Genomic DNA, 57,112 nt, shown 5'->3' on the forward strand with positions numbered 1-57,112 from the left:
GCAGACCGTTATCGACGAGGGAATCGACGGTCGCATCAGGTTCAGGCACTCATTCACGATCGACTCCACCTGGACCGGTTGCCGTTCCTGCTCTCCTTTGCAGCAGAAGGTGAGGATCTGTTTGACGAGTTTGCGTCCCCGGTAGCTCGATTTCAGCACCACGTCCAAAAGCTCACGCAGTGGGCTATCCGGCGGCACGTCGTCCCGCGCCATCTCGGTGCAGGTGATGATGGAGGCCAGGTTGTTGTTGAAGTCGTGGGCGATGCCGCCGGCCAGGGTCGCGATCGCCTCCATCCTCTGCGCCTGGCGCAATTGCCGCTCCAGTTGCAGTTCGTGGGTCACGTCACGGACCAGGGCGGCGTGGTTCTTCACCGTGCCGCAGGAATCCGAGATGGACCAGAAGGTGGTATCGATTTCGTAGTAGTCCCCTTCTTTACCCTTCTGGATGAAGTGCCCGCCCGTCCGCCGCTCCCCCTTGGTGAGGTCGTCCCAGACGGAACGGTAGAGTTCGGCACCGCTGTCGCCGTCACCCAGGGCGGCGACGTTGCGCCCGACCACGCTCTGGGCGTCGTGCCCGGTTATGGTTTCGATGGCCGGGTTCACGTACTGAATGGTGCCGTCGCTGTCGAAGAGGATGAGCCCCTCCCTGGACTGCTCGATAACCGAGGCGAGCAGCATGATCTCCTGTTCCGCCTTCTTGCGCTCGACGTTCATGCGCAGCGTGGCGATGCCGAAGGAGAGATCGTCCGCCAGTTGTTCCAGCAGCTTCACCTCCTGCTTGCCGAAGGCCCGCTTCTCGCCGGCGAAGATCACCAGCGCCCCCAAGGGGCGCCCCTCGTTCACCAGCGGCAGCGAAACGGACGCGGCGAAGCCGTGCTTCAGCGCCTCCTCCCGCCACAAAGCCCAGCTGGCATCGAAGCGGATGTTCTGCACGATGCGCGTGGTGCCGGTCCTGATGGCGGTCCCGGTAGGCCCGCGCCCCCGGTCTATGTCGGCCCAGCTCATGTCCAGTTGGGTGAGGTACCCTCCCTGGTCCCCCCACTGGGCCACGGGGCGCACCGTCTTCCAGTCGTCGTGCTCGGCCATTCCCACCCAGGCCAGCTTGTACCCGCCGGTCTCCACGATGGTGCGGCAGATATCCTTCATCAACTGCAGCTCTTCCGTTGCTCGCACCAGGGCCTGGTTGCAGCCGCTAAAGGTCTTAAGCGCCCGGTTCACCCTAAACAGGGATTCCCTGCCGCGCACCACGTCCCCCTCGCTGCGACTGATCAGCAGATAGAGGAGCGCTGCCGTGGCAAGTATGAAGAAGGCGTGGTTCAGGGTCTCCACGGAGGTGTACATGAAGCTTTTATGTGCCAGCACGGCGGGGAACAGGCAGGAAGCGGCACCCCAGAGGATGCCCACTACGGCATAGACAATGGAGATATTGAGGGGAGTCAGCTTCCGTTCATCGCTTATTCTTTTCATGCCCGCTCTCCCATGCCTCTGATGGCCGTTAAGAGAAACACCCATTGAGTTTAACACATTGGAAAAAGCTCGCCATGAATGGCCCGAGATTTAAGACAGAAGCTGTGAGTAAGACGGGGGGAGGGTAACGGAACAAAGACAGTGACGTCGCCGCCGGCGCATCGGTGATAACGGCCGGTACGGTGGCGCGGCGCGTGGCCGGCAGGGTTGCTATCGGCCGAAGTAGTCCTTAACTGAAATCCCCAGACGCTTCAGCATGGTCTGGAAATTGGGGCGCAACATGCCGGTTTCCTCGGCGGCCCGGGAGATGTTCCAGTTATTGCGTTTCAAGGCCTGGATGACGAAGGCCTTCTCGACGTTTTCGACCGAGCGGTCGCGGATGTGGCGCTTCATCTCCTTGAGGGCCTCGGCGCTGGTCGGGACGAAGCCGTCGAACCCGGTGCCCGGGGCCTCCGCCGGCTCGCCAAGCTCAAGGTTCTCCTTCTGAATCACATCCCCCTCACATAGAACCACGGCGCGCTCGATGGTATTCACCAGTTCCCGCACGTTCCCGGGATAGGAGTAATTTTCCAGGAACTGCATCGCCTCCGGGGAGATGCCGCGCAGGTCCTTCCCCACTTCCTCGACGAACTTGTTCATGAAGTGCCGGATCAGCAGCGGGATGTCACCCTTGCGTTCGCGCAGCGGGGGGAGCTCCAAAGGGATGATGTTGAGACGGAAAAAGAGGTCTTCCCTGAATTTGCCCTCCGCCACCATGGTCTTCAGGTTCCGGTTGGTGGCGGCCACGAGGTGGATGTTGAAGGAGACCGGCTGGGTGCCGCCGATGGGAGTGACCTGCCGCTCCTGCAGTACGCGCAGGAGCTTGGCCTGGGTGGCGAGGCTGATGTTGGAGACCTCGTCGAGAAAGAGCGTCCCCCCGTCGGCGACCATCAAAAGCCCCATCTTGGTCTGGACCGCACCCGTGAAGGAACCTTTGACATGGCCGAAGAGCTCGCTCTCAAGGAGGTTTTCTGCCAGCGCGGTGCAGTCGACGGCCACGAAGGGCTGGTCGCGCCTGGAACTGTGCTTGTGAATGGCGCGCGCGGCAAGCTCCTTGCCGGTACCGCTTTCGCCGGTGATAAGTACCGTGCTGTCGGTGGAAGCGACCTGGATGATGCGGCGGTAAACCTTCTGCATCTCCCGGCTTTCCCCGACGAACTCGTCGAAGCCGTGGTGGCAGTCGATCTCCTTCTTCACCACGATGTCTTCCACCGAGGTCTTCTTCTGCTCCAGCGCCAGGTGGACCTTCTCGAGGATCTGTTCCGGGGTGAAGGGCTTGACGATGTAGTCGACGGTGCCGTTTTTCATCGCCTCGACGGCGGTCTCCACCGTGGCAAAGCCCGTGATCATGATCACCGGAGTGTCCGGCTGCAGGATCTTTACCGCGTTCAGCACCTCGAAGCCGCTCATGCCCGGCATCTTGAGGTCCGTGATGATCAGCTCGAACTGTTTCTGCTGCAAAAGCTCTATGGCAGCGTGCCCGTTCTTGGCAGCATCTACGGTGAAGGAATCTCCTTCAAGAATCCTGGCCAGCCCCTCCCTGATAACAGACTCATCATCGACCACTAGAATATTCATAGAATCACCATGTTATATCCAGCTATAGATGCACCGTACAATCGGTTTCCGAGCCCGCTGAAGCTGGACGGCACCAGGCCTCATGCTGTGACAGAAGAGTGCTCACTCCACGGAGTCCGTCCGCTGTATCAATAGCCCACAAAGATGCCTCTGTCAACATAAAGACATGAAAATACTTTCACGGCTCAAACAGACACAGACCCGCGAATTCGTGCCCAACGCTGCGCCAAATATGGCCCCAACCGCGGGGAATTACCCGTATTTCCAAGTGTATGCCGCAACCATACACCGCGCCACCCCACCTTAAAACCCGGAATCATTACGTTTTTCCTGAGAGCCGCCGTCACCCGCCTCCAGACCGGTCCGCGGCATGTATAGAGGCACTATACATTCAGCCGCCCCAACCGCGCCCGAAGCGCCGCCCGCCGTCAGAATAGCATCGTGATTACGGCCACTTGCCACATACATCCGTGAATGGCACGTTGAATGCTAGGTAGGTGATCAGGCCGGTAAGCAGACCGAGGTTCGCAGACACACCAAAGGAAAGGAGACTATCATGAAGGTTCTATCCGCAACGACAGCCTCGCTGGTGATGGACGGAACCCAGGCTATGGCATCTCCCGCTGCAACGGAAACCGGGGGGCTCGGCCTGGCTGCAATCATCTTTACCGCCTTCATAGCCATGGTGGTCCTGTTTCAACTCTTGCCGGGCCTCGCCATGTTCCTCCGCATCTTCAAAGGGATCTTTTCCACCGAGGTCGAGCAGCGCGCCAAAGAGGTTGCCAAGGACAACAGGACCGGCCTATGACCGCTGGCCGGCAGGCGGGGCGGACTTTCCGCTTATGCGCCACCCGGTATCAGCGGTGCGCAGCCGAGGTACAGCGGAACCGATCGCTCCCAGCCGTGTGAGGGTAAAGCTATGCAAGGACTTCTCATCGTGGACGAAGACATGGACTGCAGAAAACAGATGGCCGAGATGTTCATCGAGTCCGGCTACAACGTGATCGTCACCAACTCCATAGAAAGCGCCGTTTCCGGCATCCTGAAAAGAACCGCCCAGGTCGTGCTCCTGGGAACCAAGTTCGACGAGTTTTCGGCCTCGGAGATCATCCCGCTGCTGAAGCAGTGCAACCGCAAGCTCTCCATCATTCTCATAGCAGCCGGCACCTCGCTGCCGCTCTCGAGGAAACTCAGGAGCGAGGGGATCTTCTACCACGCGCTCAAACCGGTGAACGCCGAGGACCGCGCCGAGATCAGACAGGCAGTACAGTGCGCCTTCGAGAGTCTCAAATTGCAGATGGCGTAACGGTAACAAAGGGGGCCGCCATCGGCCCCGAAGATAAATGTTCGAGTCTTTCAACATCAAAGCCCCAAAAGGAGGAAGTCATGAAAACCAAGATGCGCCTACCAGCCCTCGTGAACACAGCCGTTGTCTTTCTCATGACGACAGCGAACGCTTTCGCCGCGTCGACCAGCAAAGTCTTCGTCAGCAAGATGGGGATCCTTCTTTTCCTCGGCTTCTGCGCCCTGGTGCTGGTGGTCCAGCTGATCCCGGCCCTGATCACCCTCTACGGCATGCTCAAGGGGATCGGCAAGGAGCAGGAAAAGTCTCCCTCCCGCGTCAAGGGCCACTAGGGAGACGGAATTCAACCTGATCGCAAAGGAGCCAAGCCATGACACTGGATGCCGTAGGACAGATAAAGGAAGTCTTCACGCTGGTGGATTTCTACCAGTACATCAAAGGGGTGGAATACCTCATCTGCGTAGCCTTCTTCATCGGGTTCCCCATGTTCTACCGCTACCTGCACAAAAGGGAACAAGAAGGCAAGGAAACGGCGCGCCACTAGCATCGAATCGAGCAGCAAGGGAGAAAGCCTCCCCACTACTACAGAGCCAGGAGAACATGACATGTCCTCTTACAAACACTTTATAGTTGCCGCGCTATCCATAAGCGCCATCTCGGTGTCCTCCCCTGCTGCGCTGCAGTGCGCGCCGGTGCCGGATTCCGTCACACTGAACCCGAACGGCAAGCTGTACAGCCCGTTCACCTTCAACCACGCCAAGCACATCCAGTCGATCAAGGAATGCGCCGACTGCCACCACCACACCACCGGCACCCTGGTCCTCGCCCCCAACTGCGCCCGCTGCCACCAGAACTCGAGCCCGACCGCGGTGGTCTCCTGCAAGGGGTGCCACCTGGCCGCCCCGTTCTCTCCGGAGACCCTGGCCGCCAAGCGCGCCGACAAGCAGCGTTACCACCTGGACAAGATGGGGCTCAAGGGGGCGATGCACCAAAACTGCATCGGCTGCCACAACAAGCTCGGCAACGGCCCGACCGGGTGCCAGGACTGCCACCCGCGCACCAAGGAAGGCGCAGCCTTCTACAGCACGAACCGCAAGGGAGCCAAACCCGCCCATGCAGAAGAGGAATGAGATGCACCAACTACAGCAGCTCATCATGAATTGAGGAGGAACGCTGATGAAACGAAGAAACTTCCTGAAGGCGTGCCTGATAGGCGGGACCACCATAGCGCTGGGCAAGACCAACAAGGGTTGGGCCAGCGGTTCCTTTGAGGGATACCCGGAGGCGATGGGCGTCCTGGTCGACACCACCCGCTGCATCGGCTGCCGCAGCTGCGAGGCTGCCTGCAACAAGGAGCAGAAACTACCGGAACCGGATACCTCCTTCGACGATCCGTCGGTGTTCGAACACGACCGGCGCCCGACGGCAAAAGCCTATACGGTCGTCAACCGCTACCAGAAAGAGCAGCCCTCCGGGCCCGTGTACCGCAAGGTGCAGTGCAACCACTGCAACGAGCCCGCCTGCCTCACCTCCTGCTTCGTGAACGCCTACACGAAGACCAAGGAAGGGGCCGTGATCTACAACTCCAAGGTCTGCGTCGGCTGCCGCAACTGCATGATCGCCTGCCCGTTCAACGCACCCGGCTACGACTACGACAGCGCGACCAACCCCATCGTCAAGAAGTGCATCCTGTGCTACGACACCAGGCTCAAATACGGCAAGCCCCCCGCATGCGTCGAGATCTGCCCCCAGGAGGCGCTCACCTTCGGGCACCGCGCCGACCTGATCAAGCTGGCGCACGAGCGGATCCGCGCGACCCCCGACCGCTATGTCGACCACGTCTACGGCGAGAAGGAGGTGGGAGGGACCAGCTGGCTCTACCTGGCCCCCGTGGGCTTCGACAAGCTCGGCTTCGACACCACCCTCTCCAACGACCCCATCATCTCCAACGTGAAGGATTTCCTCGGCATGGTGCCGATGGTGCTTTCCATCTGGCCGGCGCTTTTCTCCGGCATCCACCTGCTCTGCAAGAACCAGGAGCACGATGGGCATGGGCATGATACCGATTCCAACCAGGAGGATACCAAGCCATGAAAAAAATGATCCAGCACGGTTTGGCAATAGTGGATTCACCGTATGACGAGGACGGCAAGAAGCGCTCGCTGGTCAGCAAGCTCCTTCTCGGGCTCACCCCGAGCCAGTACCTCTTGCAGGCGTTTCGGAACCCGTTGAACTGGATCCTGGCCGCCGTCTTCGCCGTCGGCATCCCGATCCTGATCGGCCGCTTCTTCTTCGGCCTGGCTTGGGCCACGAGCGGCTCCAACGACTACCCCTGGGGCCTTTTCCTTGGGTTCGGACTCTTCGCCATGGTGCCGCTCTCCTCCTCGGGCTTCCAGTTGGGCACCGCCTGCGAGATCTTCGGCAGGCACGACCTTGAGCCGATCGAGCGCCTCGCGCTCTTGAACGGACTTTTGGGCTACTTCTTCGCCGTCATCTACCTTCTCGCGGACCTGGGGCAGCCCTGGCGCCTCCCCTACCCGATGGTGGTATCCTTCGGGCCTGCGGCGGTGCTCTTCCTGGTGGCCTGGCACGTCGCCACCTACCTCTCGGTGCAGGTTGCCGAGGTATCGAGCGCCTTCTTCGAGTGGATCGGGTTCCCGGCCGGCAAGCGGGCGATCCGCCGCATCACCCTGGGGCTCACCGTTTCGGGCATCATCCTCTCGACCCTGCACCAGGGGGCTCTGGGCGCGCTGTTCACCTACGCGCCGGGCAAGGTGCACCCGCTTTGGTACTCCTCCTCGTTCCAGTGGCTGCATTTCTTCGTCTCCTCGCTGCCGGGCGGCCTGTGCATGGTGATCACGGTGAGCACCATCGCGGCCAAGACCATGGGGTGGCGCGGCGACACCCGCTTCCACGAGAAGCTGGACAAGGTGACCGTGTCGCTCGCCAAGGGGGCCTGCATGGGGATCGCCACCTACATCACCATCAAGCTGATCGCCATCGCCCATGACAACAAGTGGGCCTACCTGGACAGCGGCTGGGGGCAGTGGTTCATGTTCGAGATCATCGTGGGCTTCATGCTTCCGCTCACCCTGATGACCTACGGCGTGCACACGAGGAAGATGGCCATCGTCCGTATGGGCGCCTTCATGACGGTCTTCGGCGTGGTGCTGAACCGGGTCAACACCGCCATGATCACCTTCAACTGGAAACTGCCGCACCGCGAGATCCCCCCCTGGCGCGAGGTGGTCATCAGCCTGACCATCTTCGCCACCTACATCGTGGTCTACCGCTTCATCCTGTACCGGCTCCCGATCCTGTTCAAATGGCGCCTGCAGGAACAGGAGGAGACGGTGCCCGAGGCGGTACCGGTGCCGGCACCGGGAAGGCGCGAGGCGAGCAGCGTACCGGTGGCGAGCTACAGCAGCATGACCAAGCTGGATTAGCGGGATCGACGAAGGAGGGGCGCCGGCCGTGTGGGGCCGGCGCCCCTGGAAAGTGGATCGTGCAGGCTCTCAGGGGGACAGGCACCTGACGGGGCCAGTCCCCTTGAGACCGCGCCCGGCCGTAGAGGGTGGTTACAAAGAGGCAAGTGCGGCACAGCGGGGGTGACGGCGGCAGCAGGCCGGCGACCCAGATTGGAGATGGAGCCATGTTCGACAAGATCGCAGGAAGGGCCTTGGTTCCCGTAGGGATAGTGGTTACCGGATTTCTGGTGGTCTGCTTCGTTCTCCTCTACGCGGCCATCAAGCAGGTGGTGATCCGCGATTCCGTCACGCAGGCGAACAACCTGGCAGGCATCGTGCTGAAGTCAACGCGCTACGCCATGATGAAATCTGACGCGGAGCTAAACGGCGCCATCATCCGCAACATCAGCGCCCAAAACGGCGTGCAGCACGTGCGGATCTTCAACAAGAAGGGAGTGGTGGCCTTCTCCTCGAAGCCCGAGGAGGTGAACCGCCAGGTGGACAAGAAGGCTGAGGGGTGCGTGGTCTGCCACGAGAAGGCGGCGCCCGTCACCACGCTTGGGACCATGCAGAAGGCGCGCACCTTCAAGAACGCCGCCGGGGACGAGATCCTCGCCATCACCGCGCCGATCTACAACGAGCCTGACTGCGCCAACGCCGCCTGCCACTTCCATCCCGCCGGGCAGAGGATACTGGGAACGCTGGATATCGGACTGTCACAGGAGGCGACGCTGCACTCTCTGGCGCTGATCCGGATGCAGATGCTGATCTTTTCGATCCTCACCCTGTTCCTCACCATAGCCGGTGTCATCACTTTGCTAAAGATGATCGTGCTGGTTCCGATGAAGAAACTGCAGGAGTACACAGAGAGGAGCCAGGAAGGAAACGGCACGTCGCGTCCGCCCAACCTTCCCTATGAGCTTGACAAGATCGCGCAATCTTACTACTTTATCAGGGCAAAATTAAACGAAGTTGAGCAAAAGCCTTTCCAGCAGACGGAGAAAGGTCCGGTCTGCCAGCACAAGTGACAGTTTCCCGGTTTTAAGTCAGCGAGCGAGCGATGGAGCAGGCGGAAAACAACAAGACGGGGACGATGGGGGATCTGGCGCGCGACGCGCAGGGACAGTTGCGCCAGGGACTTCTCGACGAGATAGGGCGCCTGAAACGGTTCTCCAACCGGGGACTTTGGGCGCTTTCCCTGTTTCTGCTTTTGAGCACCGTCGCCTGGCGTGACTTCTGGTTTCTGCCGAGGCCGCAGGAGGTGGTGGCCGCGCTGGGAGCGGCGCCCAAGCCTCTCATGATCAGCCTGGTGCTCGTGCTCTACACCTTCTCGGCCATCATACTGAGTCTGTCCCGCATGATGGGCGGGGTGCGCCATCCGAGCAGCTTCTGCCACGTCGGCTACCTGACCGGCTTCTACCTCTTCTACTATTTCGCCGAGGCGCTCCAGGACAACTACTGGGCTGTCTTCGGCGCAGGCTTCACCATCCTCTGCCTGGAAAGCTACCGGATCTGGACCTTCTGCAGCGACCAGATCGGCAAACGCAGCGAACAACTCGCCTTCCTGGAGCGAAACGGCAGGATGCCCCCCGAAGAAGACGAAGGTTCCCTCTACGACTGACCTCCCCCCTCAGTTCTCCGCCGCGCTCAGCTTCTCGTAGCTGCTGCAGGGCTGTCCGGTCTTCATGCGCGGGACGTCGAGCACCGTGTAGATGGTGCAGCGCCCCTTCTGGTGCAGCTTGCAATCCTCGAAGCTGCAGACCACGTAGGCACGGTCGTTAGGGCCGGTCAGCATCTGCTCCAGCTTCTCGGCGATCTTGTCGTTTTTTCCCGCCATAGCCGCTATCTGCGCGAGTTTGTCCTCCATGGGCCACCTCCCTTAGAAATTACCGGCTACCGGGCCGGTAGCTGAGCCAGAAGACTAGCATCATACGCCACGCCCCGCCATAAAAAAAAGGCCCCGTGCCGTCGAACGGGGCCTTTTCGTCAGTCATGCCATGACCGGCGGGTTACGCTTTTTCAACCTTCACTTCTACCAGGTTGCAGTTCCCCTTGAGCAGCGCGTTGGCATTGAGGTCGCGGAAGTGCGAGGGGGCGAAGAGAAGCCCCGGCTGAAGCTTGGCGCTGATCCTGGCCGCAGCGGTGAGGGCGCCGTTGCCGGAGCTGAGCCTGACACTCGCCCCTTCGGCGATGCCGAGTGCTGCCGCATCGGCCGGGTGCAGTTCCACGAAGCCGGCCGGAGCCACATCGAGGTTGGCGTCGGATCGGGTGGTGGAGGTGCCGTTATGGAACCCGATGGGGCCGACCAGGAGCTGGAATTTCGGCCGGGCGGGTGCCGCGGGCTTGGCGACCGGCGCCAGGGCTGCGTCGGTTCTCGAGACGCTCCCCCCCTTGATGACGCCGTTGCGCGAGCCGTCGAAGGGGTGGTACCCCTTGGCCGCCCCCTTGATCTCCGCCATGATGCCCGCCGGCGTGATCGTCTGCGCGGTGCCGGTCAGCTTGCCGTAGAGACCCGCCAGGATGGCCCAGTCTTCCCTGGCCTGGCCCGGGGCGTCCACGGCCTTGAAGATGGCCTGCACGCGGTTGTCCAGGGAGGTGAAGGAGCCGCTCTTCTCCGCGGCGGCACCTGCCGGCAGCACGACGTGGGCGTACTCGAGGGCATCCCCCTGGAAGACGTCCTGCACCACCAGGAGTTCCAGCTTGCCCAGCGCCTTGCGGATGCGCTGGTTGTCCGGGAGGCCGGACAGGTCGCACCCAAGGAGGTACAGCGCCTTGATGCTCCCCTGCTCGATCCCCTCGACGATGCCCCAGATGTCCTTGCCGCCGGCGCCCGGGGCGACCCCCATGTCCAGCATCCCCACGGTGTTGTTCTTGGCGTCGACCGGGAAGATGCCTCCCCCCTGCTCGCTTGCCGATCCGGTGAGGACGGCGAGGTCGGCCAGGGCTGCGATCTTCGCGGAGGCATCCGCGCTCCTGATCAGGTCCGCGCCGAAGACGATGGCGACGCGGCTCATCCCGGAGAGCTGCCGTACCGCGTTTTCGACCGCGGCCACGGTGATGCCGGCCTGCTGGCAGAGTTCGTCCATGGAGAGCTGCGCGAGCCCGTCCTTGATGCTCTCGGCACCGGCCGGAAGGGGCACCCCTGCCTCGACCAGTCCCTTCATCAGGGCGTAGATGACCTGGAGCTCGGCGCCGGGGAGATGTTTGAGGTGCGCGTTGGAGAACTTCCTGAGCTTCACGTCGCGCATGTTGACCAGCACGAGGCGGGCGTCCTTCTTGGTGGCCGCCTTGATGACGCGGTATTCGGCCCCGGTCGCCTCGGCGTTCAGGTCGCAGCCAAACACCAGGATCGCCTGTGCCTCGTCCAGGGCGTCCAGCTGCTTGCTGGCCCCGGTGAAGCCGAAGCGTCTCTGCATCTGGGCCTGCGCCTGCGCGAAGCCAAGCCCCGCCTCGGAGTCGAGGTTGAAGCTGCCGAGCGCCTCGCTGAAGATCTTGCGGAACAGGAAGCTCTCTTCGTTGGTCACCCTCGGGGAGCCAAGACCCGCCACGGCCTTGCCGCCGTCACGCGCCACGATCTCCTTCAGCTTTGCGGCCGCCGTGGAAAGGGCGGTGTCCCAGTCCGTCTTGGCGAGCGCGCCGGAGTCGCCGCGCAGCAGGGGATCGGAGAGACGTTCCAACGAATGCAGGTAGCGGTAGCCGAAGCGGCCGTTGATGCAGAGGTTGCCGTTGTTGTAGCTGTCGTCCTCGCTGGTGACGCGCTCGACGCGACCGTCTTTGGCGTGGTACTCGATCTGGCAGCCGGCACCGCAGAAGGCGCAGACACTGGGAATGCGGTTGAAGGTCCAGGGGCGTCCCTTGAACTTGAAGGGCTTGGTGATGAGCGCGCCGGTTGGGCAGGCCGCGACGCAGTTGCCGCAGAACTCGCAGTTGAGCGGTTTGCCGTCGACGGTGTCGATGATGGCGTCCTCACCCTTGTTGACCACCTCGATGGCGTCGCAGCCGACCACCTCGTGGTCCACCTTCACGCACTTCTCACAGAGGATGCAGCGGTTCGGGTCGCTTTCGATGAGCGGCCAGTCGTAGCGGATCGCCTTGCGCTCGAGGATCGCCGAGTAATCCTGCTTGGTCGCGTTCAGCGCGTAGCAGGAATCCTGCAGGTCGCACTCGCCGCCGGCGTCGCAGACCGGACAGTCCAGCGGGTGGTTCACCAGCATGAGCTCCATGATCTTGCGCCGGGCTTCCCTGAGGGCCGGGGTGTCCGTGGTGACCTCGATCCCCTCCTTGACCGGCGTGTTGCAGGCGGTCATGGTACGCTCCACACCCGCGACCTCTACCGCGCAGACGCGGCAGGCGCCGGTGGGGGAGACCTTCTTGAGCCAGCACAGCGTCGGGATCGTGATCCCAACCGTGGCTGCGGCCTCCAGTATGGTGGTACCTTTTTCGACCTGCACGCTTTTGCCATCGATGGTTAAGCTGACCATATAAAAACCTCAGTATTCGGTGTAATGAATTGCAATAGGTCCGGGTGCTGCCGCCCTAGACGGCCACCATGGCGACCCGGTAGCAGCGCAGGCACCTCTCGGCCTCCCGCACCGCCTGGCTGTTGCCGTAGCCCAGTTCCACCTCGCAGTAGTTCTTGTAGCTCGCCCTCTCCCTGCCGTGCACCTCCTTCTGGTGCTCGCGCGAGGCGCTGTCCAGCCACTGCACGTCCTCGTTCTTGTCGTAGACGCCGAAGTAGGTGAGGATGTCCTCCATCCGTTCGTCGTCGGTGAGGTCGACGCCCTTTCCTTCCAGGTAGCGCTGGATCACCTTGGCGGCGCGGTGGCCGTTGCCGACGCAGGCCACGACGGTGAGCGGGCCGATCTCGGCGTCGCCCGATGCGAAGACCCCGTCGCAGTCGGTGATCAGGGTCCTGGAGAGCATGTTGCCCATGCCGTCCTTCAGGTCCTTGCCGTCGTGCCCCTTGAGCGGCACGTACTTGGTGACGATGGTGCTCCACTTGGTGGTGTCGATCCCCGCGTCGGCCGGGATGAAGGAGAGGTCGGCGTCCTGGCCGATGGCCGGGATGATGGTGTCGCACTCGATGATGAACTCGGAGCCCGGCACCGGTTCCGGACGGCGGCGCCCGGAGGCGTCCGGCTCGCCCAGGGCCATCCTGATCAGCTCGACCCCGGTGACCTCGTTCTGGTCGTTGGCGATGACCTTGGTCGGGAGCACCTGGAACTCGAAGCGCACCCCTTCCTCGTCCGCCCCGTCGACCTCCCAGACGTCCGCCGGCATCTCGTTGCGGGAGCGGCGGTAGACCAGCACCGACTCTTCGGCCCCCTCGCGCAGCGCCACCCTGACGCAGTCGATGGCGGTGTTGCCGCCGCCGACTACGAAGACCTTCTTGCCCATCCCGGTGGGAAGGCCCAGGTACACGTTTCTCAGGAAGTCGATGCCGCCGGTCAGGAAGCCCTTGTACCCCTTGTCCTCGCCCTCGACACCCATCGGCTTGGAGCGGTGTGCGCCCGGCGCGAGGAGCACGGAGTCAAACTTCTGCCTCAGCTCGTCGAGGGTGATGTCCTTGCCCACCCGGGTGTTGTAGATGATCTCGACGCCGAGCCCCTGGATGATGTCGATGTCGCGCTGCAGCAGGTGACGCGGCTGACGGTAGGGGGGGATGCCGACGGCGACCATGCCGCCGCCCAGAGGAAGCGCTTCGTAGATGGTGACCGGGTACCCTTCCAGGGCCAGGTAATAGGCGGCGGCGAGACCTGCCGGGCCCGCCCCCACCACGGCGACCTTCTTGGACTGCTTCGCCTTGGGAGCCATCGGGGGGAGGTGGCCGTGCTGCCACTCGTAGTCGGATGCGCTGCGCTTGAGGACCATGATGTTGATCGGCTCGTCCACGTTCTTCCTGCGGCAGGCGGTCTCGCACGGGTGCGGGCAGACGCGGCCGCAGACCGAGGGAAGCGGCATCGACTCGCGGATGGTCTCCAGCGAATCGCCGAAACGGTAATCCTTCACCGACTCGATATAGGCAGGGATATCGATGTGGGCCGGGCACTTGTCCATGCAGGGGGCGGTGTACTTCTCGATGTAGCGGAATTCCGAGGAGAGACTCTTGGCGCCGCGGATGTAGTTCACGAAGGCATCGCGGAAGTGGGTCACCGCGTCGATGACCGGTACCGCCGAACTCGGGCAGAGGGTGCACTTGCAGTGCGACAAGACGCTCCCGACGTCGAGGATGGTGTCCAGGTCCTCTTCCTTGCCGCGCCCTTCCATGATCCCGGAGAGGGCGTCCATGATGACGCGCGTCCCCTTCTTGCCCGGGGTGCACTTGCCGCAGACGTACTTGGTCTGCACACGCTTCATGTACTCGGCGACCATGGCAGGGATGTCGACATCCTTGTTGTACAAAATGATGCCGTCCCAGCCGATGAAGGCCGAAAGCGGCCGCTCCCCGTCGTAGGTGGCGGGCAGCTTGAAGGAGACTTCCTTCTTCTCGCCCCCCTTGCGGTTATCAACTACGTTTCTGCCCCAGCTGGAAAAAACTACCTCTGCCACTTAGGCCTCCGAAATAGCTGTAAAATTGGCCGCATTATCGGCTAAATATTTACATTTATTAAGTAAATTGTCCGGTGCACATTGTATACAGTATCCAGTTTTTACCACATCACTCAGCTCTAATCAAGCGAAAAATCATTCGGATTATCGCTGTGGTAGGCCGTATACGACAAGCACCGACCGCGGCGTCGGGCGCTCCTCCGCATAGCTGCAATTAATGGTTGTTTTTGTCGCCGTTAGGCCCTAACATCGCCCCGGGCGCGGCGCGCCCCCCTTAAAGAACACTCAACTTTTGCAGGGAAGAGCCGATAATTATCGGGAAGCGCCCATGAACATCCTGTGGGCGTCTCCGGAGGGGTCATGGAGACCGACATTCTTGACGGCACTGGACTCAAACTGCAACTGAGCCCGAACCAGATGTCTTTGCTGGCGCAGTACACCCCGGTCGCCCAGAGACGCGCGCTGGACGCCGGGCAACTGCGCGAGGCGATCGAGGCGTCGGGGTACGGGGAGCTCTTCATTTCCCAGGACGCCCTGGTGCAGGTGCTGCAGCGCTGCGCCGTCTCTCCGGTCGCATTCACCCTGCAGATCGGCGAGCGGCGCGACGCCACCCTCGCCCTGCAGCTCTCCGACGACATGATGATGGCAACCATGACCATCCAGCCCGCCTACGGCGGGCGCCGCATCACCTTTGAAGAGGTGGAGCAGGCGCTCTCGCGAGAGGGGGTGGTTTGCGGCATCCTCTATGACGAGATCAAGGCCGCAGTGGAGGCGGGAGAGGCCAGCAAGCTGGTGATCGCCCAGGGAACGCCGCCCATCCCGGGGGAGGACAGCCAGTTCATCAGCCTGATCCCGGAGATGGCGACCCAGATGCCCCAGCTCTCCGACGACGACACGGCCGACTACCGGAACCTGGGCGATATCGTCAGCGTAAGCCTCGGCGATCCGCTCCTGCGGCACACCCACCCCACCACCGGCGTCCCGGGCGTCAACCTCCTCGGGGTGGAACTTCCCACGAGCGACGGGGTCGACATCCCCTTCGCGGACAACCTTACCGGCATCGCCTGCGACCTGAGCGATCCCGACCTGCTGGTCGCCGCCATCTCAGGCTACCCGGTGATCGTGCCGCACGGCGTCAACGTCGATCCGGTCTTCAAGGTGAAGCGGGTCGACCTCTCCACAGGAAACCTCCACTTCAAGGGGTCGCTGGACATCTCCGGCGACGTCAGTGAGGGGATGGAGGTGACCGCCACCGAGGACATCACGGTGGGCGGGATCGTGGAAGCAGCCCGGATCAAGGCGGGGGGGAACATCGTGATCGCGGGGGGAGTGATCGGCCACGGCAAGGCGGTGCAACCGGGGAAGATGGTGAGCCGTCAGGAGATGGCCCAGCTGGAGGCGGGAGGTACGGTCACGGTGCAGTTCGCCGAGAACGCGGCCATCAGCGCCGGCGGGGACATCTTCATCCGCGAACTGGCCATGCAAAGCGACCTCACCTCGGGCGGGAGCATCGTGGTCGGCGAAAAGGGGGGGCGCAAGGGGCACATCATCGGCGGGATCTGCCGGGCCATCTCACTGGTGCACGCCGTGGTGATCGGCTCCCACGCCGGGGTTCCCACGGTCATCGAGGTCGGTGTCGATCCCGCGTTGAACCGCAAACTGGAGATGGTGCAGGAAAACCTGGCCGAGAAGCAGCGGCAGCTCGACGAACTCACCAAGACCCTGGCCTACGTCAAGGAGAACCCCGGGAGCATGGACCCCGGCCTTTTGAACCTGAAGCAGCGCATCTACACCAAATGCCAGGGAGAGCTGGCCGAGCTCACCGGCGAGAAGAAAAGACTGCAAAAGAGAATGGAGATCAACGCCCTGGCCAAGGTCGAGGTGGAACGCGACGCCTTCCTGGGCGCCCAGATCAGGATCGGGTCGAGCACCCTCCTCATCGAGGAGGACCTCACCAACCCGACCTTCACCCTGGGGGAAGAGGGGATAGCATATTGAACGGGAAGGGAGCGGCATGCGTATCATAGGACTCACCGGGGGGATCGCGTCGGGCAAGACCAGCGCGGCGCAGCTGTTCGAGAAGCTCGGAGCCGCGGTCATCGACGCCGACCAGCTGGCACGGGAGGTGGTGCAGCCGGGGGAGGAGGCACTGGCGCGCATCGCGGAGACCTTTGGCGACAAGGTGCTCAACCCGGACGGCACCCTGAACCGCGCCGCGCTCGGGGGGATCGTGTTCGCCGACCCGTCGGCGCGACGCACGCTGGAGGGGATTACCCATCCCGCCATCAAGAAGAGGGCGGAAGAGAAACTGCGGCGACTCAGGGAGGCCGGGACCGGCACCGCCTTCTACGTGGCGCCCCTGCTCTTCGAGGCGGGGATCACCTCGCGGGTCCACGAGGTGTGGGTGGTTTATCTCGACCGCGAGACCCAGATCGAGCGCCTGATGGTGCGCGACGGCCTCTCGCGCGAAGCCGCGCTGTCGCGCATCGCCTCGCAGATGCCCATGGAGGAGAAAAAGAAACTGGGGAAGATCGTCATCGACAACCGCGGCAGCAGGGAGGATCTGGAGGCGCAGGTACTGAAGCTGTGGCGGGAGGAGATAGCGGACCGGCGGCAGGGATGAGCCGGGGCGACACGAAATGGGTACAACGAGAAAGGCCCCCGCTTGCGGCGGGGGCCCTTTTTTTTTCCTATTTGTGGTAACCAAGTTTCTGCGAGATCTCCTCGCCGGAGCGGATCACCAGCGGGATCAGCTCCTTCTCCAGGCGCTCGTCGGTGAAGCGCATCGAGGGACCGGAGATGCTCACCGCGCCGATGATGCGGCGGGTGTAGTCGCGGATGGGGGCGCCGACACACTTCACGCCGACATCCATCTCCTCGTCGTCGATGGCGTACCCCTGCTCGGCGATCACCTTCAGGTGCTTCTTCAGCTCCTCGCGGTCGGTCACCGTCTTCGGGGTGTAGCGCTTCATCTCCTTGGTGGGGAGGTAGTTCTCCAGCTCCTCGTCGGTCATGTAGGCGATCTGGACCTTGCCCGCCGCGGTGCAGTAGGCCGGCAGACGCGCACCGACGCGCGGCACGACCCTCACGGTCAGGTCGGTCTCCACCACGTCGAGGTAGACGATGTGGAACTCCTTGAGGATGGCCACGTAGGTGGTCTCGTTGCACTCCTTGACCAGCGCCTCGAGCACCGGTCGGGACTGGCGCAGAAGGCCCATCTGCTTGATGAAGGTCTGGCCCAGCTCCAGGGTCTTGAGCCCCAGGCGGTAGTTTTCCGTTACCTTGTTCTGCTCTATGTAGTTCCGGGATTCCAGAGTGGCCAGAAGCCGGAAAACGTTGTTCTTGTGAAGCTTCAGCCTCTTGCTCAGCTCGGTCACGCCCAGTTCGTCCACCTCGTCGTGGAACTGCTCCAGGAGGTCGAGTGCATGGGAGACGGCCTGAATGATGTACTCAGATTTCTCTTTTTTCGCCATTGGCTGCACCTATGAATATCAGGAAAAATTTCAAACAATATTAACTAGGCCATTTAATAAACCGTGTCAAGAAAATTAATCGCTTGATAAACGGTTTTAATGTGTTTAAACTCGCCCTTGTCCGGCTCCCCCCGGGATGGGATGTTGACCGGGGTGGTAAAACAGCTTCCACTGGTAAAGTCGGCATGATGCGGCTCCGGATAGTGTCATACAGGCAAAATATAGAATTATGTTCTAGAAATGTCAAGCAGCAAGAAGTACAAAGGGATGCGATCTTGAAGGGGCCGGCGTCCGGTCACCGGCACCGGCGAAGCGGCGGAGAGCGAACATGCGCCTCAACCTGATTTCAAAGCTCGCCCTGGCGACGGGACTGGTGCTTTTGTGCACCATGGCCCTGTTCGCCTATCTGAACCTGAGAAGCCTGAAAGGGCTGCTGCTGCAGGAGGCGATCTCCGAGGCGGACCGCATCACCGAGACCATCATCCGCACCACCCATAACCAGATGCTGCGTGACGACCGTCCCCTGTTCTACAAGACCATCGAGGAGATCGGCAATCAGCAGGGGGTGGAGCGGATCCGCCTGATCAACAAGACCGGGCGCATCATCTTCTCGACGGACGACGCGGAGACCGGAACGGTGCTGGGGAAGCACACCGAGATCTGCGCCGTCTGCCACGGCGGTCCGCAACTGCTGCTGACCGCCTCCTCCAAGAACCGCAGCCGCCGCTTCTACGGCAACTCCGGCGCCGAATTTCTCGGCATCACCAACGCCATCTACAACGAGGAGAGCTGCTACACCGCGAGCTGCCACTTCCACCCCGAGAAGTACAAGGTGCTCGGCGTGCTGGACGTGGTGGTCCCTCTGGACCGGATGCACTCCCTGCTGGGCGCCTACCGCAACCGGATGCTGCTTTTGACCCTGCTCCTGCTCACCCTCACCTCCTTGAGCCTCACCTTCTTCACCCAGAAACTGGTCAACCGCCCGGTGCGGGAACTCCTGGAGCATACCCAGATGCTTTCGCGGGGCGAGCTGGACGGCGCGGTGCACAGCTTCGCCCACGACGAGATGGGGGAGCTGGCCGAGTCCTTCAACACCATGACGCTCAACCTGAAGAAGGCCCGCCAGGAGCTCGAGGGGTGGGGGCGCGATCTCGAGCAGATGGTGCAGCAAAGGACCCGGGAGATCACCCGGATGCAGGCGCAGCTGATCCGCTCGGAGAAGCTCGCCTCACTGGGGGAGCTGGTTGCCGGCATCGCACACGAAATCAACAACCCGCTCACCGGGATACTGGTGTTCGCCTCCCTGATCCAGGGTAACCCCAAGCTCGACCCCGTCCTCAAGAACGACATCGAGACCGTGCTGAGGGAAACCAAGCGCTGCGCCGGCATCGTCAAGGGGCTCCTCGAGTTCGCCCGCTGCGCGCCGCCGCAAAAGGCCCCCTGTTCGCTGAACGACATCTCCGACAGGGCGCTCGAGCTGGTCAGGCACCAGATCCTGTTCCAGGACGTCACCATCACCAGAAACTACACCGGGCGCATCCCGCCGCTGCTGCTCGACCCCAACCAGATCGAGCAGGTCCTGGTCAACGTCCTGGTCAACGCCGGACACGCCATGCGGGGCGAGGGGGTGGTCATGGTGGTCACCGGTCTGGCCCCGGCGCAGTGGCAGGCCTTCATCAAGATCAGCGACAACGGCTGCGGCATCCCGGAGGCCAACCTGGGCCGGATCTTCGACCCTTTCTTCACCACCAAGGCCAACAAGGGAACCGGCCTCGGGCTCTCCGTCTCCTACGGCATCATCCAGGAGCACGGCGGACGGATCGAGGTGCAAAGCCAGGAGGGTTCCGGCACCACCTTCACCATATTCCTCCCCATCCCCGAGCAGGACGCCGCCGCTCCCCCCCCCACCGATCCGGGGCACGCCGGACTCACGGCCGACCCCCCGGGGGCGTAAAGCTGTATACGGGACGACTTTTCCCGCCACGCCCCCCCTTCCCGGCGCACCGCGCAGGGCGCAACTGCGCGGAAGAAAACGATTGACAGCGCGTGACCGTATTGTTAGTTTACGGTCGGGTCACGCCCGGCTCGCGCCGCGGTCCGGCCCGGCCAGCCTCAACGTCACGCAGTACCGGAGCAGCAGTGAACATCACCACCAACGGCGAAGCCGTATCGATCGATCCCCTCACGGTTCAGCAGTACCTGGTCTCCCTCGGCATCGACCCGCGCCGCGTCGCGGTCGAGCTGAACCAGGAGATCCTCCCCAAGGCGCAGTACGAGAGCACCCTGCTCAACGAAGGGGACACCCTGGAGATCGTCCATTTCGTGGGAGGAGGCGCCGTTCGCGGCTAGGAAATCACGCCGCGAGCCTCCCGCTCGTCTCCCGCTCACCGTACGGTCCCGTTGCATCCGGGCCGGACGGACCATCTGACAAGACGCTACCGATTGGAGAACAGTGATGCCCGTAACAAACGACAAGCTCGTCATAGCAGGACGCGAATTCGACTCCCGCCTCATGGTGGGGACCGGCAAGTACGCCGATTTCCAGCAGATGGTGCGTGCCATCGAGGTTTCCGGCGCCCAGATCATCACCGTCGCCGTAAGAAGGGTGAACATCTCGGACCGGAGCAAGGAATCGCTTCTGGACCACATCGACCTGAAGAAATACACCCTGCTCCCCAACACCGCCGGCTGCTACACCGCCGACGACGCCATCCGCACCTGCCGGCTGGCCCGCGAGGCTGGGCTCTCCGACTTCGTGAAGCTCGAGGTGCTCGGTGATGAAAAGACGCTGTTCCCCAACAACGAGGAGCTTTTGAAGGCAGCCAAGGTGCTCATCGCCGAAGGGTTCACCGTGCTCCCCTACACCAGCGACGACCCGATCATCTGCAAGAAGCTGGAGGACATGGGGTGCGCCGCCGTGATGCCCCTCGGGGCCCCGATCGGCTCGGGACTCGGCATCCGCAACCCGTACAACATCCAGATCATCCTCGAGACGGTCAAGGTACCGGTCATCGTGGACGCCGGGGTCGGCACCGCATCCGACGCTGCCATCGCCATGGAGCTTGGCTGCGACGGCGTGCTGATGAACACCGCCATCGCCGGGGCGCAGGATCCGGTCGCCATGGCCGAGGCGATGAACCTCGCCGTCCGCGCCGGCAGGCTCGCCTACCGCGCGGGGCGCATCCCGAGGAAGCTCTACGCCACCGCATCCTCACCGCTGGCGGGCCTCATCGCGTGAAAGGGCTCGACTCCCCCTGGATAGATTTCAACCTCTACCTGATCACCGGGCGCGGTGAGACCCTCGGGCGCAACCTGGAGTTCGTGGTCGAGGAGGCCCTGCGGGGAGGCGTGCGCGCCGTGCAGCTCAGGGACAAGGGGACCACCAGCACCAAGGAGCTCTACGAAACGGCCCAGGAACTGCGCCGCCTCACCTCCCGCTACGGCGCCAAGCTCTTCGTCAACGACCGCGTCGACGTGGCGCTCGCGGTCGACGCCGACGGGGTGCACATCGGCAGCTCCAGCCTCCCGCTGTACAAGGTGAGGAGGCTCCTGGGGGAGCGCAAGCTGATCGGCGTCTCCTGCCACAACCAGACCCAGGCCATCACCGCCCAGGAGATGGGGGCCGACTTCATCACCTTCGGCCCGGTCTACTACACCCCCAGCAAAGCCGAGTACGGCGAGCCGGTGGGGATCGAGAAACTGAACAAGGTGGCTCAGACGCTGCAGATCCCGGTCTTCGCCCTTGGGGGGGTGAACCTGGAGAACTGCGCCGAGGCGGTCGCGGGAGACGCGCGCGGCATAGCCCTCATCTCCGCCATACTCTCCGCGCCGGAGCCGCGGGAGGCCGCCAAGAGGCTTTTGGCCCTGCTCCCCCCGCTCGAGGAGCACAACGACTAGATGACCGCCGGCGAACCTATCCACAAAGAGCTGCGCATCAACTCCTACGGCTCGTACCTGAGACGCCGCTTCGGCTGCCGCGTCAGCAAGGTGAACGTGGACGGGGGGTTCACCTGCCCCAACCGCGACGGCAGCCGCGGCACCGGTGGGTGCATCTACTGCGACAACAGCTCCTTCTCCCCCAAGGAGACCCAGTCCCTGATCCCGGTCGAGGAACAGATGGCCGCGGGGATGGCCTACCACCGCAGCCGCCTCGATAGCGACAAGTTCATCGTCTATTTCCAGAAGTACACCAACACCTACGGCCCCGTGGAGAAACTCGCGGATCTGTACCGGCGCGCCCTCGCCCACCCCGACGTTCTGGGGATCTCCGTGGGGACCCGGCCCGACTCCCTGAGCCCCGCCGCCCTGGAACTCCTGACCGACCTGGCCCGCGAGCACTACGTCTGCGTGGAGCTCGGCCTGCAGTCCATGGACGACGCCATCCTCGCCCGCATCAACCGCGGCCACACCCTGGCGGAGTACCTCGACGCGGTGCAGCGCCTCTCCGGACGCGGCCTGGAGATCTGCACCCACCTGATCTACGGCTTCCCCGGGGAGACCAGAAGCGGCTTCTTGAAGACCGCGCGCCTCATCGCCGGCCTGCCTGTCAACTCGGTGAAGCTGCACCAGCTGCACGCGGTCGAGAACACGAGGCTCGCCGAGATGTACCGGGACGGGAGCTGGCAGCCGATAGGGATCGACGAATACGTGGGGACCGTCTGCGACTTCTTGGAAGAACTCCCGGCGCGGGTAACGGTGCAGCGGCTCTACGGGTCGGCCCCCCTTGCCATCAGGGTCGCCCCCAATTGGAACCTGAAAAACAACCAGATGTGGTACGCCGTGATCAACGAACTGAGAAGGCGCGGCAGCTGGCAGGGATGCCGGCTCGCCAGCGAGGTCAGGGCGGCCTGAGGAGGAGAACCATGAAGACGGCACAACTGATCGGCTCCCCGGAGCCGGTACGGATCGGCAAGATCCTCTGCATCGGGCGCAACTACGCGGACCACATCAAGGAACTGGGGAACGAGACCCCGGAGCGCCCCGTGATCTTCACCAAGCCCGCCACCAGCGTCATCGGCGCGGGGGAGGAGATCGTGATCCCCTCCTACTCCAGCGACTGCCACCACGAGGCGGAACTGGCGCTTCTGATCGGCAGGGAGGGGCGCGACATCCCGGCCGCCGATGCCCTCTCCTACCTGGCGGGGTACGCCGTCGCCATCGACCTGACCCTCAGGGACGTGCAGGCGGAGCTGAAGAAGAAGGGGCTACCGTGGGACATCGCCAAGGGGTTCGACACCGCCTGCCCCCTCTCCCCGTTCGTCCCGGCTGAGCAGGTGGCCGATCCGCATCAGCTGCGCATCACGCTCACCGTGAACGGCGAGAAGCGCCAGGACGGCGGCACCGACCTGATGATCCACCGCATCCCCGAGCTGTTGAGCTACCTCTCCTCCATCTTCACGCTGGAGCCGGGCGACCTGGTGCTGACCGGCACGCCCGCCGGGGTCGGTCCGGTCAAGAGCGGCGACCGCGTCGTCGCCGGGATCGCCGGGGTGGGGAGCATCGAGGTTTCGGTCCGGTAAGGAGAGCTTTACCAACAAAGGAGGTTTTTCATATGAGCAACGAGAAGAGCTGCCCCGACTGCCAGGGGCTCATGGTGCTGATGCCGGGGTGAGGTGGCCTCTTCTGGCGGTGCCAGAAGTGTGGCAAGAAGCTACCCCTAAGCGGAGACGTCTCCAAAGGGTGTGGCTGCAGCTAAAATTGTAATCCTGGACAAGAAAGGGGGCACTAAAGCCCCCTTTTTCCGTTTCCCCTCCGGCGGTTCAGACCGGCTGCACCGGTGCCGGCGCCCCTTCGACCCCGGCATCTTTCATCCCCGCCTCCCCTGCCCCAGCGGTTCCGGCTCCCGTCTCACGCCTCTCCCGCTCATCCCGGAGTACCTCGAGCAGCCGCTCCTCGGAGAGCGGGCGGTGGTAGTAGTACCCCTGCAGCTCGTCGCAGCCCCGCTGCGCCAGGAACTCCGCCTGTTCCCGGGTCTCCACCCCCTCGGCGATGACATGCAGCTCCATCGCCTTGGCGATCCCGATGATGGCATCCACGATGGCGCGCTCGTCGGGGAGTTCGCAGACGTTCCTGATGAAGGCACGGTCGATCTTCAGGTGGTCGATGGGGAAGTTCTTCAGGTACTGCAGCGAGGAGTACCCGGTGCCGAAATCGTCGATGCCGATGGAGACGTTGAGTCCCTTGAGATGCCACAGCTTGGTGGCGGTCTCCTCCACGTTCTTGACCAGGCAGGTCTCGGTGAGTTCCAATTCCAGGAGGGCTAGGTCCACGCCGCTTTGCTCCGCCGCCTCCTCGACCAACCGGCACAGCTCGCTGCGCATGAATTGACACCCCGAGATGTTCACCGACATCCTGAGCGGCAGGCACCCCGCATCGAGCCATTGCCTGAGCTTGTTACAGGCGGTCTTCAGCACCCACTCCCCCAGCGGGATGATGATCCCGGTGGCCTCGGCGAGCGGGATGAAGGAATCGGGCATCACCCGCCCCTTTTCCGGGCTCATCCAGCGCACCAGCGCCTCCACCGCGGCGATCCTTCCGGTACGGGCATCCATGATGGGCTGGTACTCCAGGAAGAACTCCTCCCGTTCCAGCGCCATCCAGAGCTCGAACTCAAGCCGCGTCCGTTCCTGCAGCTTCTGGTTCATCTGCGTGCTGTAGAAACAGAATTCAACGCCCGGTTTCTTGGCGTTGTACATGGCGATGTCCGCATTTTTGAGCAGGGTCTCGGGTGTGGTGCCGTCGTCGGGGTAGACCGAGATGCCGATGCTGGCGCCAACGTAGACCTCCCGCCCGCCAACCTCGTACACCGGGGAGAGTTTCCTGAGCAGGTTCTGCGCGATGCAGCTCGCGTTGTCCTCCGTGTCGAGGGTCGCCACCACCACGAACTCGTCCCCCCCCAGCCGCGCCAGGGTGTCCTTCTTGCGTACCGAGCTCTTCAGGCGCTGCCCGACCTCGATCAGGATCTGGTCCCCCGCCTCGTGCCCCATGGTGTCGTTGATCGGCTTGAAGCCGTTCAAGTCGAAGAAGAGGGTTGCCATCTTGAGCCCCTCGCGCTGCGCGATGCCGATGGTGTGCTCCATCCGGTCCAGCAGCATGCGCCGGTTCAAGAGCCCGGTGAGGCTGTCGTAGTAGGCGAGATGCTCGAGCTGTTCCGCGCTCCGCTTCTTCTCGGTAACGTCCTCCAAAAGGGTCGCCACCATGCCATCCCCCATCGGGAAGGCGTTCACGACAAAGACCCGACCCGCCCCTTCCTGTGTCAGCTCCAGGCTCACCTCGGCCGGCGCTCCCTGGAGCGCCTCCCGGACCGGCGCGAAAAGCCCCCCCTGCACCTGCAGGATGCTCTTGCCGATGTCGTCCCGTCCGAAGCCGAAGACGGAGGCGGCGGCCGGGTTGATGTCCGCCAGGACCAGGTCAATATCGGTTCCGCTGCCGGGGACGGTCCGGTACAGGGCCAGCCCCTCGTTGAGGGACTCGTACACCGAGCGGTACTTCTCCTCGCTTTGTTTCAAGCTGCGGTAGGCATTATCGATGGCTCGCAGCGGCACGGTACGCAGCCGGAAGAAGGTGAAGCCGGCGGCAAGAGCCCCCAGGCAGAAGAGCAGCGCGGTCACCATGAGGGTCGGGGCCAGCGAGCGCGACACCACCAGGTTAGCCACCTGGTGCCCCGCATCGTGCACCGGGAAGGTCTGGGAAAGAAGCGGCGGCAGCATCTTGTCCGAGCTCTCCGCGATCACCTGCCCTTGCAGGTTGTACAGGACCCGCTTCTCCGCGGTCTCCGTGGAGCGCCGCGCCAGGAGCTCCTTCAGGCGCAGTTCCTCGAACTCCCACATCCTCGGGTTGGCCACCACCAGCGTCCCCACCACGCGCGCATTGATCTCCCCCTCCGTCTCGATGACCCCGGTCATGTGCGAGAAAGCCATCACGAAGTAGATCGCAGGCGGCACCACGGTCAGCACCGCGGAGAGGATCCCCGCGGTCAGGGTGGTGCTGCGGCGTATGGACTGGCTGTGCCTGATCATTTCGCCCCGGTGACTAGCAGGCCGTATCTAGCGGCGATGGAGCGCCCCTTCTTCGAGTTGAGGAACTTGACGAACTTGGCGACCGCGGCAGGGGCATCTTTCCGGGTGACCAGGTGCATCTCCTTGACGAAGCGGTACTTCCCCGATGCGACGCTGGCGACGCTCGGCTGCACCCCGTCGAGCTTCAGGACGTTCACCGAGTTCGGCTCGGCGAGCGCCAGCGTCAGCGCCATCAACCCGACCGCCCCTTCGGTCTTCTTGACGAAGTCGTAGGCCTCGTTGTCGGTGATGCCGAGGAGCATGTCCTTGCGACCCTGGGCAGCGCTGAGGCCACGGTCCATCTCCGGCGACATGGAATGGGCCAGCTTGGTGTCGGTGTCCTCGTTGGGGCGCAGCACCACCCGGACCAGTTCGCCGCCGGGCCACTTGGGGGTGCTGCCGGCATACATCGCCGCCAGTTCCTTCAGCGTCACATCCTTCGAGCGCACCCCGCGGTTGGCGAGCACCGCCAGCGGGGTCTTGCCCCACTCCTGCTGGATGAGCCCTTCGGCGCTCTCGGCCGGCTTGAGCGCGCGCCCCGAGACGGCGAGGTCCAGCGCGTGGTGGGATACCGCCTTGATGGCGGCGGAGCTCCCGAGGCTCTTCTCCATTTCGATCACGATGCCGCGGTTTTCCTTCTGGAACGCCTCAGCCAGCGGCTTTATCACCACCAAACCGCTGCCGGTGCCGTTGATCCTGAGGGTTTCCGCTGCGGAGGCAGTCGGAGGGGACACGAGGGTGGCGAGGACGGCCGCGACGGCCAAAACTGCCTTGACGAAAGATGCCATGGTTGCTCTCCTGTCAAACTAGATGGAAGTGGGGGACCTGCACGGGAATACGAGGGGGGTGGCAAAACGGCCACCGTCAACCCTACTGTTTTATCGGTTTTCGGGATGTGATCTTGAGTACTTTATCGGTAAAAGCGGGAGTGGGGGGACTGCGCAAGGAGGACAGGTAAAGGGGGAATCAACCGGCCAGGTGCTAGAGCAGGAAGTCGACCACCAGCCCCTTGATCTTGATGATCTGGGCCACGATGCGTATGTGGTCCTTCTGCTCCCGCATCACCAGGTGGTAGAGGAGGTCGGCCTCCTTGTCGATGACGGCGATCACCTCGTGGCTGCGCCCGGTAACCCCGCCGCTCAGCATCTCGATGCGGTAGGCCTCGGCGGAGACCTTGCGGGCCATGGTGCCGATCAGTTCCCGGAACACCTTGAAGTTGGCGATGGTCGGTTCCTGCTCAAGGACGTCCCCCGCCTTGTCGATCTCGTCCTTCAGGCGCTGCAGTTCTCCCTGGTACTCGGCGCTCGCCTTGGCGACGGCGGTCAGCCGGCCGGCGAACAGCGGTGCGCCGGCTCCGGCGACGCTTTTGGGCGCCGGGCCCTTCTCCTTCTTGGCTATGCTGCGGGAGTCCGATTTTTCGTTGATACGCATGCGCTGGCACCGGTCGCCCCGGAGGGGCGGAACTAAAAAGGCCCCGAAAGAATTCGGGGCCGGATCAAGGCTCGGAAAGGAAACTAGTTCTTGACCACGTTGGCGGCCTGCGGGCCCTTGGCGCCCTGGACCACGTCAAAGCTGACCGAGTCACCCTCGACCAGCGATTTGAAGCCGTCCCCCTGGATGGCCGAGAAGTGCACGAAGACATCCGCGCCGTTTTCCTGCTCGATGAAGCCAAACCCCTTCGCGTCGTTGAACCATTTCACCACACCGTTTGCCATTACCTTTTCTCCTGTGCTGCTCGTTGTCGATTAGGGCGGCCGGTCTCCCGGCCGCCCCGTTAGCGTCATGGACGCGTATTTCGCTATTACACGTTTACATCAAGCGTGTCAAGGCTTCTCCGGCTGCCTCGCGACGCCTTGACCGTGCCGCCTGCCGGATCAGGCGCTGGCCACGGGCTGCTGCAAGGCGTCACCGTCCTTTCCCGCGGCGGCAACTTTTGCCGGAGCGGCCGCCTGTGCGTTCAGGGTGGCGTGTGCCGCCGCGAGACGCGCGATGGGCACCCGGAACGGGGAGCAGGAAACGTAGTCGAGGCCGACCGAGTCGCAGAAGATGACCGAAGCCGGGTCGCCGCCGTGCTCGCCGCAGATGCCGAGCTTGATGTTGGGGCGGGTTGCGCGCCCCTTCTCGCAACCCATCCTGACCAGGGCGCCCACGCCGCTTTGGTCCAGGGTGACGAACGGGTCGTCCTCGAGGATGCCGTTCTCCACGTAGAAGGGGAGGAACTTGCCGGCGTCGTCGCGGGAGAGGCCGAAGGTGGTTTGGGTGAGGTCATTGGTGCCAAAGGAGAAGAAGTCGGCCTCGGTGGCGATGCTGTCGGCGGTGATGGCCGCGCGCGGCAGTTCTATCATGGTGCCGATCAGGTACTGCACCTTGACTCCGTAGCGCTTCTGCACGTCTTCGCAGACGGCGACCGCGTTGGCGCGCATGATGGCGAGCTCCTTGGTCACCGCCACCAGCGGGATCATGATCTCGGGGACGATCTGGAACCCTTCGTCCTTAACCAGCTCGCAGGCGGCCTCCATGATGGCCTGGACCTGCATGTCGTAGATCTCGGGGAAGGTGACGCCGAGGCGGCAGCCGCGGTGGCCGAGCATCGGGTTGAACTCGTGCAGGAACTCGACCTTGTGCTTCAGGGTCTGCACCGAGACTCCCATGGTGGCGGAGAGCGCCTCGATGTCCTTCTCCTCCTGGGGGAGGAACTCGTGCAGCGGCGGGTCGAGGAGGCGAATGGTGACCGGAAGCCCCTTCATCTCGCGGAAGAGCCCCTTGAAGTCCCCCTTCTGCATGGGGAGGATCTTGGCGAGCGCCTTCTTCCTCCCTTCGAGGTCGGCGGAAAGGATCATCTCGCGCACCGCGGCGATGCGGTCCGCCTCGAAGAACATGTGCTCGGTACGGCACAGGCCGATCCCCTCGGCGCCGAACTCGCGTGCGGTCTTGGCGTCGTGCGGGGTGTCGGCGTTCGCCCTGACTTTCATGCGGCGGAACTTGTCCACCCATGCCATGACGGTGGCGAAGTCGCCGCCGACGCCTGCGGCAACCATCGGGACCGCCCCCTTCATCACCTCGCCGGTGGAGCCGTCCAGGGTGATCACGTCACCTTTCTTGATGACGCTCCCGTCCCTGGCCACGAACTGTCCCGCCTGGTAGTCCACCTTGATGTCGCCGCAGCCGGCGACGCAGCACTTGCCCATGCCGCGGGCAACGACCGCCGCGTGCGAGGTCATGCCGCCGCGGGCGGTCAGGATCCCCTGGGCGGCGTGCATGCCGTGGATGTCCTCGGGGGAGGTCTCGACGCGCACCAGGATCACCTTGTGGCCGAGCTTGGCGGCACTCTCGGCCTCGTCGGCGGTAAAGACCACCTCGCCGGAGGCGGCACCCGGGGAGGCCGGGAGCCCCTTGGCGATCACGGTCTTATCAGCCTTGGGGTCAAGGGAGGGGTGCAGGAGCTGGTCGAGCTGGTTCGGCGCGACGCGCAGCACGGCCGTCTTCTCGTCGATGAGCCCTTCGCCCACCATGTCCACGGCGATCTTCAGGGCCGCCTTCGCGGTCCTCTTGCCGCTTCTGCACTGCAGCATGTAGAGGATCCCCTTCTCGATGGTGAACTCGATGTCCTGCATGTCCTTGTAGTGGCGCTCCAGGATGTCCCGGATCTGCACCAGCTGCTGGTAGCACTCGGGGAGCACCTCCTCCATGGAGGGGAGGTCGCCCGGCTTGTACTTGGCGCGGTTGATCGGCTGCGGGGTGCGGATGCCGGCGACGACGTCCTCACCCTGGGCGTTGACCAGGTACTCGCCGTAGAAGTAGTTCTCGCCGGTGGAGGGGTCGCGGGTGAAGGCGACGCCGGTGGCGCAGTCGTCCCCCATGTTGCCGAACACCATGGACTGCACGTTGACCGCGGTGCCCCACTCTGCCGGGATGTTGTTGAGCTTCCGGTAGGTGATGGCGCGCTGGTTCATCCAGGAGCCGAACACGGCGCCGATGGCGCCCCAGAGCTGCTGTTTCGGGTCCTCGGGGAATTCGACGCCCAGGGTCGCCCTGATCTTCGCCTTGAACTCTCCCACCAGTTCCTTCCAGTCGGAGGCCTTCAGGTCGGTGTCCAGGTGCACGCCGCGCGCTTCCTTCTTGCGCTCCAAAAGGTGCTCCAGCTCGTCCTTGTGCATCCCCATGACCACGTCGGAGTACATCTGCACGAAACGGCGGTAGGCGTCGTAGGCGAAGCGCTCGTCGCCGGACTGGGCGATGATCCCCTGCACCGTGATGTCGTTCAGGCCCAGGTTAAGTATGGTATCCATCATGCCCGGCATGGAGGCGCGGGCGCCGGAGCGGACCGAGACCAGGAGGGGGTTCTTGGCGTCGCCGAACTTCTTGCCCATGAGCCCCTCGACGCGGGCCAGGTTGGCCTCGACCTCGGCGGCCAGCGCGGCCGGGTACTGCTGGTTGTTCTTGTAGTACTCGGTGCAGACCTCCGTGGTGATGGTGAAACCCGCCGGGACCGGGAGACCGATGGCGGTCATCTCCGCCAAGTTGGCCCCCTTGCCACCCAGAAGTTCCTTCATTTTGGCGTTGCCGTCAGCCTTGCCCGCGCCAAAAAAGTAGACGTACTGCGTTCCCATGTGCACCCTCCTTAGACGTTGTTAATAAATTTGGAGCTTAAAGTATACACATAAACCGAAAAAGGCAAACAGCCGCCGGGAGTTGCACCCGGACGGCTGTTTACGTGAGCGTCAGATAAATCGTTGTGCTGCTGCGTGGGCCTGTTCCAGGGTGCTGCATCCCGGGTTCAGCTGTCGCAGTCTTTTCATGCCGACAACCTCGCGAAGTCCGCCAGGCTTCCGAAGAGCCGTGCGATCGAAGTCAAAAGCGCCAGGCGGTTGCCGCGCACCCGCTCGTCCTCCGCCATGACCATGACCTTGTCGAAGAAGAGGTCGACGGCGGGCTTCAGGGTGGCGATCTCGGTCAGGGCGGCGAGGTAGTCGGCGCCTGCGAGCGCGGCGTCGACCTTCTGCTTCGCCTGCTGCTGCGCCTCGTAGAGCGCCCCTTCGGCCGGCTCCTGGAAGAGCGCGGTCGCGACCGGGGTGTCCACCCCTTCCTTCACGATGTTGCCGACGCGCTTGAACGCGCCTGCCAGCGCTGCGAAGTCCTCGCGCTTCCTGAATTCTGCCAGCGCCTGGATCTTGGCGGCCGCCTCGACCAGGTCGTCGAAGGAGACCGAGACCACCGCGTCCACCACGTCGGAGGGGTAGCGGTCCGCCATCAGGTTCACGAAACGGCCGCGGAAGAAGTCGAGCACGTCCTGGTAGACCTGCTCCACCGGACGGGTCGCCTTCCCGGCCAAGAGGTCGAGGGATGCCTTGATCAGCCCGGAAAGGGGCTCGCGGTACTTCCGGTCCAGGATGATGTTGATGATCCCCAGGGCCGAGCGGCGCAGGGCGTAGGGGTCGGCCGAACCGGTGGGGATGAGCCCCACGCTGAAGCAGCCGCAGATGGTGTCGGTCTTGTCCGCCAGCGACACGAAGGCGCCGATGTCGGAGGCGGGGAGTTCGCCGCCTGCCTGGGTCGGGAGGTAGTGCTCGGCGATGGCGTTGGCAACCGCCGCGTCCTCGCCGTCGTGCAGCGCATACTCGCGCCCCATGATCCCCTGCACCTCGGGGAATTCCCCGACCATGCCGGAGACGAGGTCCGCCTTGCACAGGGTGGCGGCCCGGGCAGCCTTGTCGACCACTGCCGGGTTGTGCCGGGAGGCAAGTCCCTTGGCCAGTTCGCGGAAGCGCTCCATCTTCTCGTAGGAGGTGCCGAGCTTCGCCTGGTAGACCACGCTCTTCAGGCTCTCCACGCGGGACTCGAGCTTCACCTTGTGGTCCTCGTCGAAGAAGAAGCGGGCGTCGGAAAGGCGGGCCCGGAGGACACGTTCGTTCCCCTTCACCACCACCTGCGGGTCCTCGGTCAGGGTGTTGTTGATGGTGATGAAGCCCGGCAGGAGCCTCCCCTGGTCGTCCACCAGGGAGAAGTAGCGCTGGTGCTCGCGCATGGAGGTGATCAGCACCTCGCGCGGCACCACCAGGAAGTCGGGGGAGAAGGTGCCGTGCACCGCGGAGGGGTACTCGACCAGGAAGGAGACCTGCTCGAGGAGCGCCTCGTCGGGGAGCACGTTACCCTTGGCCTGGCGGGCCACCCGGTCGATCTCCTGGCGGATGATGGCCTTTCTCTTCTCGGGATCCGGGATCACGAAGTGGCGCTCGCACTCCTCGAGGTAGTGGGCCAGGTCGCGCACCGGGAAGGTGGTGTTGGCCATGAAGCGGTGCCCGCGCGAGGCGCTCCCGCTTTCGATGTTGCCGAAGGCGAAGGGAACTACCGTGCCGCCGTAGAGTGCCACGATCCAGTGGATGGGGCGGGCGAAGCGGACGTCGAAGTCGGCCCAGCGCATGGACTTCTTGAAGGGGATGTTGCCGATCAGGCGCGGCAGCATCTCGGGGAGGAGTTCGGCGGTGTCGCGCCCGACCTCACTCTTCACCGCGGCGAGGTACTCCCCCTTCGGGGTCATGACCACCTTAAGGTCGGCGACCTCCACACCCTGCCCCCGGGCGAAGCCCTGGGCGGCCTTGGTCGGGTTGCCGTCGGCGTCGTAGGCGGCGCTTTTGGCCGGTCCCATGGCGGTCAGTTCCGCGTCGGGCTGGCGCTCCGCCATCCCTTTCACCGCCAGCACCAGGCGGCGCGGGGTGCCGAGCGTCACGATCTCACCGAATTCGATGCGGGCCGTCTCCAGCTCGCGCTTCATGAGGGCTTCCATGTCGGCCATCGCCTTGGGGACGAAGCCGGCCGGAATCTCCTCGCAACCTATTTCGAGGAACAGATCCTTGGCCATTAGCGACCTCCTTTCAGGAGCGGGAAGCCGAGCCGCTCGCGCATCTGCAGGTACCCCTCGGCGCACAGGCGCGCCACGTTACGCACCTTGCCGATGTAGGAAGCGCGTTCGGTGACCGAGATGGCGCCGCGGGCGTCCAGGAGGTTGAAGGTGTGGGAGCATTTCATGACGTAGTCGTAGGCGGGGAGCACGAGCCCCTTCTCGACCAGGCGGACGCACTCCTTCTCGTACATCTTGAAGAGGCTGAGCAGCATGTCGACGTCGGCCTCCTCGAAGTTGTAGGTGGAGAACTCGACCTCGCTCTCGTGATGGATGTCGCCGTACTTGACCCCCTTGACCCACTCGAGGTCGTAGACGTTGTCCACGCCCTGCAGGTACATGGCGATCCTTTCGCAGCCGTAGGTGATCTCCGAGGAGACCGGCTTCAGGTCGATGCCGCCGGCCTGCTGGAAGTAGGTGAACTGGGTGATCTCCATGCCGTCCAGCCAGACCTCCCAGCCGAGCCCCCAGGCGCCCAGGGTCGGGGATTCCCAGTCGTCCTCGACGAAGCGGATGTCGTGCTTGTTCGGGTCGATGCCGAAGGCGCGCAGGGAGTCGAGGTAGAGGTCCAGGATGTTCATGGGCGAGGGCTTCATGATCACCTGGAACTGGTAGTAGTGCTGCAGGCGGTTCGGGTTCTCACCGTAGCGCCCGTCGGTGGGGCGCCGGGAGGGCTCCACGTAGGCCACTTTCCACGGCTCGGGCCCGAGCACGCGCAGGAAGGTGGCCGGGTTGAAGGTTCCCGCCCCTTTTTCCGTATCATAGGGTTGCTGGATTACGCACCCCTGTCCCGCCCAATACCCCTGCAGGGAGAGGATCAGATCCTGAAATGTCAACACGCCGCCTCCGATCAAATCGTATATTTCAAGTGGTGCAGCTTTTGGGATAAAAAAGTTTACTGTATCCAAACAGTTAGGCTCGCCAGATTACAACAGCGCACGCGGCGCTGTCAAGGAATATCACGGACAAAGAGGGCGAGAACAGGCGCGCGACGGGGCTTTAGGGAGAGGCACCGGGGAGTGTGCCGGGAAAAATCGGGTGAATTCTTCTGTTTACCGCCTGACACCATGACGGTAAACTTAACAAAAGGGAGTTACACCATGGGTGCGACCGAAGAAATCGTCATACTGGGATCGGGCTCCACCGCCTTCGCGGCGGCGCTCAGAGCCAAGGAACGCGGCGCCAGGTCCATCATGATCGAGCGGAGCGTTCTCGGGGGGACCTGCATCAACTGGGGCTGCATCCCGTCGAAGACCCTGATCCACTGCGCCCTGTTCCGGCACGAGGCCGAACTGGGCGAGCGGCTGGGGCTCGGGGTCAGGCGCGACGGCGTCGACTACCATACCCTGGACGGGCACAAGTTCGCGGTGGTGCAGGAACTGCGGCAGAAGAAATACCTGGACGTGCTGGCGCAGCTCCCGGAGCTGTCGCTCATCAAAGGGAAGGCGGTCTTCATCGCCCCCGGCACGGTGCAGGTTGAGGACCGGATCATTGAAAGCGGCCGCATCCTGATCGCCACCGGCGGCCACCCGCGCGTCCCGAGAATTCCGGGGTGGAGCACACCCCCTACCTGACCAGCAAGAGCGCGCTCCTCCTTAAAACCCTCCCGCAATCACTCACCGTCATCGGCGGCGGCGTCATCGCGCTGGAACTGGGGCAGATGTTTCACCGGCTGGGGGTTCCGGTCACCGTCCTGGAGAGCGGCCCCCGCGTGCTTCCGGCGGTGGAACCGGAACCGGCGCTGGCGCTGCAGCGTGTGCTGGAGGCAGAGGGGATGAGGGTGGTGGTGGGCGCCGCAGTCTGCTCGGTGGCGCGCGACGGGGGGGGAGTCCGGGTCGAGGCGCTGATCGACGGCGAGCCGCACCAGTTCTTCTCGCAGCAGCTCCTCCTGGCGGTGGGCACCGCCCCCGCCACGGAAGGGATCGGGCTGGAACGGGCCGGGGTGGAGTTGGACCCGCGCGGCTTCATCAAGGTCGACGGCGAGATGCGCACCACGGCGCCGGGGATCTGGGCGGCCGGCGACGTCACCGGCGGCATGCAGATCGCCACGGTGGGGGCGCGCGAGGGAATCGCCGCGGTGGACAACATGTTGCAGACCGGATGCCACTGCGAAGTGAACTACCAGACCCTCCCGATGGCCATATTCACCGATCCGGAAGTAGCCATGGTGGGCTACGGCGAGGAGGCCGCACGCCAGGCCGGATACGACGTGGAGAGCCAGACCATACCCGCCTCAGCCATCCCCAAGGCCCATGTCACCGGCGCGCTGGACGGCGCCGTCAAGATCGTCGCCGACCGCGTCACCGACCGCATCCTCGGCGTCCATCTCTGCCTGCATCGAGGCGCCGACATCATCAACGAGGCGGCGCTCGCCATCCGCTGCCGCATGACCGTCGCCGAGCTCGCCGACACCCTGCACGTCTACCCTTCCATGGGAGAGGGGCTGCGCCTGTGCGCCCAGGCCTTCCACCGCGACCTGACCCAACTTTCCTGCTGCGCCGAATAATCCCACAGCTGCGATTTACCACGGCGGGATACGGCACGTGCTCCGGCGGGCCTGGCGCCGGTCACGCCCTTGCCGTCATACCCGGGTCCGATGCCGCGGCTCCGCGTGGACGGCTCTCGCCGGGAGCTGCGTTGCCACACAGGTACCGCTCAAACCTCTGGTCATGACTACGGATGTGACGGAGCACGAGAGCACGCAGTTCATGGAGGCCTTGCCCACAGTGGCGGGAGCGGGACCATCGCCAGCAAAGACTGGCGATGGTCCCGCAAAGCAGATGATGATCCTGTTCGTGCTCCACCCACTCAGGGTAGCCGATCTCGCGCATAGCCCTGTTTTCCGACTCGGCCAAGTCAAGTGTATTGGCAAGGAGATGCTGGAGCCCCTTCCCGACTTTTTGCATCCGGCCATGGTCGGCGTCGGTGAGCAGACGGTCCAGCACGGCCACGACCTTGACGTACCTGCTGTCATGTCCGCACTCGATGTTCCGACTCGGTTGCCACTCCTGTTCGCTCACGTTTCCCGTCACCATTTGCCCACCGATGCGCGACGCCATCACCAGGTACCCCTCTACAACAGGTCGAAGGTCTTGCTCAGCTTCAACTCGACCCTGAACCCCTCGGAGGGGGTGTTGGCCTCGTACCAGCGCGCCATCGGGAACATCGCCGCCAAGCCCGCGGCGAATCCACCGGGCTTGTACTTGAACGCCACCTTCGGGCCGGCGTACCACTCGTTCTTCGAATCCTTCTGGTTCTTGCCGTTCTTCTCGCTCTGGTCATTCCAGTCGAACTGGGACTCCGCACCCAGGTCGAAATTGTTGTTCACGGCGTACCCCCAGGCGGTCGTGCTCCGGACGTACATGGGCTTGCGGTAGTCGTGGGATCCTTCGGTAAATGTGTAGACATGGACCTCCTGGTCCAGGCGGTGCGAGCCCGTCGAGTAGGTGAGACCGACCGCGCCGCCGGTGCCCCAGGCGCCGTTGCCCACGAAGTCGACGCTTTTGCTGCTGACATCCGTCGTCGGCACCACGAGGCCGACATCCACCGCCAGGTCGAACGGTGACCCCTTCGCCTGGTTCATGAGGACCTTGTGCAGGGCGATGGCGGTATCGCCGATCCACCCCAGGTGCTCTCCCCTGCCGGTCACCAGGTTCTTCTTGTAGACGTCATAGATGGGGGTTGCGGTGCGGACGTCGAGGCCCTCGGTGATGCCGTAGCGGAATTTCACCACCCCGACATTCTTGGTCAGCCTGACATTTTCGTTTACCTCGCTCCCCCCCTTACGGATTCCGTCGGTCTCGCAATACTGGTAGTTGAGCAGGACACCAAGCTTCCCCACCGGGAAACCGGTACCGGCAGGACCGAAGGCGGAGATGGCCGGCCCGAAAGGCAGCGGGACGGCAGGGGCGTCAGCGCCCCAGGAAAGCCCGGCACAGGTGCAAAGTGCCGCGAGGGAAAGCGGAATGATACGCTTGCTGAAATTCATGACGTGCTCCTTTGATCAGTGTCGCGTCGGTTGCTTACCGAACCGCGGTGAATAAGACGTTGTCCTGCGTATAAGGCACCAGCCTGATGCCTGCCTCTTTCGCCCTGGTCACCCCGCCGTCGAGGTTCGTTACGGAGGTGAAGCCGTGCTGCACCAGGTACCGGCTGACCTTGTCGGAACGATTCCCAGTCCTGCAGAGTATGGCGATCCTCTCGTTGGGGGTGACGTGTCGCTTCAGCTTCGCCATAAAGGCGTCGGCATCGTAACTCCTGTCCTCCCGGAAAAAGGTGAGGCCGAGGGTGCCCTTCACGACGCCGGTTTCCCGCCACTCCTTTTCCGTGCGGATGTCGATGATTTTCACCCCTGACGAAACAAGCTCCGGAGTCAGCGGGGCATAGCGAACCTGGCTGGCGGCTAGGGCAGCCAGGCTGCTGAGGATCAGGAGGGAGACGGTAAGTATCAGAATTTTCATGGTGATGTGCCTTTTCGCTTATCAATTCAGGCGCCGACCGGGAGCCATTGGTAGAGCGCGGTGCTCATGGTATTGAAGAGGCCCAAGAAGAGCAGGCTCCCCACGACCATGAGCAGCAGACCGGTGAAGAACTCCATCTTCCTGATATGCCCCCTGAAGCGTTTGAAGAAATCGAGAAAACCATGAAAGAGCAGGCCCGAGACGATGAAGGGAATACCCAGTCCCGCCGCGTAGCTCCCCAAGAGAAACATGCTCTTGCCGGCGGAACCGGAAGTGCCGGCGGCCATGGCGAGGATGGCGCCGAGGATCGGGCCGATGCAAGGGGTCCAGCCGGCGGCGAAGGCGATCCCGACGAGGAAGGTCCCCGCAACTCCGCTCGGTTTGCTATGCAGCTGGATTCTTTTGTCCCCGAGCAGGAGCCCGAAATGGAATAGGCCGGACATGTGGACGCCGAAGAGGAAGATCAGCACCCCGCCCGCGCGCTGCAGCCAGACCAGTCCGTCCTTCATGACCAACTGGAAGGTGGAGGAGGCAACCCCGGCGAGGGCCCCCATGCCGATGAAGACCGCGGAGAATCCGAGGACGAAGGCGACCGAATGGATGAGGACGGTCAGGCGCACCTTCCTCGCCGGATGGGCGTCCTGTAACTGCCCGAAGGAGAGCCCCGTGATGTAGGTGATGTAGGAGGGGATCAGCGGCAGCACGCAAGGAGAAAAGAAGGAGAGAAAGCCCGCCGAGAATGCGATCCAGAAGGTGATGTCCGAGCCGAAAAAGGTCATGACGGTCCCTCCGCTACAGCGACTTCAGATAACTGACGATTTGTGGGGAATCCCACGCGATCCCGCCGGTCACCCTTTGCCGCAGGACTCCCTTGCGGTCCACGATGAAGGTGTCGGGCAGGCGGTTTGCCCCGTACCGCTGCTGCACGAACCCGTTGGCGTCGCTGAGAAAATCGAAGGTGAACGGGAGCTTGCGAAACCTTTCCGGCACCTTTTTCTCGACGTTCACCGCGAGGACCACCAGGTCCCCCTTGGGGAAGGCCTTGACCAGCCGGTCCATGGAGGGCATCTCGTCGCGGCAGTAGGGGCACCAGGAAGCCCAGAAGTTCACGAGGACGATCTTGCCGCGGTACTGGGCGAGACTTTTGCTCTCGCCCGCGAGCGCGGGCAGCCTGAACTCCGGGGCCGGCGCGCCGATCCGGACCGGGGCGGTATCATCCTGGGCTTTGCCCGGCGCCGGCACGGCAAGTACCATCAGGGTCATAAGGCAGGCGCAGATGTAGCGGACCAATCGTTTCATGGTGACAACCTCTCTGATGCGTTTTCCCGGGCGGTGGAATCGTGCGGTGCCTCAGGCTGAAGGAGATCCTTCAACCTGAGGCGTTTTTGCAGGACGGTTACTTGGTGAAGGCCTTGTCCACGCTGAACGGCATGGCCTGGTAGCCGGTGGTGTCCTTCAGCTGGATCTCAACGGCAGGCTCTTTGGAGCCGTAGTTGAACTCCATGATGTAGGGGTTCGGGTCGCTCTTGAACGCACCGGTGGTGATGTCGAAATCGGCGCCGGCTGTTGCCGAGTAGACGAACACGGAGTCCTTGTCGGTCTGGTATTCGGTGAGTGAGGTCACCGGGCTGTACCAGCCGTTGCCGCGCTCTTTGCCGAACTCCCAGACCTGCTCGATGGTCATCTTCTTCTGGTCGATCTTGTAGATGACGGCGCGCGAGTACTTCATGCTCGGCAGGGCCGGCTGCTCCATGCCGCGGCTGTCGCCGTTGTCGAAGACGCTCAGGTAGAGGATGTCGCCCTTGGACTTGCTGTCGATCTTGAACGCGGTGTGCTGCGTCCAGGTCCAGTCGAAACCACCCTCGTCGTTCTCGTAACCGGGGCACTTGGAGCCGCCGGCCTCGCATACGATCTTGTTCCCCTTGGAGTCAACCGGGGTCAGGAACTTGCCCTGGTATTCCTTCTTCCACCCCTCGGGGCTGCCGAGAATCCACTTCACCTGCTTGTCGCGGCCGATCTTCACGACCGCCGACTGGTGGCGGGAGCTGATGATGATGGAGTCGTCCTCGGCGTCATGGTCGACGCTGTTCACGTGCGCCCAGTTCCTGCCCGGTCCGACGCCGACGATGTCGCCGAACTTGTCGCTTGCGTCCTGCTTGGCGAGTTCCTCGGCGGTCATGGTGTGGCCTGCCTTGCTGGCGTCGATGTTGAGGCACACAGCCCCCTGGTCGAGAACCTTCATGTTGACGTCGCGATATGGGTCGAGGATGTCGAAGAGGCGCCACTCGTCCTTGACCAGGCCTGTTGCCGGTTCCACCTCGATGATAACGTCGCGCACGGTGCGGACGTTCCTGCCGTCGGCCCGCTTCAGGTTGGAGCTCGCCACGCGGAGGAAGTAGTTGCCGTTGGGGGAGTTGTCCATGGAGTGGGAGAAGTCGTTGTAACCGGCGGGCAGCTCGCGGTTGAAGACTTCCTTGCCCATGATGTCGTACTTCACGTAGCGCTGGCCGAAGCCCCAGCTCATGGCGCCGTCGTTGTTCTGCTTGAAGCCCATCATGACGCCGGCGTTGTAGATCGATTTCAGGTCATAGATGGTATCGGCCTTCATGTACCAGCGGACTTCACCCTTGGTGTCGACGATGAAGTTCTGCGGATAGTAGTTCCACTCCAGGGCGCCGCCGGTGGGGTTGTTCCAGACCGCCCTGGTTCCTTTGCCCGCCTTGTGCAGGAAGTTGTTCACGAAATAGAGCCGGTCGCTGAACTTCTTGTCGACCTTCTTGACCTCGGCCCCGGAGAAGAGGGCCGCCTTCAGCGTCTTGGTCGCGTTCGGCTCCGAGTACACGGGAGGGGCGTAGAGGGTGTAGCTTTCCTTGGCCTGCTCCCATTTCCCGTTGAACAGCTTGGAATATTCGATCTCCACCGTGTTGACATAGTCGGCGTAGAGGCCAAATACCGGGATACCGCCGTGGGTCAGCAGGTGCTTGTTGGCGACCTGGTACTTGATTTCCTGCCCGTCTTTTTTCGGGACGATGCGGACCGTGACATCCTTGATGACGTAGCCGCCATTTTTGATGACCGCGGTCAACGGGGCGAGGTCATAGGGGTTCATGACCACCTCGCCCAGTTTCCCCTGTACCTGGTAGTCGACTTTCGCGCCGCTCGCCCCACCGATTGCGAAAGCCATGGTCGGGATTGCAGCTCCGAGCATCGCAGAGCACAAAACGAGTCGCGCCATTCTTCCGGTTTTCACTGCTGCTGCTTTTCGACAGTTCATACTGTTCTCCTTTTGTCGTTTGGTGAGGCGGACATGCCGCCTTTCCGGGAACTTTGTCGTTATGCCAATCTGCCGGGGCATGTGGAGCTTGCATCCTGCGTTGCAGCCTGGCGCTTGCACACCAGTGTCACGACCCAGCAGGCCGCCGCCACCACCAGGAAGAGGAGGATGACGCCGAAGGTGATGACCGTGCACTGCGCCATGTTCCCGAAGTGGGCGGGGGGCCAGAGGTACCACCCGTCGGCATAGAAGTCGGTGATCGCCTTCTGCATGGAGCTCAGTTGGACTCCGTCGGGAATGATGGGATTGTCGTAACCGCAGTCGCCCGTCGGCTTGAACCATTCCGGAGACCACTTGTCCAGCGGCAGGTGGAACGGGAAGGTCGGCTCCGGGGAGCACCCCTGCACGCCGAAGAGGTCGTCGCTGTGGGCGGCGTGGTGGATCTTGTTGAGCTTTATGCTGTAGAGGACCCCTTTGAAGCTTCCCCAGATGGCGCACAGGTAGCCGACGATCTTCAAGCCCGGGTTCGAGGGGTTGATGGCGGCAACGATGCCGCCGAAGGCCATGGCGAAGAAGGCGAGCCTTATGTAGACGCACTGTTCGCAGGGTCTCATGTAGAGCCAGATCTGGAACACGGAGTGGGCAAGGATGACCATGAACAGGCTGAGCACCGCCATGAACACCCAGAGAAACCGTTTGTCCTGCCACTGGCTGATGGTTCGTACCGGGTCCGACCTCAAGTTGCCTATCATTTCTGAGAGTTTCACGACGAGTCTCCTTATTTGGTCTTCAACTCGTTGATGAGCTTAACCATGCCGTCTATCGAGGTGATGCTCTTGGTCATGATGAGGTACTTTCCGTTGACGACGAAGCCCGGTACGCCCTGGACCTTGGCGACGTCATAGGATGCATCCCACTCTTTGAGCAGCGCCTTTACCTGGGGGTCGTTCTTCGCCTTGTCGAACTCGGCCTTCGTCATGCCGACTGCGTCGAGACCGGTCTTAAGGTAGGCATCGGGGCCCGCATCCCAACGCTCTTTCTTGTCGTGGTAGGCGGTGTAGTAGGCCATCTTGGCCTTTTTTAGCAGGGACTTTTCGGTGTAGAGATCGCGGTCGGAGAGGCCGGCCTTCTGGTCTTTGAGCAGCAGCACGGCAAAGAGTTCGCTTCCCTGGACGCCGTACTTGCCCTTGGTCTTCAGATGGAAGGGGCGGAACTTCAGGTCGCCCGGCAGCTTCGGTACAAGGTTCGGAGTGATCTTCTTGTCGTACTTGTAGCAGAAGGGGCAGTCGTAGCTGAACACCTTGATCAACGTCCCCTGGGCGTTCGGGATCGGCTTGGCCAGCTTGACGTAGTCGGTCCCCTCGGTGAAGGCGAAGCTGGTGCCGGCGAGAAGGGCTACCAGTGCGAAACTCTTGACGATAATTTTGACGAATCTGAACATGATCTCTCTCCTTTGTAGCGTATGGTTGTTACTGCTGATCCTGGCCTCGTTTCCTCTCCGTTGACGGTCGATGCGATGTGCCCCTCCTTTCTCGTGATGCCGGCTGGTGCAGTATGGTCCCTTTTGGGGAGCTAAAATGAACTTACGGTGGACTTTCAGGTGCAATATGCATTTATTTCATTTTTCTAGTTTGTATTTATATCACAATTCGTTTTTAGTTTATTTAACAAAACCAAAAGCCGAGTGTCAAGCGATTTTTTACAACTTTTTTTCAAGCAGGCGCCTATGCCCTCTGCCTCAACGGTCTTCGTCTGCTGGCGAGGGGGCAAGCACTGGCTGTCTCAGCCAAGGAAAATGCATAGTTATGAGTGGAATCACACGTAAGTTATGAGGACGCAGGCACACACCAGTGACATCGTGGCAGCAAGATAAGGCGGGCTTAGTGAGCGAGATATGGGGGGCGCAGGGTGATTGTGAAAGATTTGCCACTTTTTGGTTTACATATTTTGTTATACTGAAGTAAACTAAACTGGCTTTTTAGGGCGGGGCCGGCGCAGAGGGAAACCGGGTCTACATGCCACGGAGACCGGCGCATCATCGGGAGCACAGAGTATGGAGGAGGGACGACACCGTGAAAAGGTTCCTGGAAGCCAGCAAGAAGCGCATCGTCATAGTCACCTACGTCCTGCTCTTCTGCATGTTCTGCTTCTTCTCACTGATGGATCTGCAAAAGAGGACCTCCGATTACGCCTACTTCGCCAACAAGATCAACAGTTTCATCAAGAATGCGCACGACAGCGAGTCCGAGTACCTCTGCTCGCGGCTGGTCAACTACGTAACCGCGATCGCAAAGGAGAAGCAGTTCGCCGAGTTGCTGAAAGCAGGCGATGCGGAGTCGCTCCAGAAGGTCGCCGAGCCGGTATTCCAGGATTTCGGGAAACGGTACGTTCCGGTCATTTCGGTGCTGATCTATGACGGTAGCGGAAACCTTAAGTTTCACATGACCCCGCCGTCCATCGCACATGACCCTTCCACGTTCAGGCCGAGCGTCAGCAAAGAGGTCTTTGCCACCAGGAAATACACCTACGGCTATGAGACCAATATCGTCCCCCTCTACTTCTGCACGGTTCTTCCGGTGCGGGACGCTCTTGCCAATGTGGTCGGCACCATCGAGATAGGGGTAGACGTCTCCTTTTTCCACTACAACCTCAAATGGTTTTTCAGCGACGTCAGGACGGCCATCTTCTCGAAGGGAAGGCTGATCGACTCCAACAGCGGATACAAAACTGATTCCGCCGAGTTCGTGTATGACTACTACCGGAAGCTGAAAGCCAACGACGCCGTATTCTTCAGCCAGTTCAAAGACAGAATCGATTTCAGGCGGACCAGAAACGACATTCAAATGGGAGACAGGTATTACCTGGTCAGCACCTCACAGGTACTGCGCGACAACGGGGGGCGCGAGGTCGGAAAGTACCTGGTTGCCTACGACATGACCGAACTGCGGCGCCGTCACTGGGGCTATTTCTACGTCTGGCTGCTCTTCTTCGCCATTACCGCGTCCGTCATGCTGTGCATCAACCTGGTCGGGTTCAGAAAGTACGAGCGCATCATCACCGAACAGGGAAACATGCTGGCCCAGCGCTCCAAACAGTGCGCCCTGGGGGAAATGCTGGGGCATATCGGGCATCAATGGCGGCAGCCGCTCTACAACCTGTCGCTGATCGTTCAGAATATCGGGCTGCAGAACCAGTTCGGCAAACTGGACGACGCCCTGCTCAACAACCAGATCACGCAGGCGAACCAGAACATTCAATACATGTCGAACATCATAGATGACTGGCGCTCGCTGCTGATGTCGGGGAGCAGCCGGACCGTGATCGAACTTCAAGCATCCGTCGAGCGGGCCATCGCGATGGTGGCGCCGGTCATGGAGCAGAGCCGGGTCACCATTGAGAACCGGATCACTTCGCCGGTGCACACCATGGGCTTTGTGAACGACCTGGTGCAACTGACCATCAACGTGCTGTTGAATGCCCGCGATCAGCTGACCCTGGTGCCGGGTGACCGCCTCATCGTGCTTTCCTGCCGGGAGGAGGCGGGGGACCTGGTGACAGTCACCTTCCAGGACAACGGCGGCGGGATTCCGGATCATCTGCTCAAACGCATTTTCGAGCCCTATGTCACCACCAAGGACAAGGCGGACGGCACGGGACTGGGACTGTATCTGTGCCAACAGATCGTGGGGAATCTCGACCAGGGGAAGGTCTGGGCGGAGAACAGGTCCTTTGAACTACGGGGAGAAACGCGGTATGGCGCCTGCATCTGCCTGCAGTTCGCCAGAACAAACGAAGGAGGTAAATGATATGAACGTCACCGCCTTGCAACAGATGACGGTGCTCTTTGTGGACGACGAGGAGACTGCGCGGGAGCAGATGAAAATGGTCCTGAGCAGTTTCTGCAAAAACACGATCTGCGTGGGTAGCGCCGACCAGGCCCTGCAGGCGCTGGAAGAGCATCCTCCCGACATCGTCCTTACCGACATCCGCATGCCGGGGCTCTCCGGCCTTGAACTGCTGAGTGCCATAAAGCAGAAAGATCCGGCAGTTGCGGTAGTCATGGTTTCGGCCCATTCAGAGTCGGAGTACCTGCTCGATGCCTTTCGCTACAAGGCTGACGGCTACCTTTTGAAGCCGTTCAACTTCCACGACCTGCTGGAGCTCCTCTCCGATTTAGCTACCAGGAAGGTAACCGCCGGGAAAGAGTCGAACAACGGGCCGGAGAAGAAGGACTTCGTACTTAAGATACTCAACACCCTCGGCGGGAGACGGGCCGAGATCATGGAGTACGTCCTTAACCACCTTGACGCCGACAACATGTTCCATGGCACCTATGACGAGGTCGCCGAGGCGCTCAGCGCCAGCAAGCCGACCGTCGTCGCGACCTTCCAGATCATGCTGGAAAAGAACGTGCTGACCCGGATCAAGTACGGTACGTACCGGATGAACATGGATGTTTCGCTGTAACTCCCCTACCGTGCCCCCCCGGTCCGGCCGGTTCCCGGCCAGGATTCGGCGTGAGGCGCCGGAAGCCCCAGCGCTGGAAAGCTGGGGCGGCGGGCGGCAACCGCGGGAGGATCTCCTCCCCCGCAACGCCTCTTGACAAGAATCTCATGAAGGAATACCATGCATCCGCGTTCGGTGCCGCACCTGCGCGGCACGATCCGCCGGTGAGTACTTCTGTGCAATGAGTAATGAGCGAGGGGAAATGTCGATGGCGGCTGAAGTTCTTTTCGTGGATGACAACAAGCTGATCTTGCAAGCCTCCGTCGACCTGTTCCGGTCGCAGGGGATCGAACTCCTCACCGCGACCAACGCGGCCCAAGCCCTCGAGCTGTTCCGGCAGCACGAAATCGCCGTGGTGGTCTCCGACAACCGGATGCCCGGGATGTCCGGGCTTGACTTTCTGACCGAGTTGCGCCGGCTCTCGCCGGACACCGTCAAGGTGCTCATCTCCGCCTACGTCGACCTCGCCACGGCGCTTGCCGCCATCAACACCTCCGAGGTGTTCCGTTACCTGCTGAAACCATGGAAACCGCAGGAGATCCTGGACGTGGTGCAGGAGGGGCTCAGACGGTACCGGACCGTGCAGGCCATGAGGCGGGAGGACGAGGCGGTGCTCCGCTCCCTGGCCCAGACCATCGAGCTCAAGGACCCCAACACCAAGGGGCACTGCGACCGCGTGGCGGTTTACGCTCTCCTGATCGCCGAGGCGATGGGGCTCTCCAAGGATACCCTGCGCCAGATCAAGTACGGCAGCTGGCTGCACGACTGCGGCAAAATCGGCATCTCGGAGTTGATCCTCAACGGCAGCGGGCGCCTCAACGAGGATGAATTCAAGACCATGAAGCTGCACACCGACTGGGGGGCGGACCTGGCGGAAAAGGCGAGGCTTTCGGAGCTTGCCAAGAACATCATCCGCCACCATCACGAGAAGTACGACGGGACCGGCTATCCCCTGGGGCTCAAGGGGGAGGCGATCCCGCTGGAAGCGCGCATCGTGGCGGTCGCCGACGTCTACGACGCCCTCACCACGGACCGCTCCTACCGTGGCAGGTTCCCCGAGGGTGAGGCCCGGGAGATGGTCCGCTCGATGAGCGGCGCAGCGCTCGACCCCGGCATCGTCGAGGTCTTCCTCGAGGTGGTCCCGGCGGCAGGCCCCCTCCCCTCTTCAGAGGAGGTGCTCGGCGAGATGCCGCCTGGCGAAGCCCCCAAAAAGCGCCCCAACCTCACTCTCGTTCGCGCCCTCGCCTAGGGCGCCTCATCTCCCCCCGGCGGGAAACCATCTCCGCACCACGAAACTCCTCGCCCCGGCGCTCCCTTTCGGGAAGCTGTCCGCGGGCTTTCTTGTTTTCATGATCTGCCTGACGAGCTCGAGCCGGGGCGTGATCATGACTCCGCTTGGCTTCCCGCCGCACCCCATCCTGCTTTCGATGATGGAATTCTCGTCCAGGACCACCATCACGTGCCCGTTCCAGACCAGGAGGTCGAGCGGCCGGAGCTTGGCCGCTATGGCTTCGGCGGAGAGCCCCGCCACCGCGACAGCCTCGCCGTAGCCGATGAGGGTCGAGGTGTTCCTGGGGGTGAAGCCGTCGGTCGCCTGGTAGAGAAGCCCTGAGCAGTCCACGCCGGAAAGCGGGTCCCCCTGCGGGTAGTACCTGCGCAGAAGCGGAACGCCGTCCTTCACGTTACCGCCCCACACGTACGGCTTTCCGAGCGCCGCCAAAAGTCGTTTCTGTATCTCTACCTGTTCTGGCAGATGCGGGCGGCGCTCCTGCGCGGCAGGGCCTGCCGCCTCGACGAAACGGGCATCGACGAACAACCCCGTTTTGGAGGGATAGGGATAATCGCTGCTGGTCACCCGCAGCACCTTGACGCCGTTTTGCTCCTGCTCCCCCTCTACGCTGAAGAGGGTTCCCGGCAGGGCGACGAACTCGATCGGGCGCACCCCGCGGCAGGGGTCGAGCTGCACCTTGCCGCTGAAGCTGCCGGCGAAATCGGGGGTATTGAGGACCGGGGCGTAGGAGACGACGACCACCTTTTTGGGGGAGGCGCCGGAGGCGGTACGGTTGGAGAGGGGGATGATGATCAGGGCCAGGGCTATAACTGCGAGAAGAAGAGTCTTCATGACCTACCTCGTGACAGGACCGGCGGGAGGGGCTAGGAGCCGGAGCCCGGCCGGCGGCAAGTGCGGCCGATGCCGCAGGTTGTGGCGCGGACCTAACCGCGATCAGTCGGCGAAGGCGGCCGGAAGCGGCAGCAGGCGCACCTCCGTTCCCTTCAAAAGCGGCAGCGCGAGCCGGATCCCCTTGGGCTCATTGCCGTTGCCGTGCACCAGGATGAAGCTGCCGCGGCGGGGCTGCTCCCCCTTGGCGAGCCATGCGTCGGCGCCGACCGGGACCAGGGAGAGCTCCGCCAAAAGGTTCATGGTGGCGCCGTCGGAGACCAGGCCCGGGAAGCGGAAGAAGGGAGAGGGGACCAGGCCGCGCGCGAGGAGCTCCTGCTCCAGCTGCAGCACCTCGGAGCGAAGGTCGGTCCCCGGCGCCAACAGGAAGTTGCCCGCCAGCGGCACCTTCGGGTCGTAGTGGTGATGCCAGGAATGGTTCACCCAGGTCACCGCCAGCCTCCCCGCAGCAACCTCGCCTTTGAGGTAGGCGACCTCCTCCGGGTGGCTCTCCAGCCAGAGCCCGGTCACCATCACCGCCACGGGAACCGCCTTCCCCGGGGAGAGCGCCGCAGCGGTCTCGAACAGTTCGCGCTCGAAGGGGCGTTTCGAGGGGCAGAGATCGACGGTAAGAAAGAAGCCGCCGGCAGCGGTTTCGGCGCGGGTGGCGCCGCCGTTTTGCAGCCGGTACGGGGGTGCGGTGTAGCGTTTCACGGCGCGTCCCAGGCGGGTGCCCCAGAAGCCTCCCTCCCCCTCCGCCCGTGGGACCAGTTCCGCCGCCGGGAGATCGAAGCTCTGCAGGGTGGCGGGATCCACCACCAGCCGGTGCGGCACCCCCTCCTCATTGAAGCTCCTGATGGCCCACAGCCGGCGCCCGGAGCGGTCCGCGACCGGCTCGCGCAGGGAGCGGTACCCGGTGATCTTTTGGGCGTGGGCAGCGTCGGGGGCGGCGATCAGCAACGGAAGGATCAAAAGCAGGGAGTAAAAAAGACGCATGGCGGTCTCGACGGGTGGCCGCCGGGTGTGGCGCTAGGCCAGCACCGAGCGGAGCGCGGCGTCGATCTTGTCGACGTCGACGCGGGTGTTGAAGCAGGGGCCGAAGGGGCGATCGTTGAGCACCCCGATCACCGGGAGGGGGTAGCAGTCCTTGATCCCGGAGGTGAGGTCACGCTCGCAGGCGACGGCCAGGACCAGCTTGGGGCGCTTCTCGATGATCACCTTGCGCGCCAGGGTGCCGCCGGTCGCCACCGAGATGTCGACGCTGTACTTGCGCGCCAGGTCGGCGAGCCCCATGATGTCGCAGCGGCCGCAGCGCAGGCACTTGTCGATCTCGCCGGTGACCTTGATCTCGCACTCGGCGAGCTGCAGGCAGTGGGGGAGCAGGATGAGGATCCGGTCCGCCTTGATCTTCAGGCGCTGCGAAATCACCAGTGAGTTGTTCATGGCCACGAACGACTGGCGGATGGTGTCCTTGGAGAGACCGCAGAGCTTGCCGATCTGCTCGATGAGCGGGAGCAGGAACTTGATCACCACGCCGCGCATGAACCTGGTGCCGAGGATGTCCTTGCCGAGCGCCGTGGTGAGCACCAGCAGCGCTGTCCCGAGCACCGCGATGCCGGAGAGGACGGCGAAAACCATCCCCACCACGCGCGGCAGCTCCGGGTGGATGTTGGCCAGCCCCATGGTGGGAATGTACCACCCCAGGTAGATGAGCCCCACGACCAGGAGGCAGGTCACCCCCATGAGGGCCACGAAGAGCCGCTTCTGGGGCGGCTTCTGGTACGCCCCCTTACGCCCCAACGGCGCAATCCTTCCTGCCCAGCAGCGAGCCTGCCGGCACCTTGTAGCCGGCGAGGAAATCCCCCGCCGCCATCCGCTTCTTCCCTTCCAGCTGCAGCTCGCGGATGAGGAGGCTCCCCTCGCCGCAGGCGACCTCGATGCCGTCGCGGCCGGCGGCAACCACCTCGCCGGGGTTACCCGTTCCGGCGGCGGTCTGCACCTTGTACACCTTCAACAGCTTGTCGTCGAGGAAGCTGAAGGCGCCGGGCCACGGGGTCATGCCGCGCACCTGGTTCTTGATGTCCTGGGCGCTCCTGGTCCAGTTGATGAGGCCGTCTTCCTTCTTCATCATGGGGGCGTAGCAGGTGAGCGAGTCGTCCTGTTTCTCCGGGGTCAGCTCTCCGGCCACCAGGCGGTCCAGGGTCTGGGCCAGGAGCTCCGCTCCGAGCTGCGACATGCGGTCGTGCAGGCTCTGGGTATCCTCGTCCGGATCGATGGGGGTCGCGCTTTTAAGGAGCATGTCGCCGGTGTCGAGCCCCACGTCCATCATCATGGTGGTGACCCCGGTCTCGGCCTCGCCGTTGATGATGCACCAGTTGAGCGGCGCGGCGCCGCGGTAGCGCGGCAAAAGCGAGGCGTGCACGTTGATGCAGCCATGTTTCGGGATCTCCAGGAGCGCCTTGGGGAGGATCTGTCCGAAGGCGACCACGACGATCAGGTCCGGCTGAAGGGCGCGGATCTCCTCGATGGACTCGGGGAGGCGCACCTTGACCGGCTGCAGCACGGGGATGCCGTGCTCCTGGGCCACCACCTTCACCGGCGGCGGCAGGGTCTGCTGCCCCCTCCCCTTGGGACGGTCGGGCTGGGTGACCACGGCCACCACGTTTTCACCGCGCTCGATGAGGGTGCGCAGGGTCGGGCAGGCGAATTCGGGAGTTCCCATGAAGATGATGCGCAAACCGGTCATCGAAGCTGCTCCTTTGCCTCTTCCTGGGCGCGCTGGTAGCGCTTGCGGAAGATCCCCTTCTTGAGCGGGGAGAGGTGGTCTATGAAGAGGACGCCGTCCAGGTGGTCGATCTCGTGCTGGAACGCGATGGCCAGCAGGTCATCGGCGCGGATCACCACCTCCTCGCCCTCAAGGTTCAGCATCTTCACCACGACGCGGGCGTGACGCCGCACGTTGGCAGAGAACTTGGGCACCGACAGGCACCCCTCCTCCTCGTAGGCCTCCCCCTCGGCGTGAACGATCTCGGGGTTGATGGCGACGATCAGCTCGGGGCTCTCGTCCTTGCACGAGACATCGATCACCACGATGCGCTGGTGCACCCCGATCTGGGGGGCGGCAAGGCCGACGCCGGGGGCGTCGTACATGGTCTCGGCCATGTCCCGCACCAGTTCGCGGGTCTTGTCGGTGATCACGGTAACCGGCAGGGAGCGTTTTTTGAGCTCCGGGTCCGGATAGGTCAATATTTTTCGTACCATAAGTCCTTCCTTTGGCTTTGAGGCTATCCGGGTCACTATACTAAAGTTATCAGGGAAAAATCAACGACATACTCATGAGGGAGGCGGCGCGCCGGGGACGCCGGCCGGGGACGCCGCGCGTCAAAATCCCGCCATCACGGGAGCCAAAGTCAAAATCACGACGGTCAAAAAAACCGCGTCCGCCGCACCTGGTCCAGCGATTTCGCATGGTTAGCCGGAGGGAACGTCTCTTGCTTGTCCCACTCTTCGACAGGCAGCGGGAGGACAACATGAAGCAGCAGATAATGGCAGCACCGACAGCACTCAACGCGGGAAAAATCCTAGCCCCGGCACCCCTTCTTATAGCCGCCCTGCCGCACCTCCCGGCCCGGGGGCGCGCCGACTCCCCGTCCCGCGTGCCGGCCAGACACCCGCGCCGCCTGTGGGGGCGCGAGGACGGCTTCACCATGGCGGCACCCCGCTAGCACGCCGAAAGGGGGTCCAGCGGGACCGCGCCGCTAGCGCCCCGTCACCAGCCTCCGCCCCATGAGACGCGCCCGCGTCAAGACCCGTTGTCCCGCCCCCTGGCGCTCTTCACGCGCCGCCAGCCCCACGAAGATGGTCCCCGTGCAACTTGCCCCCAGCAGTTCCGCGCTCTGCCGAAGCGTTTTCACGACCGGCGTGAACAGCCGCGCCAGGAAGCCAGGCGCCGCGCTGGCCGCCACGAGCACCGCCCGCCGGGGTTTCTCCCGGCTGCGGACCTTCGGCGCCGGGACGCCCCAGGGCCAGTAGGCGTAGCAGACCAGCCGCTCTACGAAGCGCTTGGTGAGCGCGGTGACCGACCCGAAGTTGGTCGGCGAGGCGAGCACCAGCGCCTGGCATCCCTCCACCAGGTCGAGCACCCGCGCCATCTCGTCGGCGACGGGGCAGATGCCGCGCGCGCCTCCGGGGCTCTGGGTGCAGAGCCGGCAGTTGGTACAGAACTCCACGTGCGTGTCCAGGAGGTAGATCTTTTGCACCTGGGCGCCGGCCTGGGCGGCGCCGGCCAGGACCTCGTCGACCACCTGGTCGACCATCCCCCCCTTGCGGTAACTCCCCACGATGGCGACCACCTTCACTGCGTCATCCATAACGCCTCCGACAGCCCGCCTGCCCGTGGCACCCCTGCTCACGGCGGCGCCCTCCCCCCTGCCCCTCTCCCGGAGGGCGAAGGGGAAAGCGACCGGCGGCAAGGACTACTTACTTTGATTCCGCATCCGGCGCCGCCTGTTCGGCCCGCACCTTGCGCTCCAGTTTCCTTCTGCGGCGCCCCCCCAGGAAGGATTCCTCGATCACGATGAAAACGAACAGCACGATGAAAAGGGCGAAGATGACGCCCAGAATCTTGAACAGCAGGGTCATGTTGCGCTCACTCCTTACGGTTCCCGTCTAGCCCGGGGAGCCCGGACCGGCGGCTACTATACCCATCCCGCGCGCCCTGTCAAGGCAAACCCGCTAGCCGTTGCCGGTCAGCTTCTTCCAGCCGCTGCCGGCCAGCTCCAGCACCCCGTCCATGGTGCGGCGGTAGAACCGCTTGACCGGGATGCGGTTCACGAGGATCTCCTCGCCGCTCCGCTCAAGGCTCACCGGCTCCCCCGATTTCAGCTGCACGATGTCGCGGTAGTGCTCCCCCCCGACGCCGAAGAGGAAGGAATAGCGCTGGCCGTGGGCCAGGCAGGAGACGATCAGGACGATCCCTTCCGGGTCGCCGCTCTTGAAGTCGAAGCGGGTGGTGGCGGCGACGAAGCGCCCCTGCACCGGCTCGCCATTTAAGAGTTCGTTCACGGTCAGGTTCTTCGGTTTCATGCGGCCAAGCGGGGGAAGTCCCCACGGCGAGAGCTCGGGGCGTGGGCGCTGGCGGTAGTGGCTGGTGCGCTCCAGAAGGGTCACCACGTTGTTGTTGATAGGACCGCCGATGGAGTGGGCGAGCCCCATCTGGAAACGTCCGCCGGTGATCAGGCGGTGGTTCTCCACGATCTGGATCATCCCCGTGGCCCCCAGCGGATGGCCGCGCCCCTTGAGACCGCCGGTCACGTTGGTGGGGAAGCTGCCGAATTCGCCGGTCAGCTCGTCGTTTAAAAGCGCCTCGAGGATGCGGCGGCGCGGCACGAAGCCCAGGTCCACCATGTTGATGGGGCCAAAGCCGTTGAAGGGGTCGTGCATGTTCACGTGGATCTTGCCGGCGAAGTCGGTGATCTTCCTGATCCCGGCCATGGCGTAGGCCTCGGCGGCCGCGCGCACCGTGGCGGGGAAGCTGTGGAAGTAGGGGCGGTCGGCGATGGTGGGGATGTCGGTGGCGCTCCCGACCCCGGAGACGATCACCTCGTGCGGCGTCGCCGAAAGGAGCACCGCGGCCACGCCGTCGGACATGGGGCAGAAGTCATGGTAGCGCAAAGGCCACCAGTAGCGGTAGTTCTTGCCGGTGACGATCTGGCGGTAGTACTCCTCCAGCGGGATCTCAAAGGAGAGGTGGGCATCGGGGTTTTTGGCGGCGAAGCGGTGCGCGCGCTGGGTCAACAGCGCCGAGAAGGCGGTCCACTCCTCCGTGGACAGTTTGAGCCGCTCGATCAGCGAGCGCGCCACCAGCGCGCCGCAGGCGGGCATCGAGAGGCCGAACTCGGCCTCGTCCCTGTCGATCACGCCGGCCACGATGCGGGTCGCCTGCCCGGTGGAGACGTCGCTCATCTTCTGGATGCCGATGGCGAGGACGTGGTCGCAGCGCCCCGAGGCGATCTGCAGGTAGGCGTACTCGAGGGCCGAGGCGCCGGAGGAGGAGGCCGTGTCGATCAGCACCGACTTGGCGCCGGAGATGCCGAGCACGCCGGCGATCTTGGCCGCGGTGTTGTCCACGCCGGAGAAGGCGACCGGGTTTTGGCACCCCACCACGACGGCGCCGACGTCGCCGCGACGGATGCGGCTCCCGGCGAAGACCTCCCCCGCCTTTTCGGCCATCTGCAGAAAGCTCAGCGACTCACGCTCACGGCCGTTGTAGCGCCCCACCGGCGCCGCGTACGAGGAGGCGACGTAGACCTCCCTGGGTTTGAATTTCTGCGTCACGGATCCCTCCTGCAAGGGGCGTCCCGCCGCCGTGCGGCATTGAATAGCCTTGCCAGCGCCCGCCCACTCTGCTATGTATTAGAACGCTGTCACAACATATCACTCAAGGCGGTTTTCATGGTAGAGAAAATTAAGAATATTGTTGTATTTGTCAAGGACATCAAGGCCGCGCGCCGTTTTTACCGGGAGCAGCTGGGCCTGCCCGCCGGGCAGGAGACCGAGTACATGATGGAGTTCCTCCCGGGCGAGGGGACGGCGCTCGGTATCTCTTTGGCCATGCACGAGGCGGCGCAGAAGCTGGTCGGTCGCCACACCGGGATCACCTTCACGGTCAAAGGGCTCGAGGAACTCTACGCCCGGCTGACCCGGGAGGGGGTGCGCTTCACCGAGCCCCTGGAGAAGAGCCCGTGGGGGAAAATGGCGGTTGTCGCGGACCCGGACGGCAACGAGTTTGCCCTGGTGGAGATGTGAGAAGGTTTTTGATGACGGCGCTGCTGCTTCTAAGCGCCGGCACGGCGGCCCTGGGCGCCCTCCCCGCGCCGCGCCCCTACAGCGGCTGCGGCGTCCTCATCCTGAAAAAGGGGGCGGGGTGGCACCCCGATAGCCTCGCGCTGTACCAGGAGCCCGGGGTGCGGCGGGTCGCCGAGACGACGCCCGGCGCGCTGCCGCGTCTCTCCGGGGACGACGCGGAGCCGCTTCTGGCGGCGAGCGAACGGCGCGGCGGCTGGGTCAGGGTGGCGCTGGACGACGCGGGACGCCAGGGGTGGCTCGAAAAGGCCCGCGGCTGGGAGTACCGCGAGTGGCGCGACTTCCTCCCCGGGCGCACGGTGCGGCTCCTCCCCGGCCTGAAGAAGGAGTGGTACCAGCTGCGGCTGTCACCCGGCGGGGAGGCGAGCCCCGCGCCGCCGCTCTCCCGGGACCGGGAAGTGCGGGTCGTGGAGGTGGCGCAGGAGTGGGCCAGGATAGAGGCTCCGGCCGGGTGGCTGCGCTGGCGCGACCCCGACGGCAGGCTCACCGTCTCCCTCAAGTGAGACGGTGAAAATAGAAAAAGCATTGACATTGCTATCCCTGCATGTTATTTGAGGCGTCATGTATACTAACAACGTTACATCACGTGGCACCGTCCACGCGGCAGCAGCGGCCAGACCCTTTTAGAGCCGCCACTGCTGATTAGAAAATTTGATTTCTACTGAAGGCCGTGGGGGACTCCCGCGGCCTTTTTTTATACAAAATTCGCTTCAGTCCGGCAGATACATACACATCAGGGGGGAAAGAATGCGCAACGAGATAGTCACTCCCGGCGCGGGAGAACTTACCTACGAAATCCGAAACATCGTCACCGTGGCCGAGAAAGTGCAGCGCCTCGGGGTGAAGATCAACTGGGAGAACATCGGGGACCCCATCGTCAAGGGAGAGACCATCCCGCTCTGGATGAAGGAGATCGTTGCGGCCGAGGCGATGCACGACGAGAGCTACGCCTACTGCCCCACCCGCGGAGTGCTGGAGACCCGCGAGTTCATCTGCGAAATCACCAACAAGCGCGGCGGCGCGCAGATCACCCCCGACGACATCATCTTCTTCAACGGCCTGGGCGACGCCATCGCCAAGGTCTACGGGAACCTGAGGGCCGAGAGCCGCGTGCTGATGCCGTCGCCGACCTACACCACCCACTCCATCGGCGAGGCGGCCCACGCCAACGCGGTCCCGGTCTGCTACCGCCTCAAACCGGAGGACAACTGGTACCCGGACATGGAAGACCTGGAGTGCCACGTCAAGTACAACCCGCAGATCTCGGGCATCATGCTCATCAACCCGGACAACCCGACCGGGATGGTCTACCCCCCCGAGGTGCTCAAGCAGATCGTGGCCATCGCAAAGAAATACGACCTGTTCCTGATCGCCGACGAGGTGTACAGCAACATCGTCTACAACGGCGAGCATACCGTCCCCATCTCCGACGTGATCGGCGAGGTCCCGGCCATCGCCATGAAGGGGATCTCCAAGGAACTCCCCTGGCCCGGCTCGCGCTGCGGCTGGATCGAGGTGTACAACGGCGAGCGCGACCCGCGCTTCAAGAAGTTCGTGAACTCCATCCTCTCCTCCAAGATGAACGAGGTCTGCTCCACGACGCTGCCGCAGCGCTGCCTCCCCGCGGTGATGAAGCACCCGGAGTACCACAACTACCTGAAGGAGCGCATCGGGCGCTACGAGAAGATGAGCAACATCATGTACGAGGCGCTCTCCCGGGTCCCCGAGCTGGCGGTGAACCGCACCAACGGCGCCTTCTACATGGCCGTCCCCTTCAAGCAGGGGGTGCTGAACGACACCCAGAGCCTGCCGATCAAGAACCCGGAGATCCGCGCCCTGGTGGAAGGGATCGTGAACCAGCCCGGCGTCGCACCGGACAAGCGTTTCGTCTACTACATCCTGGCGCACACCGGCATCTGCGTGGTGCCGCTCTCCTCCTTCAACACCGAGCTCCTGGGCTTCCGCGTGACGCTCCTTGAGCGCGACGAGGAGGAGTGCCGCAAGATCTACCGCACCCTGACCGAGAACATCGCCGCCTACCTCGCCTCCTAGCGGGGAGGCATCCCTCCCCGTCCCTCCCCCCCGGGAAGGGAACCTTCTGCCCCGCTTTGGTCTCCAAAGCGGGGCTTTTTGTTCGCAAGTGGACGTCCTCATTGACTATTGAGCGGCAGTTGTGCTATCCATTCTCCATTTGCGCAGCATCCTCACCACCGTAGGGGTTCATGATGACCTCGGCAGCACCGGAAAGAAGGCGGTCGGCGGCAAACGCCCGTGGCGCGGCACATGCTTAGCGGCATAACCGGCAGCGTAGAACCGGATATCGCCCCGGACACCTTCGAGGTCATCGGGCGCATCCTCAAGGCCCGCTCGGGGTTCACCCTGGAGGGGTACAAGGACAAATGCGTCAAGCGGCGCATCCACATCCGGGTGCGCGCCACCCACTCCCCCTCACCCGAGGCGTACGGCGAGCTCCTCACCCGCAGCACCGCCGAACAGGACCACCTGCTCCGGGTGCTCACCATCCACGTCTCCCACTTCTTCAGAAATCCTCCGGTCTTCGAGAAACTGGGCGCCGAGATCCTGCCGCAGCTGCTCGAGCAGCGCCACCAAGTCCGGGCCCTGAGCGTCGGGTGCGCCGGCGGGGAAGAGCCGTACACCCTCGCGCTGCTCATGAAGGAGCGCTTTCCAGAAGCGGTCGCCGCGGGGCGGGTCACCATCCTCGGCGTCGATGTGGACGCGGCCATCCTGGACCAGGCGCGGGAAGCGCTGTACCACCCGGACCGGCTGGCGGAGGTTCCGCCGCAGCTGCTGGAGCGCCACTTCACCCCGGAGGGTGGACGCTACCGCCTCTGTCCGGAGGTCCGCGGCCAGGTCCTTTTCGAGCACGCCGACCTGAACCACCGGCAGGGGTGGGACCCCTGCGACCTGATCCTTTGTCGCAACGTGCTGATCTACTTCGAGAGGGAGCGGCAGGAAACCGTCCTAAACGGCTTCGCCGACGCCCTCTCCCCGGGGGCGT

53 protein-coding genes and 1 pseudogene (2 of these 54 running past the window's edge) are annotated in these 57,112 nt (G+C 63.3%); 26 read left to right on the forward strand and 28 right to left on the reverse strand.

Annotated features, from left to right (window positions below; translation table 11 throughout):
* Both KP001_RS12815 and KP001_RS12820 read right to left on the reverse strand, forming a co-directional pair.
* On the reverse strand, nt 1-1,467 hold the 5' portion of the coding sequence (locus tag KP001_RS12815; protein WP_217286024.1) for a hybrid sensor histidine kinase/response regulator. Its footprint begins 846 nt before the window's first position; only the first 1,467 of its 2,313 coding nucleotides appear in the window; the start codon lies at nt 1,465-1,467; the stop codon falls past the left edge of the window.
* Nucleotides 1,468-1,677: 210 nt separating this feature from the next.
* Nucleotides 1,678-3,084 (reverse strand): sigma-54-dependent transcriptional regulator, encoded by a 1,407-nt coding sequence (locus KP001_RS12820; RefSeq protein ID WP_217286025.1) that lies wholly within the window; start codon nt 3,082-3,084, stop codon nt 1,678-1,680.
* A 556-nt stretch (nt 3,085-3,640) separates the two neighbouring features.
* Between KP001_RS12820 and KP001_RS12825 the strand changes: the two genes are divergently transcribed.
* The 9 genes from KP001_RS12825 (at nt 3,641) to KP001_RS12865 (ending at nt 9,475) form a co-directional block, all read left to right on the forward strand.
* On the forward strand, nt 3,641-3,892 hold the full coding sequence (locus KP001_RS12825) for a hypothetical protein (protein ID WP_217286026.1): 252 nt from the start codon (nt 3,641-3,643) through the stop codon (nt 3,890-3,892).
* Nucleotides 3,893-4,003: 111 nt separating this feature from the next.
* Nucleotides 4,004-4,390, forward strand: a complete 387-nt coding sequence (locus KP001_RS12830) for a response regulator (RefSeq protein ID WP_183345652.1) — start codon at nt 4,004-4,006, stop codon at nt 4,388-4,390.
* Nucleotides 4,391-4,470: 80 nt separating this feature from the next.
* Nucleotides 4,471-4,719, forward strand: a complete 249-nt coding sequence (locus tag KP001_RS12835) for a hypothetical protein (protein WP_217286027.1) — start codon at nt 4,471-4,473, stop codon at nt 4,717-4,719.
* Between the two features lie 38 nt (nt 4,720-4,757).
* On the forward strand, nt 4,758-4,931 hold the full coding sequence (locus KP001_RS12840; RefSeq protein WP_217286028.1) for a hypothetical protein: 174 nt from the start codon (nt 4,758-4,760) through the stop codon (nt 4,929-4,931).
* A 61-nt stretch (nt 4,932-4,992) separates the two neighbouring features.
* Nucleotides 4,993-5,517: a cytochrome c3 family protein gene (locus KP001_RS12845; protein ID WP_217286029.1), complete on the forward strand. Its 525-nt coding sequence runs from the start codon at nt 4,993-4,995 to the stop codon at nt 5,515-5,517.
* A 46-nt stretch (nt 5,518-5,563) separates the two neighbouring features.
* Entirely contained in the window at nt 5,564-6,481 is a 918-nt protein-coding gene (locus KP001_RS12850; RefSeq protein ID WP_217286030.1) for a 4Fe-4S dicluster domain-containing protein, read from the forward strand.
* Nucleotides 6,478-7,833, forward strand: coding sequence for a polysulfide reductase NrfD family protein (locus tag KP001_RS12855; protein ID WP_217286031.1), 1,356 nt, complete (start codon nt 6,478-6,480; stop codon nt 7,831-7,833). Before KP001_RS12850 ends, KP001_RS12855 begins: the two co-directional genes overlap by 4 nt.
* Nucleotides 7,834-8,039: 206 nt before the next feature.
* The gene (locus KP001_RS12860) at nt 8,040-8,882 is read left to right on the forward strand and encodes a cytochrome C (protein ID WP_217286032.1); all 843 of its coding nucleotides are present in this window, start codon (nt 8,040-8,042) and stop codon (nt 8,880-8,882) included.
* A 32-nt stretch (nt 8,883-8,914) separates the two neighbouring features.
* Nucleotides 8,915-9,475 (forward strand): menaquinol oxidoreductase, encoded by a 561-nt coding sequence (locus KP001_RS12865; RefSeq protein WP_217286033.1) that lies wholly within the window; start codon nt 8,915-8,917, stop codon nt 9,473-9,475.
* A 9-nt stretch (nt 9,476-9,484) separates the two neighbouring features.
* Here the strand turns inward: KP001_RS12865 and KP001_RS12870 are convergent, their stop codons facing one another.
* From KP001_RS12870 to KP001_RS12880, 3 genes are all read right to left on the reverse strand, one after another.
* On the reverse strand, nt 9,485-9,721 hold the full coding sequence (locus tag KP001_RS12870) for a hypothetical protein (RefSeq protein ID WP_217286034.1): 237 nt from the start codon (nt 9,719-9,721) through the stop codon (nt 9,485-9,487).
* Between the two features lie 142 nt (nt 9,722-9,863).
* Entirely contained in the window at nt 9,864-12,335 is a 2,472-nt protein-coding gene (locus KP001_RS12875) for a molybdopterin-dependent oxidoreductase (RefSeq protein ID WP_217286035.1), read from the reverse strand.
* 55 nt (nt 12,336-12,390) lie between these two features.
* Nucleotides 12,391-14,403 carry an FAD-dependent oxidoreductase gene (locus tag KP001_RS12880; protein ID WP_217286036.1) on the reverse strand — a complete coding sequence of 671 codons (2,013 nt, stop codon included), beginning with the start codon at nt 14,401-14,403 and terminating at the stop codon, nt 12,391-12,393.
* A gap of 360 nt (nt 14,404-14,763) precedes the next feature.
* On the opposite strand from KP001_RS12880, the gene KP001_RS12885 reads away from it, so the two are divergent.
* Nucleotides 14,764-16,401, forward strand: coding sequence for a flagellar assembly protein A (locus KP001_RS12885; protein WP_217286037.1), 1,638 nt, complete (start codon nt 14,764-14,766; stop codon nt 16,399-16,401).
* Nucleotides 16,402-16,417: 16 nt separating this feature from the next.
* Entirely contained in the window at nt 16,418-17,026 is a 609-nt protein-coding gene (gene coaE, locus KP001_RS12890; protein ID WP_217286038.1) for a dephospho-CoA kinase, read from the forward strand.
* 67 nt (nt 17,027-17,093) lie between these two features.
* Here the strand turns inward: coaE and KP001_RS12895 are convergent, their stop codons facing one another.
* Complete coding sequence (locus tag KP001_RS12895) at nt 17,094-17,876, reverse strand: IclR family transcriptional regulator (RefSeq protein WP_085813870.1); 783 nt, start codon at nt 17,874-17,876, stop codon at nt 17,094-17,096.
* A 328-nt stretch (nt 17,877-18,204) separates the two neighbouring features.
* On the opposite strand from KP001_RS12895, the gene KP001_RS12900 reads away from it, so the two are divergent.
* From KP001_RS12900 to KP001_RS12925, 6 genes are all read left to right on the forward strand, one after another.
* Complete coding sequence (locus KP001_RS12900) at nt 18,205-19,830, forward strand: sensor histidine kinase (protein ID WP_217286039.1); 1,626 nt, start codon at nt 18,205-18,207, stop codon at nt 19,828-19,830.
* A gap of 185 nt (nt 19,831-20,015) precedes the next feature.
* Nucleotides 20,016-20,225 carry a sulfur carrier protein ThiS gene (gene thiS, locus KP001_RS12905; RefSeq protein WP_217286040.1) on the forward strand — a complete coding sequence of 70 codons (210 nt, stop codon included), beginning with the start codon at nt 20,016-20,018 and terminating at the stop codon, nt 20,223-20,225.
* A 106-nt stretch (nt 20,226-20,331) separates the two neighbouring features.
* Nucleotides 20,332-21,114 carry a thiazole synthase gene (locus tag KP001_RS12910; protein ID WP_217286041.1) on the forward strand — a complete coding sequence of 261 codons (783 nt, stop codon included), beginning with the start codon at nt 20,332-20,334 and terminating at the stop codon, nt 21,112-21,114.
* The gene (thiE, locus tag KP001_RS12915) at nt 21,111-21,773 is read left to right on the forward strand and encodes a thiamine phosphate synthase (RefSeq protein WP_217286042.1); all 663 of its coding nucleotides are present in this window, start codon (nt 21,111-21,113) and stop codon (nt 21,771-21,773) included. The genes KP001_RS12910 and thiE overlap by 4 nt, the downstream gene beginning before the upstream one ends.
* Nucleotides 21,774-22,727 carry a tRNA modification radical SAM protein MnmL/YtqA gene (mnmL, locus tag KP001_RS12920; protein WP_217286043.1) on the forward strand — a complete coding sequence of 318 codons (954 nt, stop codon included), beginning with the start codon at nt 21,774-21,776 and terminating at the stop codon, nt 22,725-22,727. It begins immediately after the preceding gene.
* Nucleotides 22,728-22,738: 11 nt separating this feature from the next.
* Nucleotides 22,739-23,395: a fumarylacetoacetate hydrolase family protein gene (locus KP001_RS12925; protein ID WP_217286044.1), complete on the forward strand. Its 657-nt coding sequence runs from the start codon at nt 22,739-22,741 to the stop codon at nt 23,393-23,395.
* A gap of 240 nt (nt 23,396-23,635) precedes the next feature.
* On the opposite strand, the gene KP001_RS12930 is transcribed toward KP001_RS12925, so the two are convergent.
* The 7 genes from KP001_RS12930 to glyQ form a co-directional block, all read right to left on the reverse strand.
* Nucleotides 23,636-25,894 (reverse strand): putative bifunctional diguanylate cyclase/phosphodiesterase, encoded by a 2,259-nt coding sequence (locus tag KP001_RS12930; protein WP_217286045.1) that lies wholly within the window; start codon nt 25,892-25,894, stop codon nt 23,636-23,638.
* Nucleotides 25,891-26,721 carry a PstS family phosphate ABC transporter substrate-binding protein gene (locus KP001_RS12935; protein WP_217286046.1) on the reverse strand — a complete coding sequence of 277 codons (831 nt, stop codon included), beginning with the start codon at nt 26,719-26,721 and terminating at the stop codon, nt 25,891-25,893. Before KP001_RS12935 ends, KP001_RS12930 begins: the two co-directional genes overlap by 4 nt.
* Nucleotides 26,722-26,914: 193 nt before the next feature.
* Nucleotides 26,915-27,364, reverse strand: a complete 450-nt coding sequence (locus KP001_RS12940; RefSeq protein WP_217286047.1) for a YaaR family protein — start codon at nt 27,362-27,364, stop codon at nt 26,915-26,917.
* A gap of 83 nt (nt 27,365-27,447) precedes the next feature.
* Nucleotides 27,448-27,648 (reverse strand): cold-shock protein, encoded by a 201-nt coding sequence (locus KP001_RS12945; protein ID WP_199389337.1) that lies wholly within the window; start codon nt 27,646-27,648, stop codon nt 27,448-27,450.
* 159 nt (nt 27,649-27,807) lie between these two features.
* Nucleotides 27,808-30,543 carry a pyruvate, phosphate dikinase gene (ppdK, locus tag KP001_RS12950; RefSeq protein WP_217286048.1) on the reverse strand — a complete coding sequence of 912 codons (2,736 nt, stop codon included), beginning with the start codon at nt 30,541-30,543 and terminating at the stop codon, nt 27,808-27,810.
* Between the two features lie 185 nt (nt 30,544-30,728).
* Nucleotides 30,729-32,792, reverse strand: a complete 2,064-nt coding sequence (gene glyS, locus KP001_RS12955) for a glycine--tRNA ligase subunit beta (protein WP_217286049.1) — start codon at nt 32,790-32,792, stop codon at nt 30,729-30,731.
* On the reverse strand, nt 32,792-33,667 hold the full coding sequence (gene glyQ, locus KP001_RS12960; protein ID WP_224961782.1) for a glycine--tRNA ligase subunit alpha: 876 nt from the start codon (nt 33,665-33,667) through the stop codon (nt 32,792-32,794). The genes glyS and glyQ overlap by 1 nt, the downstream gene beginning before the upstream one ends.
* 264 nt (nt 33,668-33,931) lie before the next feature.
* Between glyQ and merA the strand changes: the two are divergent.
* A pseudogene (merA, locus tag KP001_RS12965) lies at nt 33,932-35,337 on the forward strand (mercury(II) reductase).
* Nucleotides 35,338-35,904: 567 nt separating this feature from the next.
* Here the strand turns inward: merA and KP001_RS12970 are convergent.
* The 7 genes from KP001_RS12970 to KP001_RS13000 all read right to left on the reverse strand — a co-directional run bounded on the left by KP001_RS12970 (nt 35,905) and on the right by KP001_RS13000 (nt 42,006).
* A complete protein-coding gene (locus KP001_RS12970; RefSeq protein ID WP_217286051.1) occupies nt 35,905-36,819 on the reverse strand; it encodes a transporter in 915 nt (304 codons plus the stop codon).
* A 34-nt stretch (nt 36,820-36,853) separates the two neighbouring features.
* Nucleotides 36,854-37,291, reverse strand: a complete 438-nt coding sequence (locus tag KP001_RS12975; protein WP_217286052.1) for a rhodanese-like domain-containing protein — start codon at nt 37,289-37,291, stop codon at nt 36,854-36,856.
* Between the two features lie 26 nt (nt 37,292-37,317).
* The gene (locus KP001_RS12980; RefSeq protein WP_217286053.1) at nt 37,318-38,070 is read right to left on the reverse strand and encodes a cytochrome c biogenesis CcdA family protein; all 753 of its coding nucleotides are present in this window, start codon (nt 38,068-38,070) and stop codon (nt 37,318-37,320) included.
* Between the two features lie 13 nt (nt 38,071-38,083).
* Nucleotides 38,084-38,590, reverse strand: a complete 507-nt coding sequence (locus tag KP001_RS12985) for a TlpA disulfide reductase family protein (protein ID WP_217286054.1) — start codon at nt 38,588-38,590, stop codon at nt 38,084-38,086.
* A gap of 97 nt (nt 38,591-38,687) precedes the next feature.
* A complete protein-coding gene (locus KP001_RS12990) occupies nt 38,688-40,475 on the reverse strand; it encodes an aryl-sulfate sulfotransferase (RefSeq protein WP_224961398.1) in 1,788 nt (595 codons plus the stop codon).
* A gap of 149 nt (nt 40,476-40,624) precedes the next feature.
* Complete coding sequence (gene dsbI, locus KP001_RS12995) at nt 40,625-41,332, reverse strand: protein-disulfide oxidoreductase DsbI (RefSeq protein ID WP_217286055.1); 708 nt, start codon at nt 41,330-41,332, stop codon at nt 40,625-40,627.
* 11 nt (nt 41,333-41,343) lie between these two features.
* On the reverse strand, nt 41,344-42,006 hold the full coding sequence (locus tag KP001_RS13000) for a thiol:disulfide interchange protein DsbA/DsbL (RefSeq protein WP_239027773.1): 663 nt from the start codon (nt 42,004-42,006) through the stop codon (nt 41,344-41,346).
* A 631-nt stretch (nt 42,007-42,637) separates the two neighbouring features.
* On the opposite strand from KP001_RS13000, the gene KP001_RS13005 reads away from it, so the two are divergent.
* From KP001_RS13005 to KP001_RS13015, 3 genes are all read left to right on the forward strand, one after another.
* Nucleotides 42,638-44,371: a sensor histidine kinase gene (locus KP001_RS13005; protein ID WP_217286056.1), complete on the forward strand. Its 1,734-nt coding sequence runs from the start codon at nt 42,638-42,640 to the stop codon at nt 44,369-44,371.
* Nucleotide 44,372: 1 nt separating this feature from the next.
* Complete coding sequence (locus KP001_RS13010) at nt 44,373-45,032, forward strand: response regulator (protein WP_217286057.1); 660 nt, start codon at nt 44,373-44,375, stop codon at nt 45,030-45,032.
* Between the two features lie 247 nt (nt 45,033-45,279).
* Nucleotides 45,280-46,320: an HD domain-containing phosphohydrolase gene (locus tag KP001_RS13015; protein ID WP_217286058.1), complete on the forward strand. Its 1,041-nt coding sequence runs from the start codon at nt 45,280-45,282 to the stop codon at nt 46,318-46,320.
* Between the two features lie 6 nt (nt 46,321-46,326).
* On the opposite strand, the gene KP001_RS13020 is transcribed toward KP001_RS13015, so the two are convergent.
* From KP001_RS13020 to def, 5 genes are all read right to left on the reverse strand, one after another.
* A complete protein-coding gene (locus tag KP001_RS13020) occupies nt 46,327-47,193 on the reverse strand; it encodes an NlpC/P60 family protein (protein ID WP_217286059.1) in 867 nt (288 codons plus the stop codon).
* Nucleotides 47,194-47,295: 102 nt separating this feature from the next.
* On the reverse strand, nt 47,296-48,225 hold the full coding sequence (locus KP001_RS13025) for a polysaccharide deacetylase family protein (RefSeq protein ID WP_217286060.1): 930 nt from the start codon (nt 48,223-48,225) through the stop codon (nt 47,296-47,298).
* A 33-nt stretch (nt 48,226-48,258) separates the two neighbouring features.
* Entirely contained in the window at nt 48,259-49,029 is a 771-nt protein-coding gene (locus KP001_RS13030) for a DUF116 domain-containing protein (RefSeq protein WP_224961409.1), read from the reverse strand.
* Nucleotides 49,019-49,975, reverse strand: coding sequence for a methionyl-tRNA formyltransferase (fmt, locus tag KP001_RS13035; protein WP_217286061.1), 957 nt, complete (start codon nt 49,973-49,975; stop codon nt 49,019-49,021). The genes KP001_RS13030 and fmt overlap by 11 nt, the downstream gene beginning before the upstream one ends.
* Nucleotides 49,972-50,490, reverse strand: a complete 519-nt coding sequence (gene def / locus KP001_RS13040; protein ID WP_217286062.1) for a peptide deformylase — start codon at nt 50,488-50,490, stop codon at nt 49,972-49,974. The genes fmt and def overlap by 4 nt, the downstream gene beginning before the upstream one ends.
* Before the next feature lie 269 nt (nt 50,491-50,759).
* Here def and KP001_RS13045 point away from each other — a divergent pair, with 269 nt between their 5' ends.
* Nucleotides 50,760-50,954: a hypothetical protein gene (locus KP001_RS13045; protein ID WP_217286063.1), complete on the forward strand. Its 195-nt coding sequence runs from the start codon at nt 50,760-50,762 to the stop codon at nt 50,952-50,954.
* Between the two features lie 33 nt (nt 50,955-50,987).
* Here the strand turns inward: KP001_RS13045 and KP001_RS13050 are convergent, their stop codons facing one another.
* The 3 genes from KP001_RS13050 to KP001_RS13060 form a co-directional block, all read right to left on the reverse strand.
* The gene (locus tag KP001_RS13050) at nt 50,988-51,599 is read right to left on the reverse strand and encodes a flavodoxin family protein (protein WP_217286064.1); all 612 of its coding nucleotides are present in this window, start codon (nt 51,597-51,599) and stop codon (nt 50,988-50,990) included.
* A gap of 109 nt (nt 51,600-51,708) precedes the next feature.
* Nucleotides 51,709-51,870 (reverse strand): hypothetical protein, encoded by a 162-nt coding sequence (locus KP001_RS13055; RefSeq protein WP_217286065.1) that lies wholly within the window; start codon nt 51,868-51,870, stop codon nt 51,709-51,711.
* 93 nt (nt 51,871-51,963) lie between these two features.
* On the reverse strand, nt 51,964-53,565 hold the full coding sequence (locus KP001_RS13060) for a thiolase family protein (RefSeq protein WP_217286066.1): 1,602 nt from the start codon (nt 53,563-53,565) through the stop codon (nt 51,964-51,966).
* Nucleotides 53,566-53,682: 117 nt separating this feature from the next.
* Between KP001_RS13060 and KP001_RS13065 the strand changes: the two genes are divergently transcribed.
* The 4 genes from KP001_RS13065 to KP001_RS13080 all read left to right on the forward strand — a co-directional run.
* Entirely contained in the window at nt 53,683-54,036 is a 354-nt protein-coding gene (locus KP001_RS13065; RefSeq protein ID WP_217286067.1) for a VOC family protein, read from the forward strand.
* 11 nt (nt 54,037-54,047) lie between these two features.
* Nucleotides 54,048-54,596, forward strand: coding sequence for an SH3 domain-containing protein (locus tag KP001_RS13070; RefSeq protein ID WP_239027774.1), 549 nt, complete (start codon nt 54,048-54,050; stop codon nt 54,594-54,596).
* Between the two features lie 244 nt (nt 54,597-54,840).
* Nucleotides 54,841-56,145, forward strand: coding sequence for a pyridoxal phosphate-dependent aminotransferase (locus tag KP001_RS13075; RefSeq protein WP_217286069.1), 1,305 nt, complete (start codon nt 54,841-54,843; stop codon nt 56,143-56,145).
* Between the two features lie 231 nt (nt 56,146-56,376).
* A protein-coding gene (locus KP001_RS13080; RefSeq protein ID WP_217286070.1) for a CheR family methyltransferase crosses the window boundary here: on the forward strand, nt 56,377-57,112 show its 5' portion. Its footprint extends 98 nt past the window's final position; only the first 736 of its 834 coding nucleotides appear in the window; the start codon lies at nt 56,377-56,379; its stop codon lies off the right edge, out of view.

This window comes from Geomonas subterranea, assembly GCF_019063845.1.
GTDB classification, from domain to species: domain Bacteria; phylum Desulfobacterota; class Desulfuromonadia; order Geobacterales; family Geobacteraceae; genus Geomonas; species Geomonas subterranea.

Bases quoted from the DNA above. Each gene is read 5' to 3' on its own strand.
- KP001_RS12820 (WP_217286025.1), bottom strand. From the start codon at position 3,084: ATGAATATTCTAGTGGTCGATGATGAGTCTGTTATCAGGGAGGGGCTG.
- KP001_RS12825 (WP_217286026.1), top strand. From the start codon at position 3,641: ATGAAGGTTCTATCCGCAACGACAGCCTCGCTGGTGATGGACGGAACC.
- KP001_RS12830 (WP_183345652.1), top strand. From the start codon at position 4,004: ATGCAAGGACTTCTCATCGTGGACGAAGACATGGACTGCAGAAAACAG.
- KP001_RS12835 (WP_217286027.1), top strand. From the start codon at position 4,471: ATGAAAACCAAGATGCGCCTACCAGCCCTCGTGAACACAGCCGTTGTC.
- KP001_RS12840 (WP_217286028.1), top strand. From the start codon at position 4,758: ATGACACTGGATGCCGTAGGACAGATAAAGGAAGTCTTCACGCTGGTG.
- KP001_RS12845 (WP_217286029.1), top strand. From the start codon at position 4,993: ATGTCCTCTTACAAACACTTTATAGTTGCCGCGCTATCCATAAGCGCC.
- KP001_RS12850 (WP_217286030.1), top strand. From the start codon at position 5,564: ATGAAACGAAGAAACTTCCTGAAGGCGTGCCTGATAGGCGGGACCACC.
- KP001_RS12855 (WP_217286031.1), top strand. From the start codon at position 6,478: ATGAAAAAAATGATCCAGCACGGTTTGGCAATAGTGGATTCACCGTAT.
- KP001_RS12860 (WP_217286032.1), top strand. From the start codon at position 8,040: ATGTTCGACAAGATCGCAGGAAGGGCCTTGGTTCCCGTAGGGATAGTG.
- KP001_RS12865 (WP_217286033.1), top strand. From the start codon at position 8,915: ATGGAGCAGGCGGAAAACAACAAGACGGGGACGATGGGGGATCTGGCG.
- KP001_RS12870 (WP_217286034.1), bottom strand. From the start codon at position 9,721: ATGGAGGACAAACTCGCGCAGATAGCGGCTATGGCGGGAAAAAACGAC.
- KP001_RS12875 (WP_217286035.1), bottom strand. From the start codon at position 12,335: ATGGTCAGCTTAACCATCGATGGCAAAAGCGTGCAGGTCGAAAAAGGT.
- KP001_RS12885 (WP_217286037.1), top strand. From the start codon at position 14,764: ATGGAGACCGACATTCTTGACGGCACTGGACTCAAACTGCAACTGAGC.
- coaE (WP_217286038.1), top strand. From the start codon at position 16,418: ATGCGTATCATAGGACTCACCGGGGGGATCGCGTCGGGCAAGACCAGC.
- KP001_RS12895 (WP_085813870.1), bottom strand. From the start codon at position 17,876: ATGGCGAAAAAAGAGAAATCTGAGTACATCATTCAGGCCGTCTCCCAT.
- KP001_RS12900 (WP_217286039.1), top strand. From the start codon at position 18,205: ATGCGCCTCAACCTGATTTCAAAGCTCGCCCTGGCGACGGGACTGGTG.
- KP001_RS12910 (WP_217286041.1), top strand. From the start codon at position 20,332: ATGCCCGTAACAAACGACAAGCTCGTCATAGCAGGACGCGAATTCGAC.
- mnmL (WP_217286043.1), top strand. From the start codon at position 21,774: ATGACCGCCGGCGAACCTATCCACAAAGAGCTGCGCATCAACTCCTAC.
- KP001_RS12925 (WP_217286044.1), top strand. From the start codon at position 22,739: ATGAAGACGGCACAACTGATCGGCTCCCCGGAGCCGGTACGGATCGGC.
- KP001_RS12930 (WP_217286045.1), bottom strand. From the start codon at position 25,894: ATGATCAGGCACAGCCAGTCCATACGCCGCAGCACCACCCTGACCGCG.
- KP001_RS12935 (WP_217286046.1), bottom strand. From the start codon at position 26,721: ATGGCATCTTTCGTCAAGGCAGTTTTGGCCGTCGCGGCCGTCCTCGCC.
- KP001_RS12940 (WP_217286047.1), bottom strand. From the start codon at position 27,364: ATGCGTATCAACGAAAAATCGGACTCCCGCAGCATAGCCAAGAAGGAG.
- KP001_RS12945 (WP_199389337.1), bottom strand. From the start codon at position 27,648: ATGGCAAACGGTGTGGTGAAATGGTTCAACGACGCGAAGGGGTTTGGC.
- ppdK (WP_217286048.1), bottom strand. From the start codon at position 30,543: ATGGGAACGCAGTACGTCTACTTTTTTGGCGCGGGCAAGGCTGACGGC.
- glyS (WP_217286049.1), bottom strand. From the start codon at position 32,792: ATGGCCAAGGATCTGTTCCTCGAAATAGGTTGCGAGGAGATTCCGGCC.
- KP001_RS12970 (WP_217286051.1), bottom strand. From the start codon at position 36,819: ATGAATTTCAGCAAGCGTATCATTCCGCTTTCCCTCGCGGCACTTTGC.
- KP001_RS12975 (WP_217286052.1), bottom strand. From the start codon at position 37,291: ATGAAAATTCTGATACTTACCGTCTCCCTCCTGATCCTCAGCAGCCTG.
- KP001_RS12980 (WP_217286053.1), bottom strand. From the start codon at position 38,070: ATGACCTTTTTCGGCTCGGACATCACCTTCTGGATCGCATTCTCGGCG.
- KP001_RS12985 (WP_217286054.1), bottom strand. From the start codon at position 38,590: ATGAAACGATTGGTCCGCTACATCTGCGCCTGCCTTATGACCCTGATG.
- KP001_RS12990 (WP_224961398.1), bottom strand. From the start codon at position 40,475: ATGGCTTTCGCAATCGGTGGGGCGAGCGGCGCGAAAGTCGACTACCAG.
- KP001_RS13000 (WP_239027773.1), bottom strand. From the start codon at position 42,006: ATGTTCAGATTCGTCAAAATTATCGTCAAGAGTTTCGCACTGGTAGCC.
- KP001_RS13010 (WP_217286057.1), top strand. From the start codon at position 44,373: ATGAACGTCACCGCCTTGCAACAGATGACGGTGCTCTTTGTGGACGAC.
- KP001_RS13015 (WP_217286058.1), top strand. From the start codon at position 45,280: ATGGCGGCTGAAGTTCTTTTCGTGGATGACAACAAGCTGATCTTGCAA.
- KP001_RS13020 (WP_217286059.1), bottom strand. From the start codon at position 47,193: ATGAAGACTCTTCTTCTCGCAGTTATAGCCCTGGCCCTGATCATCATC.
- KP001_RS13025 (WP_217286060.1), bottom strand. From the start codon at position 48,225: ATGCGTCTTTTTTACTCCCTGCTTTTGATCCTTCCGTTGCTGATCGCC.
- fmt (WP_217286061.1), bottom strand. From the start codon at position 49,975: ATGACCGGTTTGCGCATCATCTTCATGGGAACTCCCGAATTCGCCTGC.
- def (WP_217286062.1), bottom strand. From the start codon at position 50,490: ATGGTACGAAAAATATTGACCTATCCGGACCCGGAGCTCAAAAAACGC.
- KP001_RS13045 (WP_217286063.1), top strand. From the start codon at position 50,760: ATGAAGCAGCAGATAATGGCAGCACCGACAGCACTCAACGCGGGAAAA.
- KP001_RS13050 (WP_217286064.1), bottom strand. From the start codon at position 51,599: ATGGATGACGCAGTGAAGGTGGTCGCCATCGTGGGGAGTTACCGCAAG.
- KP001_RS13055 (WP_217286065.1), bottom strand. From the start codon at position 51,870: ATGACCCTGCTGTTCAAGATTCTGGGCGTCATCTTCGCCCTTTTCATC.
- KP001_RS13065 (WP_217286067.1), top strand. From the start codon at position 53,683: ATGGTAGAGAAAATTAAGAATATTGTTGTATTTGTCAAGGACATCAAG.
- KP001_RS13070 (WP_239027774.1), top strand. From the start codon at position 54,048: ATGACGGCGCTGCTGCTTCTAAGCGCCGGCACGGCGGCCCTGGGCGCC.
- KP001_RS13075 (WP_217286069.1), top strand. From the start codon at position 54,841: ATGCGCAACGAGATAGTCACTCCCGGCGCGGGAGAACTTACCTACGAA.